This is a genomic window from Methanohalophilus sp. WG1-DM, assembly GCF_004104135.1.
GTDB lineage: Archaea > Halobacteriota > Methanosarcinia > Methanosarcinales > Methanosarcinaceae > Methanohalophilus > Methanohalophilus euhalobius.
In genome coordinates this window covers 1-55,165 of sequence record NZ_RRBA01000011.1, presented here as the reverse complement: position 1 = coordinate 55,165, position 55,165 = coordinate 1, and the positions used below count along the sequence as shown (strand labels likewise).

Below are 55,165 nucleotides of genomic sequence, written 5' to 3'. Positions count from 1 at the left end.
GTTCACAGATCTGCTGTCCGGTAACCAGTACTATCCATGTGCAGGTCCATGTACCGAGATGTGCCTGCTTGAGGCTGCTGCCCAGTCCATGACCGATACTGCATCCGGTCGTGAGATCCTGTCCGGTGTTGCATCTGCAAAGGGTGTTATCACTGACAAGACTACCGGTATGGAAGCACGTATGATGGGAGAAGTCGCACGTGCAACCGCGGGTATGGATATCGATACTGTCAACCAGATTCTGGATAAACTTGTAGCAAGCTATGAAGGCGATTATGCCAACGCACCTGCAGGCAAGACGTTCCAGGAATGCTATGATGTTGCAACCGTTACACCGACCGAGGAATACGTCAAGGTCTATGACGGGGCAAAGAAAAAACTCGAAGACCTGGGTCTGGTGTTCTGAATGTGAAAGAGCCATTTTTATGGCTCTTTTTTATGTATTGTTTATAACAACAAATAGGAGGCATCCAAATGGGTACTTGGACTATAATTAACGGCGTCATTTACCTGGTATGTTTCGCCATGATCGGCTGGATGTTGCTTGATGCAATGAAGGTAGCGAAAAAATAATGGGGGAATATTGAATGACCGATGAAATTACTAATGATCCCTTGGAAGAATCTACCAGTCTTGTGAAGACACTAAGACCATACCATGTATGGGCACTTGGTGTCGGGATTGTGCTGGTGGGTGAATATATGGGATGGAACTTTACGGTTGCCAAAGGTGGTATATTGGGTTCCCTTTTGGCATTACTTGTTGCCGGTACAATGTATCTGATGGTTTCTCTTTGTGCAAGTGAGCTAGGTGCGTCTACCAAACTTGCGGGAGGACCTTATGACTGGGCAAGATTATTTGTAGGTCCCGGTGCAGCGGCACTGGTGGGACTTGCTGTTTATATGGAATACATCGCTCTGGAAGCCGCAGATTCCATTGTTGTGGCATCAATTGCAGAATCAATATTGCCGGAGATACAAGTATTCCCGATCACGCTTTTAGTGATCACATTCTTGACATTTATGAATTACAGGGGGGTTGTGGCAGCGCTCAACCTTAATTTCGCATTGAGTTTTACTGCATTCATTGCAATTCTTGTGTTCTTTGCCATGAGTATTACAGGTGTTGGAGGAGTCTGGAATCCGGGTAACTTAATATCCGGTGCTATTCCAAATGGCTTGATAGGAATTTTCGCTGCATTGCAATTTGGTCCCTGGTTCTATCTGGGTATAGAAGGAGCGGCTATGAGTGCTGAAGAATGTAAACATCCTTCCAGGGCAGTGCCTCTGGGTCAACAGGCAGGGATGATCACTCTTTTGCTTGCAGCCGGTATGACACTGTATGTATGTTCTGGCCTTATACCCACAGACCAGCTTGGTGTATCTGTCTATCCACTTTATGAGGCAGCCACTAACAGCGGTGTACAATTGCTCGTAGTACTTCTTGCAATAGGTACTCTCTTTACATGTCTTGCAAGTGCCAACGGTACTATCTGTGACTCATCCAGATCATGGTATGCCCTATCAAGGGACCAATTCCTGACTCCATGGTTCTCTGCTGTACATCCAAAATATAACACGCCTTACAGGGCTGTTATTTTCACTATGCCAATTGCGATCGCATTTGCATTCAGTGGTTTCCTGGATCAGGTTATCACATTCTCGATAGTATCCGGACTAGTGTGCTATGTGATGATTCCATTCTCCCTGATTCGTTTCAGAAAGATGTTCCCACAACACAACAACAAGGTGCGTCCATTCGTTGGCCCGTTGCAACCCTGGCTTGCATACTTCACAATATTCCTGGCACTTGTGATCATGTCAACCCTGCAGTGGGGATACAGGTATAATCTGATATTTGCCCTGCTGTTCTATGCGATTGCATATTTCTATTTCAACCGGAGATATCGGAGTTTAGAAGTTAGCCATGACTGGGGCGAAGAGATGGGTTGGCCCGAGCCTGTGAGGACATAAGGAGGTAATGATCTTGGAAGATAAACAAAAAAAGGAAAATGTTGATTCTGTAAGATACATGAGCAAACTGCGGCAGGACGCTCTTGTTGTGGTGGTTTTGATGGGTATTTTGTTCTTCTCAGAGTCATTCATCTTCTATACTATAATTACCACTGTATGGGACAGCACGCCTGAACTTTCAAGTATATTCCCGGTTTATGCGCTGTTCTTACTGCTGGTACTGGGTATAGGAACCGCTGCATGTCTAAGGGTGTATAGTTCTATAAAGGAGCATATGTATACATTCAGGTATTATGACTGAGGAGGATTAAATATGGCAGTTACTAGCAGGGGAAAGGAAAGAAGCGTATTCATGCAGATATTTGACATCTTGTTTATTTTTATAGTGGCAGGTATCTGTGTTGTACTGCCTGTTGTCCTGCAAGGTACCGTCCTTGTAGGCTGGGGGGAGTCAGGAGGCATGAAATTTATCTGGGATCCGGTGTCTTATTTCAGCCTGGTCGCTGTAATTCTGGTGTTCTTTGCCGTGGTACTTTTCCACTCGGTTAAGAATTACAGGTTCTGAAGTTGTCAGCAGTGCTGGCAACTTATTTTTTAATTAATGGGTAGGTGATACGATGACTGATAATATTAACCGTTTAAAAGATAAGGATAATCCAACGGAAACTGAAAAGAAACATATACCGGTAATCGAAGGACCGTCAATGATGACAGCAGGTGGTACCTATGAAGTAACGGTTTCTGTAGGAATTGAACCACATGTAATGGAAGAGAACCACTACATCGAATGGATAGACCTCTATCTTGCAGATCAGAAGATAGGCAGGGTGGAGCTGGGGCCATCTGCAGAAAAAGCAGAAGCTACATTTAACGTAACTCCTCATGAGGAGCTAATTGGTGAAAAAGAATTTGAGGTCTGTCACATAAGGGGTGTAAATGTTTGTGGAGATTGTGGTCTGACTTCTGTGATTACGGATTTTAAAGCAATTGAAAGTTGTAATGTCCATGGCCTCTGGGAATCTTCCATGGAAGTGGAAGTTATGTCCTCAAAACAAAAACCAGGCAAAAAATGCAGCTGGAAAGCTTGATAATCTATATTTGGGATTAAGATACCGGTCTTGCCGGTACTTTTTTTATTTTATTGCAACAAAAAACAAATGGCTATCTAAAAATTTACTTCATATATTTTTTTATAAATTAGCAAACCGAGGAATAATCATGAAATCCGGGGGCATATTGGTAGTTGAGGATGAAATGATCGTTGCAATGGGCATAAAACTCAAACTGGAAGAGATGGGCTATACTGTTTGTGGAATTGTGGCAGATGGGCAAACTGCTATAAATATGGCATCACATTTGAAACCTGATTTGATTTTGATGGATATTGTTCTCAAAGGCAATATAGACGGAATTGAAGCTGCCAAAGTAATCAAACAGAAATTGGCTCCTCATTTTATTTTCCTTACCGGTATCTCTGACAAAGCCATTTTGCAGCGTGTCCATGAACTAAAACCAGTGGGAACTATAATGAAACCCTTTGATGACTCACATCTGCGTAATATGATAGAAGCGGCTTTGTCTGAGAATCAATCCTCTTCTGAGGCTTTGGATTTTTCTGATTCCTGTGTTTTGTCAGGATGAAAGAACAAATCGAACCCTGTATGCAAAATTGTTATATTTTTTGTAATCATATACCTATGTCCTGATACGTGCTCATAAAATGTTGAGTGTCTTAAATGAAACCAAAATTCGATCAGAGTAGATATATTATCCTTGGCAGTATTGATGGAGTACTGGCAGTACTTGGTGTTGTCATTGGTGCTTCGAATGTTTCTTCTAACCCTGACCTCATAATAAATGCTGCTCTGGGAGGTGCGCTTGCTCTTGCAATGACCAATGGGCTTGGTTCTTACCTTGCAGAAAGTGCGGTAGAGTATGGCCATCTTGCTGATCTTGAAAAACCTCTCTTACGCAATCTCGAATCTACAAGTCTTGAAAAAGAAACCCGCAACAAAATATTGTATGATACTCTAGCACATGGCGGTTCCAGTCTCATTGGTTCTCTTGTGCCGATATTGCCGTTTGTATTTCTGGAAAATTATGCACTGGAGGTCTCAGTTGGATTAAGTATAATTGTCTTGGCTGCTCTTGGAATGTTTTCCGGCAAAATAGCCCGGCAGAACCTGATACTACATTCTGTCCGAATGGTCGGGCTTGGGATACTTGTCGTAATTGTTGTAACTGCTTTTGGACTTACATGAGATGGATGATGGTAAAATGAAAGACATAACGTATCGTAACATTCTGGTGCCAATTGATGAAACGAAACTTTCCCAAAAAGTGATAGACAATGCATTGCATATTGCTTCTATGGAAAATGGACGCATTATTGTAATATATGTGGAAGAGCCAGACAACTTAAAATCATTCCCGGATGAGTTTCAAGAAAAACTTGTCGATCTGATTACTAAGAATATAGAAGCCAATCTGGAATATGCGGCAAAGCAATCTGAAATACATGGCATAGAGTTCCATATCCGGGTTGTTAGAGGCAGGAATCCGGGTCGTGAAATTATCAATATTGCAAAGGAAAACAAGGTTGATCTTACTGTAATGGGGACAGAATCATTGCGTAGCGATCCTTTTGGAAGTCTCACACGATGGTTGATTGCTGCCGATATAGGGCCTGTACTTGTTATTACTGCAGGTGACTGAAAAATTTTAATCGGTTAAGTTTTATATTCTTTATTAACCATATTGCGCTGATCCCAAAAATGCAGCAATATACTTTACCTCTTTTTATAGTAGGTCTGATCTTTATTACAAAAGGTGCTGACTGGTTTACCGAGTCTGCAGTCTCAATATCCCAAAAAAGTGGCATTCCTAAAATGATTATAGGAGCGACTATTGTTAGTTTCGCAACGACTGCACCGGAATTTGCTGTTTCTGCATATGCTGCCTATCTGGGCCATACAGGTCTGACAGTTGGTAACGCTGTAGGTTCTGTTATATGCAATGCTGGCCTGATCCTCGGAGGCGTAATAGTCTTACGCTCGATTCCTGTAGAGGATTCCTCTTTTTTAAAAAGGGGTGCATTTATGATTGTATCGGCTTTGCTGCTGATTGTAGTATCCATTGACGGCATGCTCACACCTGTTGATGGTATACTTTTACTGGTAGTTTTTGTTGTTTTTCTCTATTACAATTACAGACTTCAATCGCTGCTCTTTGGGACAAATGAAGAAGTTAATGAAGAACTTGGCGAAATATCCAATTCGATTTCAAAAGATGTGGTTTTTTTTGTTCTTGGTGCTGCTCTTGTGGTGGGTGGCAGTCGTATCCTGATTGATTCCGGTACTGACATTGCTATGTGGCTTGGTGTTCCCGAAATGATAATCGGATTGACCCTTGTAGCATTTGGGACATCCCTTCCTGAACTGATAACTGCTATTTCAGCTACTCGTAAGGGACATAATGACCTGGCCGTCGGTAACATACTTGGGGCAAATACGATGGACATAGCACTTATATTGGGTGCTTCTTCCCTTATCAGTGAACTTCCGATACAGAATCAATCCCTGTACTATGATTTTCCTGCAATGTTGTTAATTATGGGAATGATTGTATTTTTTGGATTGACAGGTCGCAAGCTTGCGCGCTGGGAGGGGGCTGTTATCTTAGCCACTTATATTGCATACGTGGGAGGTCTTTTCTTTTTCTATATGCAATAAATAAGCAATTGCTTAAATAATAAAATTCACATCAATAGTACTAAATGATACTGCCAACTGCCCAATCCATTAAGCAGCAAAGAATAGAGCTAGGACTTACACAGAGCGGCCTGGCAAAAAGAGCCGGTGTCAGCCAGCCCCTTATAGCAAGAATAGAGGCGGGTGATGTTGATCCGAGGCTATCGACCTTGAGAAAAATATTTGATGCTTTTGACCAATCTGAAAAAGAAAAGATATGTGTCAGGAACATCATGCATACCCTTGTGGTTTTTGTATCTTCCGATGAGTCGGTGGACCATGCAGTCAGTATCATGCAGGAGCATGGTTATTCTCAGGTTCCTGTGATTGATAATGGTGTGCCTGTAGGCAGTATTTCAGAGGACACGTTTGTCAAGTCAATGGCTGAGAAAAAAACCGCCGTGATATCCAAAATGAAAGTAGGGGATATGATGGGTGAATCTTTTCCGGCAGTTTCTCCTGAGGCTGATATTGGTATTGTATCTACACTGCTGGAGCGCTATCCTGCAGTTCTGGTGCTTGAAAAGGGAGTTGCTATCGGATTTATCACCAAGCACGACATAATTAAGTTGCTACATGGATAATTTTGTTAATTCTGACTGTTTAACTACAGTTAAATATTAGCGCTACATTAGGTGTGGATTAGTTAAAAAACTATTAGAGGAAAGTCTATGGACCTTGAAGATAATTTATTAATGATGCCGGGCCCGGTACCAGTACCCCCCAGGGTTCTCAGGGCAATGTCCAAACCGATGATCAATCATCGTGGAGCACAATTTTCTGGAATATATGATGACTGTCGTCGTATTCTTGCTGACGTATTCGAGACAGAAAATGATATTTTTGTGTTAAGTGGTTCAGGTACCGCTTCTATGGAAGCTGCTGTAGGTTGTATCGCAGACAAAGATGACAGGATAATCTCCATTGAGAATGGTAAATTCGGAGAGCGTTTCAAGGATATTGCATCCAGATACGGTTCTGTCGTTCCCCTGGAATTTGAATGGGGTTCTTCCGTGGACCTGGATATGCTTGAAGCACAACTTCAGGAAGGAGCAAAGGCCGTTACCATGGTTCACAACGAAACCTCCACAGGTATACTGAATCCTGCAGAACAGGTCGGCAAGCTGGCAAAGAAATATGGGTCCCTGTTTGTAATGGACGGTGTGACTTCACTAGGTGGAGATAATGTATTTATAGATGATTGGGGAGTTGATGTAGCAGTGGTTGGTTCCCAGAAATGTATTGGTGCACCACCAGGTCTTTCCATGCTTTCTGTAAGTGAAGCTGCATTTGACGCAATGGAAAAAGAAAGCCTTCCTTATTATCTTGATCTCAAAGCCTGTAAAAAGAGTGCTGACAAGGAAAAAACACAAACTCCTTACACACCTGCCATTCCTCTTTTCTACGCCCTGCAGGAATCCCTTCATATAATTGAAGAAGAGGGAATGGATGCCAGGATAGAAAGGCACCATAAGGGTGCAGCTGCTGTGCGTGCGGCGATGGATGCAATGGGTATCGAGATGTTCCCGCAGCTCAATGAATACAGTGCATATTCCAACACTGTCTCGGCAATGAAGGCCCCGGCGGGTATGGACAGCGAAACCCTTAAAAAAGAAATGATGAAATCCGGAATTACAATTGCAGGCGGACAGGCCCATCTTAAGGGCAAGATTTTCCGTATTGGAAATATGGGCAATGTAAGTTACAGGGATATTCTCAGTACTCTCCAGCAGATTGAGGTAGTATTCAAGAAGAGGGGAGTGGTTTCAGACCTGGGTCCTGCAACAGAAGCTGCAATTGAAGTATTGTGTAAATGAGATATCATGAAAACCATAGGTATTGTAGACACGACGTTTGCACGTTTTGATATGGGCAGTGCTGCTGTGGATGAGATCAAGCAGTATGTTTCAGCCCGTATAATTCGGATCACAGTTCCGGGTATAAAGGACCTGCCGGTGGCTTCCAAAAAGCTTATCGAGGAGCAGGGCTGCGAAATAGTTATGGCCCTTGGAATGCCCGGTGCTGCGCAAAAAGATAAAATGTGTGCACATGAGGCTTCCACGGGTATCATTCAGGCCCAGCTTATGACAAATACTCATATAATAGAAGTTTTTGTTCACGAAGATGAAGGCAAGGATGAGAAGGAGCTTGCTTTCCTCATGGAGAACCGTGCTCGTGAGCATTCCCGTAATGTCGTGGATCTTCTCTTTAAGCCAGAGAAACTTGTAAAACAGGCAGGTACAGGTCAGAGGCAGGGTTTTGAGGATGTAGGAAGCCTGCGTGGATGAGGATTTGATTTTATAATTTATAAGTATGATTAGGAAGCAAAATCTGCATTGGAGAACAATATAATGACAATCAGACTGGGATTTGTGGTAGCGGAGTTTAACAGGGATCTTACCTACCAGATGGAATTACTTGGTATAGAACATGCGAAATTCCTGGGCGCGGAAGTGACAGATACCATTCTTGTGCCCGGGGTTTACGATATGCCGCTTGCAATCAAGAAACTTTGTGAAAAAGATGATATTGACGCAGTTGTAACCATTGGTTCGGTAATAGAAGGTGCCACAGGTCATGATGAGATAGTGGTCCAGCATGCCTCAAGAAAGATTACCGACCTTTCTCTGGAATACAACAAGCCTGTCACTCTGGGAATTGCGGGCCCCGGTATGAGTCGCATGGAGGCTCACCAGAGGGTCGATTATGCCAAGAGGGCTGTAGAGGCTGCGGTAAAACTTATCAGGCGTCTCTAAATCTATTCATAGGGACTATTAATGGCATCTTCAAGATTGGCCCGAGTGGCTGAATCCCCGACAATCCGTATAGCAAATATAGCAAATAAGCTCAAGCATGACGGCATTGATGTAATTAGTTTCAGTCTGGGTGAACCTGATTTTGATACTCCCGGCCACATCAGTGATGCTGCATGCAAGGCGCTTTATAGCGGAGAAACTCATTATTCTCCCTCTGCGGGTATCAAACCGCTGCGCGAAGCTATAGCCAAAAAATTACAAACAGAGAACAATCTGAATTTGGATGCATCCAATGTGATGGTTACACCGGGAGCCAAACAGGCAATCTTCGAAGTTATGATGTCTGTACTTGATGATGGCGATGAGGCTGTCCTGTTCGACCCTGCCTGGGTTTCCTATGAACCATGTATCAAATTTGCAGGAGCAAATCCTAAATGGGTGTCTACAGATCCGGAAAATGGCTTTCTTCCTTATGATATTGGAGATCACATTACAGATAAAACTCGCCTGATAGTTGTCAATTCCCCTTGCAATCCCTCAGGTGGTGTATTTGGCAAGGACAAATTAAAGGAAATAGCAGACCTTGCCATTGATCATAATCTGCTGGTTCTCTCCGATGAGATTTATGAGAAGATACTTTATGATGAAAAACACTACAGTATCGGTGCTATGGAAGGGATGCAGGACCGCACTATTACTGTAAATGGCTTTTCCAAATCATATGCGATGACAGGCTGGAGGCTAGGTTATGTCGCTGCCAATGAAGCTTTCCTCCATGATTTCCAGAAAATCCAGTCACATTCTGTCAGCAGTGCTACAACGTTTGCTCAATATGGTGCCATTGAGGCACTGGAAGGTGACCAGCAACCTGTTGAGGACATGGTAGCCGAATTCAGGCAACGTCGCGATATCCTTGTAGATGGGTTGAATGATATCGGTATACATTGCAGCCGTCCCAGGGGTGCATTCTATGCATTTGCGGATGTAAGCGAGTATGGGGATGGTGAAGAGATTGCTGAGAAATTACTTTCAGATGCCCACGTTGCTGCTACTCCCGGTTCGGCTTTTGGCCCAAGTGGTAACAATTTCATGAGGCTTTCATATGCCATTTCACAGGAAAGGATAAGAGAAGCTCTTGAAAGGATTGAGAATTGCCTTTTATAATTCTGTTCTCTTTCTTTCCAGGATTCTTTTTATAATTCTGCCACTGCTGCAAAGGGGACATTGCCGGGGCTTTCCGAGGCGAACTACCTTTGTCTTGAATCCTCTTTTTTGAAGTTTATCTTCGAGTTCTTTTTCATCGAATACCTGGTCGTGGCCCAGTACGATAATATCCGGTTGTACCTCTTCGAGGGGTTTGAACATATCTTCTTCGCTTCCCAGCAGGGCATGGTCCACAACCTTTAAAGCTTTAACCATTTCAAGCCGCTGTTTTTCAGGAACTATGGGTTTAGGCTTATGTTCAATTGTTGAGTCCCGTGCAACAAGGACATATAGTTCACTGCCATACTTCCGGGCCTGTTCCAAATAGTAGAGATGACCCGGGTGAAGTATATCAAAGGTTCCTGTTGCAAGTATGCGTGTCAATTCATCACCTGATTTATTGTCCGCTAATGAATAGGAATTACCTTTAATAACTTTATGGAAAAGGCCCGGATACTTTTCGGTCAATATAACTCCTTTTTGAAATTGCTGTAGCACTGCTTTAATGTGTTCAGGTTTGCCGGCACATGCAGTATATCAAAGTCAAATAAATCCGCGAACTCATCGACTCTTTGATGGAAATCCTCTTCGTAATTAATCCCGGTGTCAAGCTTTGCTACATGCTTGTAACCTATTTCATTAAAGACATATCTCGATGTTTCAATGTCGTTTTTATCTTTGCTAAATCCTGAAGAAACGAGCATATCCCTCCAGTTAGCTGCCCACATGGGGGTCAGGATAAAAGTCCCCTCTCCTTTGAAACTCTTGATGGTGTCAAGATATTTCTGTCTGCCGCCAAGCACGGCACCAATACAGTCATCGATTGTTTCCCCGTTATTTTCTCTTAGTATTCCCACCGGACAGGGATGATCGGCAAAATCCTGCTCTATGTCTGACAGTACATTGCCACACAATCCGTAAAAAAGTAAGATACCATCGGAGATGGGTGTCAATCTCTTGGTATTTGTGTACACCTCGTCCTTGAGATTTTTTGGGATTGCATGCAGGGCAAATTCAAGTATCTGGATAACTATATTGAATTGGTTATCAGGCAATGGGTTATTCAGCAAATTCACCATGGTTTTTGTTTCAACATCCACTCCTGCTTTGTTGAGTTTGTCCCTGATACCATAAGATTCATCATTTTCGACTATGATCACATTGTCTACCGAATTATCCTCTTCTATGAGATATGCTATCTCATCTTCGAACATTCTGCAGGCTATTATTGTTAGAGTTGACAGGTTAAATCACCTGTATAAAATAGAAAAGGGAAAGGATTTAAAGATTGCGCCTTTTGGTCTTATCTTTTGATGTATCCCCTGTAACATCTGTCGAGGTGTTCTTCTGGCATTGGTTTGGTAGCAAGGCTTACTACTACGGCGGTAATGGCTGCAATCGGTGTGGCAACAAGGATCGGGTCCACAACGGTCCAGGTGCCGGTGAGCAGGGTTTCCATTCCAAAAATAGCCTGTGATATTCCCAGGGGAGCCGCTTCCTTTGCATGGACAAAAGCCAGCCAGAAAAGGCTGCTGAATGTCCCTGCGAGAAGACTTGCAATCGCTCCTTCCCTGGTCATACGCGGCCAGAACAGTGCTCCTGCATAGGCGGGCAGGAAGGCAGCCGCGCACAGACCAAAGAAAATAGCTGTACCACGGGCAATAATGCTGATTGGCAGCATGTAGGCAAGGATAACACTCAATATGATTGTAACAGCGATTCCCAGTCTGGTTACGGATATGGTCTTTCCGGATTTACCACCTTTGAGGAACTCTTTGTAGAAGTCATGACCAATAGCAGTTCCCATTGTGTGATATTGGGAACTGAGGGTTGACATAGCAGCCGCCAGCAGGGTTACCATGAATATTGCAACGAAAAGGTCCGGTGTGGCACTGTTTATGTACTCTGGGATAATGCGGTCCATATTACCGCCTGCTACATCCAATGCAAGCTGGCCTTGTGTATCGAGGAAATACACATTGGAAAGGGCACCGACTATATAGGCAACTCCTGCCATCATGAGGATAAAAGGCCCGCCGGCAAATACTGCCCTGTTGAGGGATTTTTTGCTATCTACTGTCATGAATCGCACGGCCAGCTGTGGTTGTGCCAGTACACCGATTCCCACGCCGAGTATAATTGTAGATACCATAGTCCACCATATCGGTGTGCCAAATGCAGGCATTGATGTCCATCCAGTATGTCCACCTGCGACTAAACCTGCCGGCACCATGGATGACATGTCGGTGAGGGCCTGGTGAGCTTCCGTGATTCCACCGAGGTTAGCATAGGTTAATATGAGCAGTATTGTCATGCCCCCAAGCATCAGGGTTCCCTGCATGGCGTCTGTGTACATCACTGCCAGTAAACCTCCTGTGATCACATAGGCTGCAACAATAATAGTGAGGATAAATACTGCCACGTCATAATTGATTCCCAGGGATGTTTCCATGAATCGGGCTCCTCCGATTAGTACAATCCCTGCATAAAGGGGCATGAACACTCCTATCAAAGCACCTGAAAAACCCTGTATGAATTTTGAGTTGAAACGTTTGCCCAGCAGTTCAGGGAATGTGACAGCTCCCAGGTTCACACCTATACGCCGTGTGCGTGATCCGAAAAGGACAAAGGCCACAAAGATTCCCACCACGATGTTCATGAAGACAAGCCACAGTGTTCCCATTCCTAAAGTTGCGGAAACTCCTCCAAAACCAACGATTGCCGAGGTACTGACAAATGCCGCTCCATAGGATAGGGCCAGTATGTACGGATGCACTTTCCGCCCCGCCAGCATGTAATCGTCAACTTCTTTTGTGCGCTTGTATGCAATCCATCCGCAATAGAAGACTATCATCAGATAGACCAGAACGATTACACCAAGAACGACCGGACTTACAGGCAATCCTCTTCCTCCTCTTCATTCCATTTTGCAATTCCATATGCCATGCAGGCGATGGCACTTATTATGCACAGAACATATGCACTCCATATGTAGGGGTCCTCTATGCCTAACATTTTTACACCTCTTTTATACTGGGGGGTGTTAGCAAGTAACATACTTGAACTTTTCGAAATGAACAGAGTAAACAGGGATTTAACTAACGGACCAAAAGTTATTTATTGAAAAATAGCAGAAAAGTAAAATTAAGTATTACAATAGACACTTTTTGTAATACTTTGTCTGTTTTGCAGACCCTAAAGGGCGTTGTTGTCAGACCACGCCTCCTCCTTTCTTTTAGAGTTCAATTATCTCGGTTTCCTTTGTAAGAGGATCTACAAGTGCAACGGTAGCTTTTCCCGTAAGTACTCCGGCAGTCTCCCCAGGATTTATCACTCGTGTGTTGCCTATCATGTGGCTGCCTGCCTGGTGGGTGTGTCCCCTGACAATGAGATCAAAATGACCGGATGCAGCAAGAGCTTCAATTTCTTTTTCGTTTATGCCATGTAGCAGGGCAATATGTAAATCCTCTATATCCAGTGTGCCAAAATCACCACATACGTTTGCTCCCTGTTTTACAAACCATTCTTTTATAGTGATTCTGTCTCCCTCATTATTTCCAAATACAAGGTGAAGAGGTGCCTCCAGTTCAGTGAATCCTTTTACATTGAAGGGTGATACGAGATCCCCGGCATGGAGCACAGCTGAGACCTGTTTTTCGTTGAAGAAGTCCACAGCTTTGCGTATCATATCCAGATTATCGTGGGAATCAGCCATAATTCCCAAATATTTTCGTGTTAAGATCATCAACTCCTACAATATTTTATCAGCCTGATTTCATGAAATTACAACTACAGCATGACATTACTTATCGTGCCGTGTGCGTAGTCTATGAATGGGTCCTATCTCTTTAATATATCAGCCTTATAACCGATGAAATAAAATCACAATCTATATATATGGCTATACTCCTGTTTGGCTCATTAATGAGCGGGCATAAAATCGATTTTAGTACCCCACTCCCCAACCGCTCATATATCCCAAAATATAGAGCAGGCAATCTTTATCTGCAATATTACCATACGAATTCCTAGGACAAATAACTTTTGAATATTTTATATGTATGCATCTTCTATGTTTTTGAAAGTAATTGGTCATTGGAATAATGTTATTTTTGTTCTTTGAAAAAGTAAGATTAATTAGTTTTCAATTGAGTGGAAGGGCACGAATTGAACCCAACTTTGACAGCCAAAAGTAATGATAAGTTAGTTATTTTAATCGGAAATCGATGCTTAACTCTATCGTTACTCCAGTGATCTTGCTTTTTTGACAAAGGCCATGACAGTTAGTACAAATGTGGCATGTGCCCAGGTTAGAGGACTCACACTTAAAGGACTCCCATCAAACGGATTCAGCTGCTCTGCCAGCAGACCGGTATCTGTGGCTCTATCTGTGACCCACAGTATTATCTCCCTTGTGTTTTGCAGGTCGTTGATGCTCTTTGCCACCTGTATATGCCATTGTGCTACCCATAAGGTACATATGAACCAAGGATTACCTGGTATTATCTCTGGATCGTATTGCGCAACTTCCTGATATTTATCCTTATAGAAGCGAGCGATGCCTCCTACCTCAGTCTTCACCGAGAGTATGCTTTCTATACTTTTCATAGTGCTAACCACCCTGGCATCGTCCGGGGGGAGCACCCCAAACTGGGATACGGCGTAGAGACTGGCATCTACGGTCACATCCCTAGGGTTGATGCTTCGCAGGAACCTTCCCAGTTCCTTATCATACAGGTGATTCTCGATCCCCCGTTTTATTTCCATGGCAGCCGTGTTGTAGCTCTCTGCGAGGTTATTGTCTCCATACATTGCTGCAAACTTGGCAGCACATATGAGTCCCGCATAAACTGTCGAACATGTATAACTGTGGACCGCTCTTTTCTCCTCCCACAGATTATAACTGGGTTTTGGGAGTCCTGTAGAAGAATCCCTGTACTTGGTCATGAACTCGGCAGCTGGTATTATCATTGAGTGATAGACCGAATCGATATTCTCGATAGATCTTGTCATTTTATAATGATTCCACAAAGCCACGATAATAAGTGCTGTGCTATCTTCCTGTATCGGAAGTTGGATATGCCCATCAGGTGTTATCCAAGGCATCCAACCACTTGCAAGAGTACCCGTAGGATTGTATTTTTGCAGGAAATATCCGTGATCATGGAGCAGTCCCCGGCAGTATTTAAAGAATTTTTGCACAGTCCCGGAGTAGCGCGTTATGTCCAGCGCCATAGCGACAAATGCACTGTCTCGCGGCCACATGTAACTGTATGAATCCATGTTGAACCTTTCAAGAATATCACTGTCATTGGCAGCTATGATCGCGCCATCGTAATCAATTTGCGACTTTATAATAAGCAGACTGTGTTTGAATAAATCTACTACTTTTGGTGGAAGATCAAACATATCGTACTTTTCTTTGTTCACCCATGAATAATAGTACTGCCCTGCTTCACTTATCATCTTTTCAGGCGTTGTATTCAGGACAAGTTCATTGAGCCGCTTGACTTCAAAGAAAGTTTTTCCTGCTGCAATCCAGTAATATATTATTTTTGTTTCCCCCGCGGCCAGATGCCGGGAAAAACGGATGAAACTCTTCACTGCCCCTACCTGAATGGAGTTCATGTTAAGCTCTCCAGACTTGATAGCACCAGATTCATCTGTCCCTTTTGGACGTACTTCATACTGGTCAAAGTATGGTGAACCACTAATAAGGAAGTAGCGCGAGTCCTTATAATGTATTATGGATTGCAATGCAGGGTCAAAGATAGCCGTATCACCATTCGGATTCTCGTAAAGGGAAATATCATGGCTGAAAAGTAGCTTCATGTCTACATCTATGGCGTCTGTATTGGTTATTGCTATATTTCGAATAAATATATTCTCATGAGGGTGTACACATTCGTTGAACCTCAACTCAACTTCAAGACGATCATTGCGATAGTAGGTATCAGTTACCAACCGATCTTTCTGGTAACCAAGTTTGTGGCTCCAATCATCCCCTATCAGAGAAACCATACCAAGATTTTTCCCATCCACTTCTACCCCTACTCTACAATGTCGACCATTCACATGGTTCTCATATCCTATATGGGGAAAGTACATGTCCCGGATGCTTGCATTTATATCCAGGTTCACCAGCAGTGATCCGTTTCCAACAACGAGTGGTTTAGGCATTTTAGCATCACCTTTAATACATATTCTCACGTATAAATGTACATCATGAGCTAAAGTAGTTTCCTGCTTGATGGGAAACGAGAAATGGCGCCATTAAATTATCGGGATTCTAATTTAAAGGGTCAACAATATCCAATTGGCTGTGATATTATAACGGAATGAAGTGTGGGGGCATAATTACGGTTTTCAGTCTAAGGAAACCCGACTCTGGTGTCAACATAGGTATCCTTTCTTATGAATATCCACCAAATTTTTATGGTGGAGTGGGTATCCATGTAGGTGAGGTAACCAGAAGTCTTGCAATCGGAAATAATCAGGTACATGTGTTTACATCCAATGTACAGGAATCGAACGAACAGTTGATCAGAAATTTATGGGTACACGGACCAACAGAACTTCATTATCAGGCATCTAATAATTTCAGTGCAGCATATAAAAAGATACAGACCAACATCAATGTGGCTGCGATGGTGAAGAAACAGTTTTCAGGTGGCAGTCTGGATCTGTTACATTCGCATGGTGGGTTGATCCAGTTAGCTACTACATTATCAAAGGAGAGCACCCAGCTGCCACTGGTGATGACAGCTCACAGTATAGATATCAACAGAACGAAGCCAGACGGGCTGAGTGTTATGATGGAGTCAAATGTGGTGGGCATGGTGGACAGGTTCATTGCAGTATCAAAGTCCATACAAGAAGAACTGGAGCAAACATTTGGAATCGAACATGATAAGATTACAATTATTCCAAACGGGGTGGATAGTGAGACATTCAAACACCAGAATGCGGATGACATCAAAAGAAAATACAAACTTGATAACCGATTCGTTGTGCTGTTTGTTGGAAGGAATGACTCACAAAAGGGCGTGATGTATTTGGTTGATGCCGTGCGAAGGCTCCAGAAAGATATTCCAGAAATAATGCTGGTAATGGTCGGCCAGCCGGATATATATCATGACAAGCATATCCTCTGCCTTCCGCATGTGGACAAGCATGAACTCATTAAATTATACTCTCTCTCCGATGTGTTCGTGCTGCCAAGCATCTACGAGCCTTTCGGTATTGTGCTCATTGAAGCCATGGCATGTGAAACCGCGTGCATTGGGACACGAGTCGGAGGGATACCAGACATCATTGACCACAACCGGACCGGGGTTCTGGTAGAGCCGGAAAGCTGTGCAAGTATCGCAGAAGCGATTGATAGATTATATCATGATCCAGAAAAGAGGTGCCTGATGGGGAAAAGAGGGCGTGAGAAGGTTATATCATACTTTGACTGGCAAAATATAGCAAAGAAGACTGGAGAGGTATACCAGCAGGTGCTTAATTAAAACCAGAGTCTGCTCTTGATGCACTCAATGTTAACCTATCATGGATTCGATCCACACATGTGCCTCTAGATTCACTCTTTCTATGTTGCATCTGAAACCCAGATAAATCTCTCCCACTCGCACCTAATGTCGAACCAGATATGATAGTCACACAAGCATCTCTGAGTGAAAATGTACAAAACGGACAGAGAAACATCACAACAAGCAACCATCATCGAATTACAGAGGAACTGAAACTGCACAATAAACGCAAGATAATTAGCTAAATACTGAATGTGTATGTTCTGGAAATTACGCTTCGTGGAAAAGGTTATGGGTGGCTTGATTGGCTGCTCGTTCTCTAACTATTTTTAAAATAAGGGGAAGATATATTGAACAAGGCACAAGGTGATGACATATCTTTAGCTGAAGTTGACAGTAAATTCTCAGAGGAAATTACAGAATTGGCAAACAGTGATAAAGCATATGAGAAAAATAGCTCTGAATACAATTATTTTTGTAAGTACATTTACTTTTATAATAGTTTACTTTCTAACTGAATATTTGTCTCAAGACAATTTCATTGTAATTATAGTATGTCTAGCAGTATGTGCCATCTTTGCAGCTATAATAAGTATTCCTTCTGAGGATATTTAAGCCACTATCAGATGCAATTAATAATGATTCATTTGCTTTGAGTGTGAGTATTTCTTCCTTATTGATTGCATTTTGACTGGCATTGGCGGATTTCTGTTTGATAATAGGCTACTTGTGTTAGGCTCCTTGTCCCTGTCATTTGTACAACTTTCCTTTATATAATGCTTTATGTTGACTTTCCGATCTGAAAGTCCAATCCACTGTTCTATCTGAAAATCCAATCATCAATGTCTCCAAATCCCCTAGAGGTTAAAGATGTTTCAATTGTAGCTGACATTATCCCCAGTTATATTGAAGGTAAATCTGCCATAAGTCCTATTATTTTTATCTTCTACTCATTTTTTATCCTCATTAAGTAGCCTGTTGAAGTTACTGAAAGTTTCATCATTAAAACATACAAATAGAATCCTATCAAAAACCGGGGTTTCTTGCAGAAAATCGATTACTTCATTTATCGCTATTTCAGCTGCCCTGGGTATAGGAAAATGGTAGACTCCTGTACTTATTGCGGGAAAAGCAATAGTTTTAATCCCTTCCTCTGCCGCCAGCTTAAGGCAATTACTGTAACATTTGGCCAGCATTCTGTCCTCCTCATTGTTTCCGCCGTGCCATACAGGTCCCACTGTGTGTATGACCCATTTTGCCGGCAGATTATAGCCATGCGTGATTTTTGCTTCACCTGTTGCACAACCATTCAGTGTCCTGCATTCATCCAGCAGTTTAGGTCCTGCAGCTTTGTGTATTGCTCCATCAACCCCTCCTCCGCCAAGCAGGGAATTGTTGGCCGCATTCACAATGGCATCAACTTCCTGTTCTGTGATGTCACCTTTAATTATCCTGATTATTCTCTGATCCATAATCTTTGGTCTTTGTTTATTGGTTAATATTTGTTGTCACTTCAGAACAGGAAATAATCAATCAGTAAGACTGAAGTGAGTAGTAATATCCCCAGTATGGCAAGTGGAATGGTATAGTTCGATACTACGGTTTTCACATCATCGCCCGTGGTTCTCTGGATCAGCCAGAAAAACGGATCTGTAACGTAGGAAAACACCATGGTGCCAGCTGAAATCATCAATATCAGGGGAATGGTTGCCACATCTGAAACATAGGGGCTGTAGGCGAGTATGGATGATGTTATTATTGCAGTGACAGCCCTGGAGCCCTGCGCAGTCTGTATTATCGCGGCGAAAATAAACGGGATGAAAAGAGCAGGTATTATGTGTCCGATAAGATTATAGACATTTTCTGCAAATGAACTTGCAGCAATTACTCCTCCAAGCGCCCCGGCACCGCAGAGGTCCAGTAATATCATACCGGCATTGCGGGTGCCCTTTTCAAAAACGATATCCAGATTTTCTTTTTTTACCAGTAAAAGGGAAAAACTGGCTGCAAGAATAATGGCAAGATTGATATCCGCCAGCAGGGAAGCTCCCGGTAAAAAATGACCAATTGCCAGGAATACAATGGGCAGTATTAAGGGGACCCATCCAATAGGTGACTCATTTGCTGACAATTCTCTTTCTTTCCATGTATCTTTGTGTTCTCCTCTTTTTGATATAAGCAGGTATCCAAAGATAAAGAGAATTACAGATATAGTGATTGCAGCCAGGTTGAAGCCAGCATCAACATTAAAATTGAGACTTCTTGTAATACTGTATATTACAGGAAGTGGGTACAGAAGGACAAAAGAAAGTGTACTTCCAATTGCAGTAGCGTAATAACATTTCTTCCTGATCTCGGAGTTTACTTTCAGGTTTTCAACAAGAGGGACCATTACTACATAAGCTGTCAGGCAGCACATGAGGGGGATGGATAACAGGTAACCTGCAATTCCTGATGTAAGGGTGGGTCGTGCGGATATTTTTTGCATATCCGAGACAATCCGCTGCGCAAAATTTTCCTGTCTTATTACCAGGGCAATTAATGACCCTGAAAATATAGGAATTGCAAGGAGTGCAAATACCCTGCCTGCACCCTGTGTTGCCATTGCGATTGCGTTTTGCTGCATTCCGCTGAATATGCCATAAAAAAGGGCTGCACCTGTTAGTACAAGGAAAGGTGGCAATCTAATCTTCCAGAGAAGATTTGTGATGAGTACAATGGTTACTGTGAAAATCAGGATGTCTTGCACATTTTTCACCGTTTTTGGTTAATTTACATTCTATATATCAACTCCAGTTATATTTTCTGTATATTTTAAACCAATGTTTTCAATAATGCCTCTAATATGGAACAGCAATTTAAGTAGCAAAAGAATAGGTTTAATTATAAAAAATTCTAATTTGATATTTTCTTACAACAATCACATCAAAGGTGCTTTTGCCATGACTAAAATCTCGGTAATAGGAGCAGGGAATGTTGGTGCAACTACTGTGCAGAGACTTGCCGAAATGGAATTCGGTAACATTGTCCTTGTGGATATAGTTGAAGGTTTACCTCAGGGAAAAGCCCTGGACCTTATGCAGGCAGGATCTATAGTAGGATATGATACTAAAATCAAGGGCAGTAATGACTATGCGGACATTGTTGATTCAGATATTGTTATCATAACTGCCGGTGCTGCAAGAAAACCCGGAATGAGCCGGGCTGATCTGATAAATATCAATACTAAGATCATGAAAGATGTTTGTGAGAAAATCAAGCAATATGCACCTAAATCGATTGTAATTGCTGTTACCAATCCTCTTGATGTAATGACTTATGTGGCCCTGAAAGTCACTGGTTTTGAACCAAATCGTGTGTTTGGAATGAGTGGAATACTTGATACGGGACGTTTTGCCAGTTTTATTGCCGATGAGCTTGCCTGCTCCAAAAGAGATGTTGAAGCAATGGTGATAGGTGGTCATGGGGATCAGATGCTTCCCCTTCCCCAGCATTCTTCAGTATTCGGGACGCCTCTGCCAGAATTGCTTGGAGAAAATGTCATTGCAGGACTTGTAGAACGTACTATTCATGGTGGTGCTGAAATCGTTGCTCTTCTCAAACAGGGTAGTGCCTTTTATGCACCCTCTGCTGCCATAGTCCAGATGGTTGAATCAATCCTGAGGGATGAAAAGAGAATCTTACCTGTTTCTGCTTATCTGGAGGGGGAATACGGCCAGAAAGGAATATATTTCGGTGTACCTGCCAAAATTGGTTGTGATGGCATTGAAGGTATAATAGAGCTGGAACTGACTGAAGAACAGAAACAGGCACTAAAGGAATCTTCAGCAAGCATAAAGGGAAGCATCGAATATCTGAATATATGATAATTCGCTGTTTGGAGAAGTTTTTGTAGGAGAAAACGGTACAGAGAAGAATAATGCGGGAGATTAATGCTACCATTTCAAGGCCAGTTTATAGTTTTTTGGCCTTGCAGAGGTTTTTGTCATCCTTTACAACCCTGCCATATTTATTGCAGTAATATGAAGGATTATTAATAAGTTTTTTTAAATTCCTTTGTATTTTCTTTATATCATCTTTTTTCCAGGAGCACATCTTTTTTGACATATTTATCCTCCTTAAAAAGATCATAATCAAATCAAACAATGCGATAACAGTTTGGGATTGCTATTACTTGAAGTTATCCTGCAGTTCAGAAATCCCATAAATGTGCTGCATTTTTGTACAACACTCTGTCAACATCCTTTGTTGAAAGAGTTCCCTCTTCCTGTAGTTTAAGTATGGTTTGGAGTTGTTCCTGAAGGTTTCCCCAGGGTTCATCTGAACCAAAAAGGACTTTTCCTTCAGGCTGGCCGGTTATTATATCCTCAGTAGTCGTGCCATGTTCTTTATACATGTACCTGTATGCTTCATGGTTTGACATTGCCGTATCCAGATAGAGATTGTCAAGATCATCAACTGCTTTTATAATTTCAGGAATCCCATCCCCCAGATGTGCAATCTGAAAATTAATATCCGGGTATTGTTCCACTTTATCCAGTAATCTACAAGGGTCTTTACTACACGCCATCGGGATGTGTAAAAGGAGGTTCATACAGTTTTCATTCATATAACTCAGAATTGAATCATCAGGCATATTTCCATAGATTCCATAATACTTTATCCCTGCAGGAGGTTTTTCGTTTTCATCTTCATATTTTGCAATATTTTCGGCACTATCATTTGCAGCTATAAACGGTATAAAAGCGACCCGGTCATCATCAATTGACCATATTTCTTCGTTTGCTCTGGTATAATCTATCTTCCAACCAGAGTATGGTTCATCAGGGTCTGGGGATTTATTTTTGAGATGGTAGAACAGGCCTTTCCAGAAATGCCCGAAAGTGTTTGACGGTTCGGGTTGTGCAAAAAGAACACAGTTTTCAACATTGTTCCGATCCATGTTCTCCTGCAGCCTTTGTATGTTATTGCTGATTCTGGTGGTGGGCCGTAGCGCCATTGTCATAAAGATTGAATTTGTTCCATAATGGCAATGTGCATCATTGATCCGATATTTTCCACATTTTTTCATGAATAACTGTTTTAATTTATTGCAGATATACATACTCGACACAAAGATTTGCTTGCTGCTGTCTTTTCTTAAGCCTTTGTCGAATTGATGGGGCTTTGTACATAATATATTGCCTATTATGGAGTACAGAAGGATTAGATTATATTAAAATGGCATAGATGCGAGTTTTTCACAATATTTATTTGCGGATGCCGGCAAATTTTGGGTGTGGTTTATAGTGGGCAGAAAGGTTTATTAATGATAAATCATTATAGATATTTGTAATGATTAAACATCACAATATATGTGAATAATAGATAAACGGAGGTTAGTAAATGGAAATTTACCAAAATGAATCTATACATGAGAAAAGTGATCTTACCAGACAAGCAAACCGTAGCATGACCATTTATGAAATGGTTTTCATGATGGTTATTCTGGCATTCGGATTGTTTTCTCTGTACAGATTGGCCGCTTATGCCAACCTTATCAGCTGATCATTAAAGGGCAATTCACCGAATTGCCTAATTTTCCTCCTCTCCTATTGTTTTTGTTTATTTTGTCATTCCATTAACTCAGAAAATGATAAATGGTTTCAGGTCCAATAGGACACTAGGAGCAAACTTCTAAATGATAGCGGCATTTATTACGGTTTTTGCAGTAATTATTTTATCTCTTTTTATCAATCGTATAGCCACGATTGCATTAACCCTAACCGGTCTTTCCCGTGAAGTCGCACGCTTTCAGGCAAGGTCTGCACTTACAGGTGCGGGATTTACTACCACGGAATCTGAAAAAATGATGAATCATCCTGTAAGGCGCAGGATACTGATGTTGCTTATGCTTGTGGGAAATGCCGGAATAATAACCCTGATGGCCTCTGTAGTCCTTGTTTTCCTGAGTCCCTCGTCTGATACACTGCTAAGTTATATCGTTGTCATTACACTTGGTATGCTAGTGATTTTAATCATTACCCGTAGCAAAAAAGCCGATCGATTTCTCAGCCGTGTTATCACTTTTTCTCTTACCAGATGGACTGATATCCAGACATCGGATTCTGCAAGCCTAATTTACCTGGGTGGGGATTATCAGGTTTCAGAACTGGAAGTTGGCTCTGAAGATTGGCTGGCCGGCAAAGTCCTGAATGAGTTGAACCTTGTGGATGAGGGAGTACTGATTCTTGGTATCCAAAAACCCGGCGGTAAATACATTGGAGCCCCTGTAGCATCCACACGTATTGAAGTTAATGATGTACTCCTGCTATACGGCAGAGGCGAATCTTTGCGCTCCCTGGACAGAAGACGTAAAGGACTTCGCGGCGCGGTTGCACACGCCGAAGCAGTGGCACAGCAGAGGGACGTGGTGGAAGAACAGGAAACAGGCAGTAAGCAAAGTGAGTCTGCGGATATTTGATTATTTTTCTTTGATATACTTTTCTATTTTTTGCTTTTAGATTGGGCTTATTTGGCAATTTCAGTATAGGCTCGTTGTAAAGAACCACTAAATATATACAGTTTCATTAAAACCATTTTATGAAATCCTTTGCTTACCGACAACCTTTATATACTTGCCGTTGTTATGGATCATGCCTCTTTTTGTTTAAAGAAACATTTAGAACAAGTACATTTAATTAATCATCATTATCCCCAAAGATGCCTATACAGGCACCTATTCTGTGTCAGGCAATTTTTCAGGATACTGTGATAGCAGAATATAAAAGGAATTTTACCATGGAATCATTAACTTTTAAAGATTTGAATCTATCGAAAAATATTGAACGTGCAGTTGAAGACATGGGTTTTGAGGAACCCACTCCTATTCAGTCTCAATCTATTCCCTATCTTATGGAAGGTAAGGATGTAATAGGACAGGCGCAGACCGGTACCGGTAAAACTGCTGCCTTTGGGATACCTGCTCTTGAAATGCTGGATGTCAAAAGTAAGAAGGTCCAGGTAGTGGTCCTCTGTCCAACCAGAGAACTGGCAAATCAGGTTGCTGAGGAGATGAGCAACCTTGCCAAGTACCAGAATACCAAAATGTTACCGGTTTACGGTGGTCAACCAATAGACAGGCAGATAAAGGCCCTGAGAAGAGGCGTACACATTGTAATTGGTACTCCCGGGAGAGTTCTGGACCATATCCAGAGGAAGACACTGAAACTTGATGGTGTTAAAATGCTGGTTCTTGATGAAGCTGATGAAATGCTTGATATGGGTTTCAGGGAGGATATTGAATTTATTCTCAGTCGCGTGCCTAGCCAAAAGCAGACAGTTCTATTTTCTGCTACGATGCCACAGCCAATTATTAAACTCACAAAGAAATACCAGCAAAATCCCCAGATGGTAAAGACTGTTCATAAGGAATTAACGGTTCCCCAGATTGAACAATTCTATTTCGAAGTCAAAAGCAATGCAAAGACCGAAGTTTTGTGTCGTTTGATAGATATTTACAATTTCAAGTCATCTCTTGTTTTCTGTAATACCAAGAAAAATGTCGATAAACAGGTTGAAACTCTCAAAGCACGAGGTTATCTTGTAGATGGACTGCATGGTGATATGAGACAAGCACAAAGGGAACGTGTCATGTCCAATTTCAGGAAAGGGGAAATTGAGACACTCGTTGCAACCGATGTTGCTGCCCGTGGTATCGATGTGGAGAACATTGAGGCTGTTTTCAATTATGACATTCCTCAGGATGAGGAATCATATGTCCACAGGATAGGCAGAACCGGTAGGGCAGGCAAAGAAGGAGTTGCAATAACCTTTGCTTCCGGTAAGGACATCCGTAAGATCAAAAATATACAAAAACACACAAAGGCAAAGATCACAAGGAAAAATGTTCCTTCCCAGAGTGATGTTGAAGATATCAGGGCTGAAATGCTGTCACAAAACGTCAAGAAGATAATCGATGATGGGCACATTGGCAAATATGAGCACTGGGTCGAAAATTTACTGGAAGAAGATTATGCTTCAGTGGATGTTGCAGCTGCCCTTGTGAAAATTCTGTTATCGGAAGAGAAGAAGTAATCCAGCCACAGGGAGATTTTATTTTTCACACCTCCCTATTCAAAAGGTATATATACCATAACATCGTATTGTGATTGCTTTCAAGAGATTAAGGCTACTGCGATAAATATTAGGTTTATACGTTTTTACTTTTACCGTATTTACTATTTTCCTATGTTTTCCAACTAGTTAATTATCTGTTTTAAGCTTCATTAGAAAGGACGTGTAATATTTGTTTAACAACATGGATTCAAGTGCACCAGTAGAAGCTGGCGAAAGTTATGAAGTGACCATCGAAGATATCGCAAGAGAAGGAGACGGCATTGCAAGAGTTAGCGGCTTTGTCATCTTTGTTCCAAACACCGAAGTCGGCGATGAAGTCACTGTTAAAGTCACCAAAGTAATGCGTAAATTCGCATTCGGTGAAGTAGTTTAAATCTTCTGATTTTGCAAAAAAAAAGATTTGGGTATTTCCCAAATCCCTATTTTTATTTCAATTCCAATTCTGTAGTTTGGTATTTGAATACCGCTTAAGTTAATTTTAATTATGTTCTATAGGCTTCCTCGTGAAGTTAGTGGGACTTTGGTTGGGTTTAGTTAACATTCAATTTATTATAACAATGTATTCTTCAAAAAGCAGGAAATAGGACGAGAAATTATCTATGTTTAGAATTCACTGCTATATGGAAAATTTTATCAAAAATCTGATTTTCAAAATTTTCCCGGAGATTAATTTAATTTCCGGGATGAATGGCAGGAATATTTTTCCTGTATGAGAAAAGCCGACTGTTAAGAATTATAGGCGTGGCTGCCAGTGCAATTATTATCAATGCCCATGTGCAGAGTCCGATTGCTGCATATACTGGATACTGGAACAGGTCCCCGAACATAGCCGGATCTATTATGATATCCACAGTTTCCAGGGTATGGATCATTTTGATACCTGTGTGTGTGAACATTTGCCAGAAGAATATAGATGCTGCTGACAATATTCCCGCTTTTGATGTAAGATAAAATGCTGGATGGCTTCTGAAAATGCCCGTTTTGGAGAGTTTGTTTTTTCGAATCATGATTTTCCATAGGTACTTACTATAGCACACATCAGGATTCGCATCTATATAAAAAAATCCGGACCCATTAATTATGAACAATATTATTCATGAACATTTCTGTGGATAAAGCATAATTTAGGCACCATGTTAAGTTAAGTATATTTTGAAGTCAATAAAAATCTTGCAAAAACATATATATACTCTAAGTTGGATTTGCTTCTTAAAGTTATGAAAATAGATGTATCATTTGCGTAAACACCACTTTGCTAAGGAATAGGTCCTTTTTACTTAGAATGATATGTCAAAAAAGTTCACAGTGAAGATGTCTTATGACTAAAAAAGAACAGGGCTTGATGCTTGGATGGAGGGAGTGGGTTGCACTACCCGAATTAGGACTGCATGCCATAAAAGCGAAAGTAGATACAGGCGCCAGAACATCTTCACTTCATGCGTTTGATATCGAGATTTACAGAGAGAATAATATTGATATGGTTCGATTTCTGGTTCATCCCATTCAAAAAAACTTAAATTTCTATATTGAATGTAACGCACCTCTTAAGGATAGACGTCAGGTGACCGATTCTGGAGGTCATAGGGAGATGCGTTACGTCATCGAAACACCTGTTGTTTTTGACACTTATATATATCCCATTGAACTAACGCTTACGGGCCGGGATACTATGCGTTTCAAGATGTTACTGGGGCGTAATGCACTTAAGAAAAGAGCAATGGTAAATCCGACTGCATCATTTATGTGTGGGAAACTGGATACAAAAACATTATACGAACTATATGGGATAAAACCTGAGGTAAACGAATGAAGATTGCTTTATTGTCAAGGAATAAGAAACTTTACTCAACTCGTCGTTTAATTGAAGCAGCAGAAAAGAAAGGGCATACAATTCAGGTTATAGATGTACTGCGCGCTTACATGAATATTACTTCTCACAAACCTTCCATTCACTATAAAGGCGAGGAATTGAACGATTTTGATGCGGTAATTCCCCGTATAGGTGCATCTGTTACATTCTATGGTGCTGCAGTTTTGCGACAATTTGAGATGATGGGTGTTTTTCCTTTGAATGAATCAGTTGCACTTACCCGTTCCAGGGACAAACTACGCTCCTTACAGTTACTCTCCCGCAGGGGTATAGGTTTGCCTGTGACTGTGTATGCAAGCAAACCCGATGATGTAAAAGACATGGTAAAAATGGTTGGTGGTGCTCCACTTGTTGTTAAAATTCTTGAAGGTACTCAGGGTATAGGTGTAGTGCTTGCAGAAACACAAAAAGCTGCAGAAAGTATTATTGAAGGATTTATGGGTGTAAATGCAAATATCCTGGTGCAGGAATACATAAAGGAATCCAAGGGAGCCGATATACGCTGTTTTGTTGTTGGGGGTAAAGTTGTGGCATCCATGAAAAGACAGGGGCCAGAAGGTGAATTCCGTTCAAATATACATAGGGGAGGAACAGCAACTACTATCAGAATCACACCTGAAGAGCGTTCAACGGCTGTACGTGCTGCAAAAATAATGGGACTTAATGTTGCAGGTGTTGATCTTTTACGTTCCAATCATGGACCTGTGGTGATGGAAGTAAATTCTAGTCCAGGTTTGGAAGGTATAGAATCCAGTACTGGCAAAGATATTGCAGGTATGATAATTGATTATATTGAGAAAAACAGTAAATTTGGTAAGACACGAACCAAAGGGAAAGGTTAATCGATGCAACCACCGATAACAATAGCAGGAAATACGATCCAGCCAGGAACAAGGAAATCCATTGAATTACCGATTCCCAGCTTTTATACTCACACATCGGCTTCAATGCCAGTTCATGTTATACATGGACGCAAACCTGGCCCCTGCCTACTCGTATGTGCTGCTATTCACGGGGATGAGATCAACGGTGTAGAAATTATTCGTCGTGTCCTTGCACATAAAACAATCAATAATCTCAAGGGCACTCTTATAACCATACCAATTGTAAATGTTTTTGGTTTTGTCTCCCAGTCTCGTTATTTACCTGATAGGCGAGATCTGAACCGCTCTTTTCCGGGTTCTAAAAAAGGTTCAATGGCATCCAGACTGGCAAATATCTTGATGGCCGAAGTAGTAGAACATTGCAGTCATATAATTGATCTTCATACAGGAGCTGTTGCCCGGGAAAATTTACCTCAGATACGTGCATGTCTGTTAGATGATACAGAAACAGAAGCTTTAGCCCGTGCTTTTGGCGTACCGGTCATAATCAATACTGAATTGCGTGACGGCTCTCTGCGTGAAGCTGCTCGTGAGAAAAATATACCATTTCTATTATATGAAGCAGGTGAAGCACTTCGTTTTGATGAGGTCGCAATTCGAGCAGGTGTAAGGGGTATACTTGGAGTTATGCATCATTTAGGTATGAGAACAAGGGCCAGAAAAAAGAAAGGTTACAAGACTGTGATTTCTAAATCGACCCAATGGGTCAGGTCTCCTAAAAGCGGAATATTACGTTCAATATCTCCTCTGGGGACATTGGTCAAAAAAGGAGATTTACTGGCCTATGTAGGTGACCCACTGGGTGAGGTTGAAACAAAAGTTATGTGTTCAATTTTTGGGATTGTGATCGGAAAGACAAATCTGCCGCTGGTTCATGAAGGGGATGCTATATATCATATCGCCAGATATCCAGAAGCTGAAGAGGTTTCTAATTACATAGAATCATATCATGATGAAATTGATCCTCTTAACGATGAAATAGCAGATAAGAACAATTCTCTGGCATGATTGTTTGGATCTAAAAAAGTCTATTTTCTTTTTTATCAGGTATTGATTACCGTTTTAATGGTATGTTCATCATTGAGAGAGGCCGGTCTGGGCCTGCCCTTGTTAAAAAATATGTAGAAATGCATGGTGGGAGTATCTGGCTGGACAGTGAAGTTGATAAGGGTAGGTACATTTACGTTCACAGTACCTCTTGATGAATATTTTTTAGAAAATCAATTTATAACTTTCAAAATTTAGAAAGTGTATGAATTGTTATGTTGGCAGTTTGTATAGTATAAATCCAATGTCTGTGTAGCAGAAGGAATAAGGATGAGATAGCTGTTTTTCTAAATGGAAAATGGTAAAACTAATACTGAAATTAAAATAGAGAAATATTTATTGCCGGGATTGGTTTAATTCCCTGGATGAATTGTAGGAATATTTTTCCTGTATGAGAAAAACCGACTATTGAATATTATTGGGGTGGATGCCAGTGCAATTATTATCAATGCCCATGCACAGAGTCCTATTGCTGCGTATATCGGATACTGGAACATTTCACCGAACATGGTCGGCTCGATTATGATACCAGCAGATCCCAAGGTCTGAACCATTTTTAGACCTGTATTTGTAAATATGTGCCAGAAAAATATAGATGCTACCAGTAACATTCCTGCTTTTGCTGTAAGATAACATGCTGGGTGGCTTTTAAACGTGCCCTTTCCAGAGGTTTTGCTTTTTTGGATCATGATTTTCCACGGATACTTCCTAATTATACACTAGGATTCGCATCTATATAAAAAAATCCGGATTTATTAATTATGAACAATATTATTCATGAACAATTTAGCAAACTAACAACATATATTTTGTTATTGCTGTTATTTATCAGTTCAAATCGAATTACTATTAAAATTTAAGTTAATTTCTATTACATGTATAATCATGGATATTTGTTCTACTATTATCTGAAGTTCACAGTACAGATATAAATTAAAGTGCTAGTTATTTGGATTGATTGTACTGTTCCCTATTTTATCATATCATAAACTACATTGCAAATCATAAGGCTAAAAAATTATTGCTTTTCATTCCATAAATAGAGAGTGTGTCAATGAGAATCATTAATAATAATTTAGGCTAGCCATATGGTACGATCCTTATTTCAACACGTTTGTAGTTGTAATTATTGCAGGTCCTCTATGCCACAAAATTCCTAAATAGCTGTGCCACCCACATCAATATGGGAGTTGAGGGTAGATTATGCAGATATACAAAATTACAGTATTGCACGTATTATTGGTACACTGGATTTTTGATAGGAAAACAAAGTGTAGTGTGAGAAGCACTATCCAATATAAAACTTAACTGGGAGATTATTTCTCCCAGTAAGGAGCAAATCCATATTTTGCATAGACATCCGTCAGCCATTTGCGCTCATTGGACAAAGGCCAATTATCTTTATCAAATCCTTCCGATTCTTCAAGCAGAGACCTGTCGTGATGAAATACAAACCTGTGCTTTCCTTCTTTCAGAGATAATGCTTCCCAGGGAACTGCAAATAACTTGTCTTTGAAGGAAAGGGCTGCATAGGCAACCGTACCAAAGTCAAGGTCAATCATCAGTTCTTCTATATGGCCAATGTCTTCACCGTTTAAATCTTCTACTTTGTCTTTTTCGATTGTACTTGCTGACAAAAATTTAGGTGCACTTCCATTCATTTTTCCCACTCCTATTAAATGAAAGGCATGCGAACAGGATATTCTGATTTCTTATACCTGCGGTTAAACCAGAATGAAACAAATTCTTTCACCACAGCTACAAATCAGCCCCCATACCTTCCATACATTCTTCTTTTTTGATGGTTGTTAAAAGTATCGCCTATATGGGCCATCTAAAGCTATTTCTGGTAGTAAACACAAATTTATACAGGATCTTTTAAGGTGGGGAGGGCATGTAGTCATTTCGGAAACTTGTGAAACTTTATGAAAAATTAGATAATTCTACATCTCATAAGAAAATAATTGAATTGCTGGCAGAGCATTTTCAAAGACTTGAGCCGGCAGAGGTGAAAATAACCGCATATCTTGCACTGGGTACAATAGGTCCCCGTTTTGAAAAAATTGATTTGGGAATTGGAGATAAATATGGTATACAAGCCATCTCCCAGGCCTATGATGTGGATATGGAAAAAGTAGAGATTGCATTTGAGAATCAAGGAGATCTGGGGGATGTGGCTTCTGATCTTAATGATAGACAGCGAAGTTCACTTACACTCAAGTATGTTTTTCAGCATTTTGTGCAGATAAGGGACGTTTCGGGAAAGGGTAGCCAAAAAAGAAAGATAAATCTACTCGCAGAAGTCCTGTCACAGGCCAGGCCTTTGGAATCCAGATATATTATGCGTATTGCACGGGGAAATCTGAGGCTGGGTTTTGGTGAGAAATTTCTTCTGGAAGCTCTGGCTCTGGCCTTTACAGGTAGCCGGAATAATACAGCCAAAGTGGAAGATACATACAATATATGTACTGATATCGGTCAGCTTGGCGAGTCTCTGGCAAAGCACGGGATGAGTTCACTGGGTAAGTTTTCCATTAAGATTGGCAGGCCTGTCCAAATGATGCTAGCCAGCAGGGTAGATACTATGGAGGGGCTGAATGAGAAATTCTCTGCAACCATGGCAGCCGAGGAAAAATATGATGGAGAAAGGGTTCAGGTACATGTGGACAGAGATAATATAAAGGCGTTCTCAAGGCGGCTAACTGATATTTCTGCACAGTTTCCTGATGTCATTGAGGCTGTTCGCGAAAGTGTAAAAGCTGAAAAAGTTGTCTTAGATGGAGAAATAGTTGCCTATAGGCAAGGGGAGTTCCTTCCTTTCCAGGAGCTTATGCAGCGCAGGCGAAAGTATCATGTCAAGGAATATGTGGAAAAAATCCCTGTTGCCGTTTTTTTCTTTGATGTTATATATCTCGATGGTAAATCCCTGATGAATAGGTCTTATCCTGAAAGAAGACAAGTTTTGGAAGAAAATCTCGTAGAGACAGAAAAAGTAAAACTTGCAGGTCGGGTTGTGAGTGCAGATTTCTCCCGGATACAGCGTTTTTTCGATGCTTGTGTGGAGAAGGGGATGGAAGGCATAATTATTAAGTCAGTAAAGGCTAAATCCACTTACAGGCCGGGAAAAAGAGGTTGGTTGTGGGTTAAGTGGAAAAAGGAATATATTGAAGACGTAAGAGAAACCTTTGACCTGGTGATTGTTGGAAGTTATCATGGTAAAGGGAGGCGCAAAGGTTCATTTGGAGCATTGTTATGTGCTGTGCTCAATAAAAGCGAAAAAAGGTATGAAACTCTGGCTAAAGTGGGTACGGGTTTCAAAGATGAAGACTTTGCGGAAATCAACGATCTTCTAGAAAAATATGCCGTTGAAAAACAACCTGTCAACATTTTGGTAGACAGTAATATGCAACCAGATAAATATATTGAACCAGCTGTTGTCATCGAAGTAATTGGTTCGGAGATTACTTCTAGTCCCTCCCATACATCAGGTCAGGAAAATTCAGGGAATGGATATGCATGAGGTTTCCACGTTTCCTTAGAATAAGGTATGACAAAGGCCCAGAGAATGCAACTACAGTTGAAGAGGTGAAACATCTGAAATGATCAATCGGGAAATAGCCAAACTGCTCTATGAGATTGCGGATATATTTGAATATAAAGAAGTAGAGTGGAAACCTCGTGCATACCGCAAAGCAGCCAGAAAAATAGGGGATATGAGGGAAGACATCTCAGGGCTCTACTCAAAAAAGGGCAGGGAAGGATTGGAAAATATTCCCGGTGTTGGGAGCCGTATTGCAGACCACATTGTTGAATATATTGAGACCGGGTCTGTGGAAGAATTTAGAAAGATAAAAAAGCAAACTCCCAGGGGTGCTAGTAATATAATAAAGATTAGAGGGCTTGGTCCTAAAAAGGCAAAAAAACTCATGGATGAACTTGACATACAATCAATACCCGATCTGAAAGAGGCAATTAAAAATCAGGAGATCCGCAAACTTGAAGGGTTTGGAAAAAAGACTGAAGAAAATCTGGATAAAGCAATTTCCCAATACGAAAAAAGCCATGAACGCATGCTTTTACCAAAAGCAATGGATTTGGCTGAAGAAATTATAGCTTATATGGAAGAAAACACTACCCTGAAAAAAATAGATTACGCTGGATCTCTGCGGCGGATGAAGGAAACGATCGGGGATATTGATATACTGGTTGTTGCTTCGGATCCTGAAGAAGTCATGGATGCCTTTGTTAATTTTGAAAATGTGGACGAGGTTGAATCCCGGGGTAAGACACGCAGTACAATAATATTGCAAAACGGCGGTCATGTAGATTTGAGAGTGGTTCCTGAAAGTAGTTATGGAGCAGCATTACAGTATTTTACAGGTTCAAAGGATCATAACATCGAACTGAGAAATCTTGCCCTCTCGAAAGGCTATAAGCTTTCTGAATATGGATTGTTTAAAGAGGATTCCAAAAAAAAGATTGAAGGAAAAAAAGAAGATAGGATCTACGGAAAATTAGGTCTAAATTTCATTCCGCCACAACTGCGGGAAAACAGGGGAGAGCTGGAATGTGCAAAAAATACACTTCCTTCACTGGTGAAATTAGAAGATATCAGGGGTGATCTGCATGTCCATACCTCTTACAGTGACGGTACGGATAGCCTCAATTCTATGATCACACAGGCCGATAAATTGGGATATGAGTATATTGGTATCACTGATCATTCCAGATCCCGCAAGATTGCCGGTGGTTTAGGGACCGATAAGGTAAAAGATCAGTGGAAGGAAATAGATAGCCTCCGCGAGGATTTTGATATAGATATCCTGAAAGGTATTGAAGTGGATATCCTTTCTGATGGAAGTTTGGATTGTCCGGATGACATTCTTGAGGAAATGGATATTGTCGTGGGATCTATTCATTCCGGTTATAAGTCTTCCAAAAAGAAAATGACTGAAAGGATAACTACGGCCCTGCAAAATGAATTCCTGCATGTGCTGGGACATCCTACAAGCCGCAAGATCGGTATTCGGGAAGCATATGATGTTGACCTTGACCAAATCTTCGAAACCGCGGCAGAAAACGGTAAACTTATGGAAATAAACAGCCAGCCCGAAAGGCTTGACCTTAACGACAACCTGATTTTACAGGCCAAAGAATATGACCTCAAGTTTTGCATAAGCAGCGACAGTCATTCCTCTGCACAACTGGATTTCATGAAATACGGTATCGGACAAGCATGCCGAGGATGGCTTACAAAGGATGATATTGCGAACACCTATTCACTGAAAAAACTGAAACGATTAATTGGCTGAAAGTTCCAAAACTTTTCCAAATGCCATTTTACGGGCAGGGATGTTAGGATTATTGTTAAAGAAGGCAATGATAAAAATACATTTCAAGTCCTTCTATCAGTCAAAGTGTAAAGAGGATTTGAGAGCAAAGGGGCCTTTTCCCAATGCTCTCAACTCATACCCCACTCCTCTTTTCAGTCGCAATCCCTATTACGACTGGTTGTGGTGAGAATTGCCTTTCCTCTCACTCCAAATTGATAAATGTGGTCTTTATATATATACAAAATGGCCAGAAATATTGTATGCAATTAGAAATTTTCAATAACATTTTAATTGATTTTTATGTATGTTTAGACTTTAATTAAAATCGACAATAGATAAATGCATATACAATATATGTCTTCGATGGGGGGTTAACGAGGCTTGTGACGGTAATTCCTTTTTCTTGTACACCCATCCCCAATAACACTCATATTTTTCAATATATCAGGTTTTATCTTTTAAGTGCAACAGCGAGGATTAATTTCCCGACTCTTCTTATCAACTATACTATATATCAGGTTATGTTAAATATCATATACTGATTCTTCAAACTTGGAGTGGGAATATGACAGAACCAGAAAAGGAAATTGAAAAGAATTATTCATACAATAAACAGGAACTTATTGGATTTTTGGATGAGTTTAAGAACCAAATTGAGGCTGGAAAAATAGAGATCGGACAAGAATATGTTGAGATACCCGATGGCAACATGGACGTAGAATACGGTTTCAAAATTGAAAAAGGCCAAAAAGATATTGAAATAGAAATAAAATGGAAAAATAAAAAGATAATAGTACTTTGAAAAGATTACATATAATATTATTGTATATTGATGAACAAGGAAATAAACTACATCAGATGCTATAAATTCCTTTCATTGTGATCTGATGGTGAATAAAACAATTTTCATCCTGCATTATACCCTACCCATCCCTATATCTATGTGATTTTTTGGGATATAAGTAGCGGAACGAGGAGTTTTGGACTTTCTTATTTATTCCCGGTATAGTTTAAGGTTTTTTGCTTTAATATTGCTTTAAAAGGTGAGTCTATTTAGTTGATCATGAAAAAAATAGTAAGATGGAAATGTTCCATCTTTGAATTATTTATAGTTTGGTTGTCTTATGGGACGACCATCACAGACGTTTTCGCATGACGTACGACATTTTCTGCTACACTTCCCAATAAGAGCTGGGTTAGACCTGTTGCACCCAGTGTCCCCATTACGATGAGATCTGTATTGTTTTCCTTAGCAAAGTTTACAATCCCCTCAGAAGGGTAATCTTCAATGGTAACTGGTTCTACTTCGACTCCAGCTGCTTTACCCACTTCAACAACATAGTCAGTGGCATCCCTGCCTTCTTTTTCTAAATGGGTACGCGTTCCTTCAGCCCAGCTTTCTCCGCGAACTGCAGCAGAAACACCTACTGGCGGTATGACAAATAGGGCCTTGACCTTTGCATCGGTTGATTTTGCAAGATCTATACCCCAATCTACCGCATTCTTTACATTCTCAGATCCATCAGTGGCGATTAATATGTTTTCAATTTTCTCACTCATTATAATACCCCCGTTTATTATACAGAGAAATAGACTTATATAGTTTATGGTCAAAACACTGATAGAACTGTTAATATAAATTAAATATTAATATAGTATATTTTATATTTTCTTTATAGTTATAAATGAGTTTTTTCTATACACCGGATGACAATAATGTGTATAATCCAAAATGAATTCTATGATTGGTATCCTTTCACAGGGTTGGTTCAATGCCTTCATCCAGCAAGACTTTTGCCGTCCATTTCGCTGCATTTCCCGTTACACTTGGGCATTTATCATCATGCCCTCCAGCTTCTTCAAAAGCTTCAAATTCTTGGGGATCCCACAGATTGTAGGACTTCCCAAATACTTCTTTTTGGATATCATTACAGATGATACTACCATATTCATCAATGAATTCTTCTCTAACTATCCTTGATAATTTAGATGAATCCATCCAGTGAGCCTCCGCCAGCAAGGGAGTGGGACGCCTGGATCACTTCATCATCGATTCCACCAAAAATATCCTGAATTGCGGAAAGAACTGTTTGAGAGCAGTAACCATATTTTCTTTCGTACTCAAAACCTTTATCGTAAGCCCTGTCTAGAATTTCCTGCTCATTTTCGACCATAAAATACCCCCTTTACCAAATAATGTTGTCCTCGCTGTGGATATATATTTTCCTTTCAGTGTTGAGTTGTTTGGTTAGTGTAACCAAATACAATTTCCAAAATGCTGGGTATTCAATAGGATAATTGTAGCATGATAAAATACCAATTCTGTAGAAATTATGTCTAAATTAACAGCCAACAAATCTTGATAATCGTGTGAATATCGAGGATTTCTACAAAGGCTAAATACAGTTCTTATAATTGAACTCAAATCACATTCGTCTTATTCTATCTTCAAATCTCCCGCAGGTTCCCATTCATCTGATTTTTCATTCTGCACATTAACCGTAGTCATAATCTCCTGAAAACTTTCAAGGGCAGATTCCAGATTCTCAACAATTTCATTTGCCAGAATATCCGGTTCAGGCAAATTGTCAAGGTCGGCCAGACTTTCATCCTTGAGCCAGAATATATCCAGGTTGGTTTTGTCGCGTGCTATAATTTCATCGTAGGTGAATCTACGGAAACGTCCCTCTGGATTGTCTTCACTCCACGTTTCTTCCCGGTTGAAACGGTTCTCCGGGTTGTAGCACCTGATGAAATCTTCAAGATCGGAGTATTTCATCGGGTTCTTTTTCAGCGTATGATGTACATTGGTACGATAATCGTAAATCCATACTTCTTTTGTCCAGGGATCTTTAGCAGCCTTTTTTGCTTCAAAGAAAAGCACGTTTGCTTTTACACCGTTTGCATAGAAAATGCCTGTAGGCAGTCGCAGTATGGTGTGCAGGTCGGTGGTTTCAAGAAGTTTCTTGCGTACGGTTTCACCAACCCCGCCTTCGAACAAAACGTTGTCCGGAAGGACCACTGCTGCCTTACCTCCGGCTTTCAACATGGTGCGGATATGTTGCAAGAAGTTGAGCTGCTTGTTACTTGTGGTGACCCAGAAGTCCTGCCTGTTATAGGTGAGGTCCTGCTTTTCAATTTCCCCTACTTCGTTTGTGAAAGTCATGCTGCTCTTCTTACCGAAGGGAGGATTGGTGAGAACGTAGTCGTAGCGTTTCCCTGCGTCGGCAATCAGTGCATCGGTGTTGTCGATCATCGGTTCACCGTCGATCTCACCGATGTTGTGAAGGAAGAGGTTCATCAGTGCAAGCCTGCGTGTTCCGGCCACAATTTCGTTGCCTGAGAAGGTCTGATCTTTCAGGAAACGATTCTGTTCCTGATTCAATCCTCCTTCCCGGTTCTTGAGGAAGTCATAGGCTGCCAGGAAGAACCCACCGGTACCACAGCAGGGATCACCTATGGTTTTGAGGGGTTCGGGTTGCAGGCATTCCACCATGACCTTGATGAGAGGACGGGGTGTGAAATACTGGCCTGCACCGCTTTTGGTATCTTCTGCATTTTTCTGCAAGAGCCCTTCGTATATCTCACCCTTGGTATCCACACCCATCATGACCCAGCTTTCCTTATCGATCATGTCAATGACCTTGTACAGCATTGCCGGGTCACTGATTTTGTTCTGGGCTTTGAGGAATATCTGGCCGAGCATGCCGGGCTTTTTCCCCATTTCCTCAAGCAGCTTCCTGTAATGGGTGTCCAGTTCTGCCCCGCGTTTCTGTTTCAATTCTTCCCACGAGTATTCTTCCGGAATCCCGATATCCCGGTTGTAGGGCGGCTTGTTATACTCGCTGGCCATCTTCAGGAAAATAAGATAGGTCAATTGCTCGAGATAATCTCCGTAACTGACTCCGCCGTCACGCAGGACGTTGCAGAAGCTCCATACCTTGGATACGATGGATGATGTGTTTTCTGACATTGTTGGACCTTTGATGATGCATTTACAGATTTACTTTAAAATTCCTTTAAACCATGCAATTGCAGCTTCGCCATCATGTCTTTCTATTGGACTTACCTCTCTGCTATGCCTTATCGCATTTCTAAGTGTTGATAGTTGCTTGAATCTGGTTTGCAATTGATTTTTATTCTTGAAGTAAGGTTCAAAATGTGGCCAGTTTAATTTAGATGCCATTATATCGTAATATTCAAAGAGGTCAAAATACATTATTCGTTTAGAAAATAGATTAAAATCATTATCTGATAAATGAGGGTTTTTCCTTTTCTCACTTTCAATCCTTTTCTCAACTTTTTCTTGTATATGCCCGGGTGTATTCTTCTGATATGCTTTATGTGAATCTTCAAAAGAATTAACGATAAAACTTCTTAAAGAATTCTCGATGCTCTCTATCTCATTATCCAATTCTTTCAAAGATATGGGGACATTAATTTTTTCTTTTATCAATTGATTTTCTATTGCATTAATAATAGTGTTTTGTCTTTCTCTCAAAAAATCATCCAAATCACTTTTTGTGAATGGCTTTCTCAATAAAATACTTACAGCCTTTTTACTTATCAAATGGGAAGCGAGAACATCATAGACTTTTTCATTATCATTGTTATCAAACATTTCTTTTAAATATTCATTAGGCATCCTGTTGTTTATAATATGCCTATTTGTTGTAGGTGATAGCGGAGTACGGTTTAGAATACGGTTTATGGTTGGAACATTTTCATCCTTGAAAACCGAAGCTGGAACAATGTGATGATCATCAAGGGATTCATATTCTGGTAATTCAAAAGTAGACCAATCTCTTGCTCCATTGATGATAAAAAGATTAAAAATTGCATTATATATAGCAGATCCTTTAGGATTATCGTTTAATAAGTCTATATTTTTATATGTGCTAAAAAACTCCTTTATTACTTCGGGTTTATCGTCTTCATTGTTAAACCACTTTTTGAGATCTTGAAAATCTTTTGCAGATATTGATTCAACGCTACTTGAATAACGGTTTGTGAAGATTGAAGCCCAATACCATTTCCTGATTTTTGCTTGCATATCAAGTTTATTTTTTCCATCACTTTCCTCGACAAAAGCTTTAATGGCTGCAAAAGCCGGAATTATAGATGGATAAGGAACAAAATAAGGATTGATTGCCCCATATTCACGTGGATTTTTTAAAATAGTTATAGTCTTCTTTATCGCATCAACCGAACGGGACCATTTTTGCTTGAAAGTTTCTTCATCTGGTATGAGTACGATTTCATCTTTTGTACGATCTGGTTTCTTAATTGTTTTAGTTGCTCCAGGTACCATGTAATAGAGATATTTTGCCGAGCAATAATATTGTTCCAATATAGACATTACCTGCAAAATGTAAATTTTCATTTTTTTAGGTTTGGTGAATTGTAATTCTTCTTCTGCCTGTTTCCACATTTGCTTTAAATAGATCTCTTTGGGTCTAAGGATGGCATTCAATAGATCAAAAATATCGAGTTTTACACCTTTACTGTTTATCTGAGTAAATATATCGCAAACTTTGGCAATATCAATATCACGATCAAGTTCAATGTAACTGATAAAATACTGGTTGAATAATTCCTCTATTATATCTTTAAATTCTCGTGCATTTTTAACATAAACTGCATATTGATCCCGTTTTAATTCATTTTCGGCATCTACATTTTCGAGCTGGTTGGTCCAATAATCACGATAACCTTTTATCCAGTCACCTGTTCCCCATGTACCTTCTTTCATTTCAGAAAGAGGGAATAAATGATGTTTATATTGTTCTTCCTTATTTTGAAGAATATTAGTATATTTTTTTGATGATGTGTCATAGAAAAAAGCTTCTTCGTATTCTTCATTTAGTAATTTGTTTATGTTAAGGAAATAAACGATTGGGTTTTTTCTTCTAGGGAAGGGTTTTCCCGGATTAAAGAAAGCATAGTAGATAGCTGTCAAACGTTGTTGTCCATCCAAAATTATGTGTTGTGGGTCATTACTTCCTTCAAATCCATAAATCGGTTCACAGCTCAATATCTCGTAATTTTCTTTGCTTCCTTTCCACAACAATAAGGTTCCAATATAATAATCCATGAATATTGAGCGAACAAGTGAAAGAACATCCCATGGTTCCCACTCGAAATCACGTTGAAAATCAGGAATAATATAATGTCCCTTTTTAAGTTGGTCTATGAGGCTTCCTAAATGGACTTTTTCTGCTTTCTCTACATTCTTCATATTAATCTCTCACTTGGTTTTATTGCTTTATTTCGCACCGGCTTTCTCCGCCTGCACCTTCTCCAGCAGCACTTCGGCAGGCTCCCAGTCTGGTGCATTGTGCACTTCTTCCAGTTCCTGCTGGTTGAGCAGTTTCCCCTCAAAGGCCTTTTTCAGGATGCTCTGGCGCAATGCTTCTGCCTTTTCCAGATTCTCTTCGATGTCCTGTTCGACTTTATCGCATACCGATAGGCGGGTTTCGATTTCGCTGACGATGGCTTGTTGTTCTAAAAAAGGACAAAGTGGATATTCAAAATTGCTTAATTGACTTTGATTTATTGATGCCATACCAACTGTTTGTTGAGCATTTCTATTGAAGTAATGATTTGCTGAAAGGAAAAACCAATAATTTACGAGTTTTGAATTGATTTTTGAATTTAATCTCAATCTAATATTTTTACTTTCATAGACTGAAAATTCCATGTTTTCTGGAATTACTGCAGTCTTCCCTACTAACTCTCTACTATTCACTCGATTTACCAATAAATCGCCAGCATTTAACCCATACTCATTTTTTTCATTTTCTGTGAGTATAATTCTTTTAATATCAAACCACTCAATTATTCCATTTTCGATATTGTACATCCTAAGACATGCAGTTCCTTCTTCAGAATAGAACGACTTTTGTTTATAAATTCCATTTTTCATCGATTCAGTAATTTCACCCACTTTTATCCATTTCCATTCTTTAGGAATTATTGGCAATTTCTCTAATTCATTATCTGAAAGAAAGTTACCTCCTTTGACTTTTTTTGGTTTGGAAGGTTTTTTCCCTTTTTTCCCTTTATTTTCCCACTCTTTAACAGCCGTTTTCCATTCATCCAGTTTCCGGTTGTAGCTTTCTTCCCTCTCCTTCTGAATCTGCTCCAGCAATTCTTCCGCATCCGGCAGGTCGGTCTGCTGCTGTCGCCACTGCTTCGTAAGTTCTCCCTCAAATGCCTTCTTCAGCACCGCCTGCCGGTACACTTTGAGCTGCTCCTGTGCCTTTTTGAGGTTGGCGATGCCGTTGTCCAGTTCGCTGAAGAGTTGCTCTATTTTGGAGACGATGGTGCGCTGTTCGGGTAGGGGTGGTAGGGGATATTGATAATTCCAAAGAATCGTAGGATCAACATGAGGCGTTCCTGTTCCCTTTGGTTTTGTATTTATTTCAAGATATTTAGATTTCAAAAAATAATAAGCAAACTTATTTTCTGTAGCATGGAACTTGAGACGCATTAAGGTGCTACCCAATGCACCTTTTATTGCCTTTCCAACATAGCCACTACGGGATCCATCCCAAACCATTAAGAGGTCATCTTCTTCACATATTACACAATTCTCGCCATCAGTATAATATTTTATTTCCCCTTTATCAAAAGCCCTGATATCGATATATGGATATTTGAATACATCAGACGCTTCTGATTGTTGGTTTTTTGGTTTTTTCCCTTTTTGATATATGGCAAAATCGCCTAAACGAACTGTTTTCCATCCGTACTTCTCCTCAGATTTTAAAATATTCTTATTCAGCATGTTTTTTTGCGTATCCAATTTAATGTCCATATCAGTGCGATACTCCTTACCAGATTCCATTAACACCGGCTCGTAATCTCTGAAATAGTCTAAAGGCAGATAATAATAAGATTGAGGTGGTCTAAAGTCCTTTTTTAGCAGATAGGGATTGATTGGTTCGGAGAATTCATGGAGATGGCTAATCTTGATTGCATAACCAATTTCTGAATTCTTAAAATAGTCAAAAAAATCATTTTTGGCAATACCTCCATATTCATGACATTGATCCCATATATTTTTTGGATAATCTTCGATAATGCCGGCAATTTCAAATGATGCAACAATTTTTTTAATCGGTGAACTGGAATATATGAAGACTTTGGTGATGTCTCTTCTTTTAAAAATGGACTTTCGAAACTCGAATTTCTTTTTTCCTTTTAGAATTTCATCAACATATTCTGGTTTAATTGACAGTAAAACGTTCATCGAGTTTGCCACCACTTTTTAGGGCTACATATTGTTCATGGTTTATTTCTGTTATTGATTGAGGGTGGCTCTTAAGAATATCTTTTTCCTTCAAATAGCTTAAGCTTAAGGGATTTGGCAAGTAAAAATGGTGTTTAAATGGAATCACAAAAACGTTTTCCTTTGCCCATCCCATGAGTTCCTCATCGGAATAAACGCTTCTTTTGCCCACAATTCTTTTCAGTTCTGTGGGATCTGTTGTTCTAATTGGATCTTGGTCGACCACACCTATAGCCGTAATTGCTTTTTGATCTTTAGAGCGATAGAACAGAACTATACTTCCCGGAGTTATTTTTGTTATTCTTGAGGACGATAAATAGGCTTTTTTAATTGCATTTCCAGGAACGTTTATTTCTGTATAGTCATCAAAAGTCAACTGTCTTCTGGAATAATCAGGAAAAAGAGTGTCATGATATTCTGGTTTGATTGGAACGATAAATTTTTTGATGCTTTCATCATCTTTAAAACATGGATAATATCTATTAGCAATCGTAAGAGGCTCTAAGCTTGTGTCTTCCACTTTAAATTTTTTCAAATATACATCTTCACCATTGCAGGTTCTCTTTCCAATGTTCTCAAAACCATAATTTCCAATTACATATACTAGAGGATCATCGTTTGTTTCAAAATGGGTGAGGTATATCTCAAAGAAATTGTTATTTATACAGTATTGAAATGCTAATTTTAGGAACAGTTCTCCCATTTTAGAACCGGACAAATCTACCTTTAAAGTTGTTATTTTGACCCGAGGTTTTATAGGTTGAGGAGGAGAGGTGTCTATTGCTTCAGTTTCCTCTTTGAGCATCAGAAATCCCTTTATTTCTCCTTCCTCTTCATATATCCAACATTTACGACTTTGTTTCACACATTTTTCCGTCCACCACTGCTGAAAATCGGTATAATCTCTTTTTAGGGAATTAAAAAAGGGTTGATTAATGTCTATTTCATGAGCATATAATTGTTTTAATAATGTATGTTTGGGTTCATGTCTTTTATATAATCTTTTGAAATAGTCAAGTGCTGAAGAGATCGAAAAAACGCGATGGTCAACATCCAGTCGGAATGCTTTCCTCCTTATTCCTTTGTCTTCTGTAATAATAAAATCTACGAGATTTTTATAAAGTGAATACAGTATTTCGTTATCATTTATGTCATGTGAATTTGAAGGTGTTCCTACTAAAGATACAAATGAATCATCTGGCAGAGGTGGTGATGGTAGTATTGGATAACCACGAAGTTTTGATAGAATCATCTCTCTTCTTTCAGCGTCATTATCATTTTCTATATCCTTGAGAGAAGCAGGATGAATTACTTCTTGATGACTATGTTCTCTGATTAGTGCAAGTAACTCTTGTAGATCTGGAGAAAGAATTTTCGGGTCCTGTATGGGAATCAAAATATTAGTGTCATATAGAATTTTCATGCCATCACACAAATTCATTTATTGAAAGATTATAAGAGCTCAAATCGCCAGTGCCTCATTCAATTCATCTATCATCGTGTTCATCTCATTCCCGAAGAGCTGGTACATCCGGCCACGTCCTCCCAGTGCATCAAACGGGGCATAGTCCAAGTCGTCTATTTCCAGATGGAAACTGGTGGCCACGTAATCCCTGATCATTCGCAGCCAGCCCATCTGGTCCTCATTGAATTTCAGGGTACCGGCCTGCTTATCGAATACCCAGTTCTGGAAATTCCTGCTTACGGTTAAGTCATAGGAAGTCAGTACCGGGTCGATCTCGGTAACCCTGCGGATCAGGGAGATCAGGGCTGTGAGTTCGTTCTTCGGGGAATTCCCGTTGACCTCTTCCAGCTGTTCGTAGGCCTGCCAGACTCTCAACGGAGCCAGGTAGGGCTTCTCAGCTTTTAGTTTTTCCAGCACTTCCTTGATCATCCTGAAAGTGACATCCCTGCGCTGATAGGGCTGGTTATAGAAAATCTGCAGGGCAGTGATCTCCTCCCGGTTTGCCTCCAGATAGGCCTTGAAATCACTCACCACTTCATCAGCCCTGATCACAGCATCCTCATCCCACTCCGCTCTCAGGACCGTATCCGTATTTACAGTATCGATGATCTGCTCATGTACTTTGCGCACATTTTCCAGATACTCATTCAACTGGCCGGTAAAGGTAGCTCTTGCAGTGCTGAATAAATTCCCCCGGGCCTTCTTTCTGGCTTCATCTTCAGAAATTTCCGGCTCTTCTGTCTGAATCGTTTGCGTCTTTGCCTCGATTACATCCGGGTTGTGGGCATTGAGCAAATCCTTAATGGCCTCATTGATTTCTTTCCCGCCGGTCTTCTCGGCAAAGGTTTCCCGCTCCTGTGGTGTAATCTGTTTTTCCAATCTGGCCAGCCGGTTGGCCAGGGAAACATACACATCCTCATCCTCTGCTCCGAAGGTGACCGCTCCAAGCAGATCCTTCATAGGTGTGCCCTTCTTGCGCTCCAGAGACCTGCTGTCGGTCTTCATGGACCTGGTAACACCCACAGCATCCACGATCACAAAATGTGTCTTGGCCGAGATTGACGAGGGAGTCACCTTCTGCAAATCATCAAAATCCAGGGTGCGTGTACCGCGTCCCTTCATCTGCTCGAAATAATTACGGCTCTTCACATCCCTCATGAACATAAGACATTCCAGCGGTTTGACATCCGTGCCGGTAGCAATCATATCCACCGTAACCGCTATTCTGGGATTGTAATCATTCCTGAACTGGGACAGGACGGATTTTGGGTCCTCATCCACCTTGTACGTCACCTTCTTGCAGAAAGCATTCCCCTCTCCGAACTCTTCCCGGACGACCTGAATAATATCATCCGCATGACTGTCCGTCTTTGCAAATATCAGGGTCTTGGGTACCTCTTTTCTGCCCGGGAAAATCTCGGGAAGTTTATTCTTGAAAGTGCGAATTACATTTCGTATCTGGCTGGGATTAACCACATCCCGGTCCAGCTTATTTGAAGTATATGTGAAATCCTCATCAAGCTGCTCCCAGCGTTTTTTGCGGGACAATTTCTCCCGTTTATCGACAAACTCCTCGGCCTTGATCTCTGCTCCGTTTTTAGTGATCTCGGTCTCAATCGTATAAACCTCATAACCCACATTCACTCCATCTGCCACGGCTTCCTCATGGCTGTACTCGCTCACCACATTCTCATTGAAAAAAGCAAAGGTACGTTTATCCGGTGTAGCCGTCAGGCCGATCAGGAATGCATCAAAGTAATCGAGAACCTGCTGCCACAGATTGTATATGGAGCGATGGCACTCATCGATAACCACGAAATCAAATTCTTCTATGGGGACATTCTCATTATATACAACCGGCAGGGGCTCTTTCGATTTCCACTCTTTTTCAGCCGGATTTTCCTCTTCTGATTCCTCGTCCAGTTCTTCATCCTTCAGTATAGAATAAAGTCGCTGTATAGTGGAGATGCAAACCTGGCTATCCGAGGAAATATAATTGGAAGTCAAGCGCTGCACATTGTAAAGTTCGGTAAATTTGCGGTTATCATCATTGGGTACATAGGCCATGAATTCCTGTTCAGCCTGTTCTCCCAGATTACGTGTATCCACAAGGAAAAGTATTTTTTTAGCATCGGCAAACTTCAACAATCTGTAAATGAACGTAATGGCAGTATAGGTTTTTCCCGATCCTGTAGCCATCTGCACCAGAGCACGGGGACGGTTTTTTTTAAAAGATTCTTCAAGATTGTAAATGGCCCGAATCTGGCAATCACGTAATCCATCTGTTTTAAAATCGGGCATTTCAAGGAGTCTTTCCTTTAAACTCTTCTCCTGTTTGAGATAATGTAGAAATGTTTCCGGGCGATGGAATGAGAAAGCAGGCCTGGACCTTGGTTTTGGGTCCCGGTAATCAGTATATCTTGTAACTTTCCCCGTACTTTCATACACAAAAGGGAGTGGTTCATTATTGAGGTACTTCAACTTGCTCGTAGCATATTCAGCTGACTGCTCTTCAACAACAGTGAGGTGGTGCCCCTCCTCTTCCTTTTTGGCCTCGATAACTCCAACAGGTTTTTGATCCACAAAAAGTACATAATCTGCAGGGCCCACCTCGGTCTGGTATTCCTTTATCGCAACACCGGTTGAAGCGTTCCAATCAAGCTGATTCTTAGCCTGTACAGCCCAACCAGAATCATTCAACTTCTTATCTATAAGATCTCTAGCTACCTGTTCGGGTTTTTGGTTGTGGCTCATGCGTTTGATCTCGCTGAAGTAAACTTATTTCTTTAGGATATGGAAATTAATTGTGAATTGGTCTGGATCATTGTATTTATCTATAATATGTTTGTTAATTAAAAGTTTAATGATTTTATGCTGTTTTTGTTGGACATGTTCAGAATTTTGATTAAAAATAATTTTTATATCTTGCCTTCCACATATCTATACCATAGTAATTTATTGGGGTGTGGTCGGTGTGCGGTTAATAAACCTTAAAAAAACATCATTAAAACGAAATCCTCGTATAAATGAAAAATGGATACAGGAGCAAATATCTTCCGATCCTTCAATACTGGGCCTTGGAGATTTGATTCTAAAAGATATAGAACGCAATCATCGAGGTGCTGGCAGGCTTGATCTATTGCTTCAGGACCCTGATTCTTTAAAAAGATATGAAGTTGAAATTCAATTAGGTAAAACAGATGAATCTCACATAATCAGGACTATCGAATACTGGGATAATGAAAGAAAGAAATATCCACAATATGACCATTGTGCTGTGATTATAGCCGAGGATATTACAAGTCGCTTTTTTAATGTAATCCAGCTCTTTAACGGCAACATACCTATTATTGCCATCCAGATGAATGCTTATGAAGTGGAAAACACTGCCGGCATTGCTCTGACTTTCACAAAGATACTGGATGAATTTGAACTTGACCTTATCGATGAAGATGAAGAAGTAACTGAAGTTGTAGATAGATATTATTGGGAAAATAAAGGATCTAAAGAAACAGTGGAACTGGCAGATCGTTTACTTCACTTAATCAAAGAGATCGATCCCACTTTTGAACTCAAATATAACAAATACTATATTGGTTTGACAAAAGACGGTTTGGCAGATATTTTTGTAAGTTTTAAGGCAAGGAAAAGTTACCTTATAATGCGATTAAAACTTGAAGACATCCAAAACGATCTTCTTGAATCAGGCCTGGACCTTAATACGGTTTTAATGAAGATGGACAAAGAATATCATTTCAGGCTGGTCCTCGCTGGTTAAGCGTACATGGTGGCAGCTGTGTAAGTTGCCATGGTGTTGATGGAAAAGGTGGTGTGCCGATAATGATGGGTACTGCAGTGCCTCCTGATATCACCTATGAAGCATTGACTGCTGATGCGCACAATGAGGATGAACATGAAGTTCATTCCGTTTATACTGATGAAACCATCAAGACGGCTATTAAACAAGGAATTGATCCGTCGGGGGAATGACTGGATTATACGATGCCGCGCTGAGACATGTCCGAAAAGGGTCTCAACGACCTGATTGAATATTTAAAGGCCCTGTAATTGACCAAAAAATATATTGAAGGATTATTGCCTGCAATCTCAGACAATATCCTTCAATGCATTTGCAGCAATATGTACACTTCCTACTCCTGAAACATAATTGGCTATTCGTACTGCCTGCATCACTTCTTCCTTTGTAGCTCCGGCATTGATTGCCTGTGTTGCTAGGTTTCTGACTCCGTTCTCAGCTCCTTTCGATGCATCAAGTGCCATTGCAATCAGGAATTTATATTGTAAGGGTATGCCTTCTTCGGAGAATGTCAATTCACCGCCTTGCTCGATTAAACCAAACAGATCTGGATCTGCTTTCTTTATAGTATTGAGGGGATTACCTGTCATTTTGATTGCTCCAGTTATTTTGAATATAAGTATTGTAATACGGATTGATTAATTCAGATAATTAATTTATAGTGCACCACATCCACACCCTCGTCCGGTGAGGGTTGATATCCGGTACTTTATCTCCTTAATCTCATCTTCAGACATCTTTTCCAGTTCTTCTCCATGGACTTGCTTGATGTGGTCAAGCATCTTTTTTTCTACATCTTCCTGTTTGGTTCCTGTAGCCATTAAATTACATTTGAAACCCAAGTCCCTGCATTTGACTATTTTCATTCCTGTGCCCTCCTCTATTTAAAAAAAACATTAATTATCCTATAAACCATTTTTGGTTATACAGAAGAGGAGCGTCAGGTAAAATATTAAATAAAGAAGTATAATTAATTTCTATGTCTGATCCTATCTTAGTAGATGGTTCCACTGGAGAAGGTGGTGGACAGATCATAAGGACCTCTGTAGCTCTTTCTGCGGTTACAGGGTTACCTGTGAAAATCATCAATATTCGTGCACAAAGGTATGTCCCGGGTTTGCGAGCCCAGCATGTGGCCGCAATTATGGCGGTTGCACAGTTGTGTAATGCAGAAGTGAGGGGAGTATCGGTAAGTTCAACGGAGATTGAGTTTGTGCCCGGTCCTATAATATCCAATCACATAAAAATAGAAATTCCTACAGCAGGTTCAATCGGCCTTGTCCTGCAGGCCCTTCTGATTCCGATAACCATAGCAGATCAAGATGTACAGGTCTCTATTCATGGAGGTGCCACCTATGGAAAATGGAGTCCGTCTCTTGCTTATATACAGCATGCTCTCTGTCCCATTCTTTCAATGATGGGTTTTCATGTGACTATCCGGATTCTCAGGGAGGGTTACTATCCTCGTGGAGGAGCTCAGGTTTTGGTCAAGGTAGTACCACCGAAAGATTGCATTAAAGCCATTGATCTTTATGAAAGAGGAAAACTGCTGGATATAAAAGGAGTTGCCCATTCGTCCTCGGACCTCGAAAGGGCAGATGTATCTGCAAGGGAAGTTGATGCCATACAGGATTATCTTGCGCAGAGATATGAGGTACCAATAAATATTGATGCCCAATATTCACCCTCTTATTCCACCGGATCAGGAGTAACCCTCTGGGCTGTTTTTGAAAATTCTACTATCGGGATGGATAGTCTCGGGGAGCGTGGTGTCAAAGCTGAGAAAGTAGGAATCGATGCTGCAAAAAATCTTTCACGATGCATTAGAGCAGGTGCAACAGTTGATGAATTTATGTGCGATCAAGTGATCCCCTATATGGCACTGGCCAATGGTCAATCGCGCTTTAAAGCAACATCTGTAACCAGTCATGCCAGAACAAATATGGATATTGTGAACAGATTCCTGAATGTCAAATTTTCGGTATTAAGAGAGCAAAATTTATGGGTAGTGTGGGTGCAGTCATCAAATAGCTGAAAGTTAAATGTATTGATTAAAATAGGAAGGCGTAAATTAGTGTAACAGGTGGTTGTTTGAATGTTACAATTGTATAATACTTTAACAAGGAAAAAGGAAGTTTTCAAACCTTTAAAGGAAGATGAAGTTACAATATATGCATGTGGTCCTACGGTGTATAATATTCCGCATATAGGTAATTACCGAACCTTTTTAATGACCGACAATCTGGTACGTATCCTGAAGTATTTGGGCTACTCTGTGAATCTTGTAATGAATATAACAGATATCGATGATAAGACTATCCGGGATTCAAAGAAAGCGGGAATGTCCCTGAAGGAATTTACAGAAAAATATACTGAAGAATTTTTCTGCGGACTTGATATGCTAAACATAAAACGAGCCTCTGCTTATCCCAGGGCCACTGAAAATGTGGATGGAATGATAGAGCTGGCACAAATACTGATGGAAAAAGGGCTTGCCTATGAAAAGGAGGGTTCGGTGTATTACAGGATTTCGGCTTTTCCGGATTATGGTAAGCTTTCAAAACTGAATTTCAATTCAATTAAGATGGGAGCATCGGTTGATGTCGATGAATACGATAAGGATAATCCCCGGGATTTTGTTTTGCTGAAAGCATCCACACAGGAAGAGATTGAAAGGGGTATTTACTATGAAAGTCCCTGGGGTAAGATCAGGCCCGGATGGCATACTGAATGCTCGGTAATGTCAATGAATCATTTTGGACCTTCCCTTGATATTCATACAGGTGGAGTGGACCTGATATTTCCCCATCATGAGAATGAAATTGCCCAGTCTGAAGGGGCTACAGATAAACCCTTTGTAAGGTACTGGATACACGGGGAACACCTGATAGTTGACAGCGAGAAAATGAGTAAGTCAAAGGGTAATGTTTTCACTCTCCCAAAACTGGTTGACAAATATGGGGGAGAAGTTGTGCGCTTCATGTTTATGTCCGTGCATTACAGAAAGAAACTGGATTTTTCCGACTCCTTTGCCCGGCATGCACAAAACAGCTATTTCAAACTCAGGGAAACACTGGAAAATCTGAAGTTCGCTATAAAGAGCGCAGATGATAATGAATATCCTTCTGATCAGGAAGTGATAGACCTGCCTGACAATCTTGAAGATGATTTCAGGAACGCTCTGGAAGATGATATGAACATCCCGAAAGCAATTGCAGTTTATCATGAATTATCCCGTGTTTCCAACCAGTATCTTGAAGCCGGCAGGAATAAGGATGTACTTGAAAAACTTCTTTCCCTCTACAGGAAGTTTGCAGATACCCTTGGCCTTTTTGCACAAGAAGGTGAGGAAGTTCCAGAAAAGATTATGGAGCTTGTAAAGATACGTGAGCAGGCCCGAAATGAGAGGGATTGGGAAACAGCAGATGCTTTAAGGGATAAAATTGTGCAAGCGGGATTTGTTGTGCAGGATACCTGTGAAGGGCCTAATGTAAAGAGACAAAAGTGCTGATAAAAAGATTATTTGCACTTCTGTCTTGAGGGTGGAAAAGTGGATTAATAGTATACCACTGCCACATCATTGCCTTCCCTGTGTACAACCGGATACTGGGCTTTTGGTACCATGACGGTTATGCGTGACCCGCTCAGATAAATTTCCTCAATACTTGCTCCATCTTTGAATAGAACTTCTATATTGTTGCCGGTAATAGTGGCATTATCAACCCTGGTGCCCCATTCCACCACAACATTGATTGAATCACCATTTATGTACAGATCGATATTTTCCTCGTCATACTGTACGGTTTCCTTGATATTGTCCCCTTTGATTTCTACAACACCGGATTGGACTATTGATCGATTTGTGTCGTCTGCACATCCACTGGTAAGTAGTATTGCAGAAAGGACGAAAATAGCAACAATTGATTTTATGAATTTCATTGTTACCTGTTAACCAATTCAATTATTTAACCATTTTCAGATACCGGTGCTGTCTCTCTTCCATGTAATCATAATACAGTCATTTCACGATTTCATATCCCGCATTCTTCCATCGTTATTTAGCAATTGATCCGTGAAAGATCTAAATTCTTCATCAGGTTTATGTGCAGAAATTCCCAGTATGGTTGAATCAGGGTTAGCATTACGGAGAAAATCTTTTACATTTCTGATATTTTCATCTTTTGCAGATTCTGTTTTGTTCAAACAGATTATGTCAGCCTCTTTAATCCTGTCGATGGCAAATTTGGGCAATTTACTAATATCAGTGATGAAAGTTTTAGGATCTACAATATTTACAACAGGAGCAAAAGACATATCCGGAATATTCATCGGTTCCAGGCTTGCTTTTATCTGGGACGAGGATGCAGTTGATAGAAGTTCGATTATCACAAAATCAGGATTTGATTCACGGGTTGCATTTTTTAAAGTGCTTTCCAGATTGAACCTGAGACTGCAGGGAACGCAGGCGTTTAGCACTTCTTTTGTGATTATATTTGTGTTTTTGATATCATTATAACTGACTCTTCCTTCCTCGGTAAATATTATAACAACCTTTTTCCCCTTATCCGCAAAACTCTTAGCCATTTCCTTTATTGTGGTCGTTTTCCCGCTTCCTGGAAAACCATTTATGATAATTATCTTCATACAACCACACCTTTAATTCATGTAATTTATTTACTTAGTCAGGCACAGAAGTACTGCGAGGTCTTCTTGGGCTTGAAGGGAGTGAGGTGCATTTGCAGGCATGAAAATGAATGTACCTTCTTCCATTTCGATTTCATTTCCATATAAACGGAAGACACCCTTTCCTTTCAGGACCTGGACCACTCCTGTTTTTGTGGATGTATGTTCATCAATATCAGTTCCACCTGCAAGACACATAAGTGTGTAATTATAGGTGTCTGATTTTGTCAGTACTGTACTGAAGATTCCCTCTGTGGGAAATTGCATCAATTCATTCAAATCTTTTGAAAATCCTTTGTCCATTGTTTCACCTCTTATTATCACAATTTATATTTTAGGCAATTGCAAACTTATCTCTGTATTTTTATTTATTTTTCCCGATGTGCCATTTGATCAATAAACCGATACCTATTATAATCAGGACAAATACAAACATACCCACCACAGTATGGTAACCATAACCATAGTACCCAAATTCGTTCATTTAGTTTCCCCTGCAATAATATATTAAATATACTCTGACAACATGTATTAATTTTGCCTTAATGTCTATGATAGATGCGGGTTTTGTGGATATTATCTAAAAATGAGTGAAAGGTTAAAACAATGACAGACGATATAATGAAGTCCATGTTGGACAAAATGGCAAAGGATGGTTTGTTAAAATACAATCCTGAAACGGATACCTATGATGTAACTGAACTGGGCAATCAGGTATTCAATAATCAGGAAGAATCTTCTTCCTGAAATAAATACAATGGACATTTATAAAATTAGACTGTAGCCTCTTCTTTAAGACCAAACAAATATATATTTAGTTGTACCTATTATTATCTGGAAGGGAAACATAAATCGGGGAGTTGTGAATTTCTGAATCGGCATTCGGTCATCTTAAGACAGGTGGTGGTTTTGTCCCTGGTTTCAAATATAGTAGATTGACTTACTGGTTGACTTTAACTCATGCCGATTGTGAATCCTATCTGATCAGTAATGGGGTATTATACATGGAAAAGATAAAGAAGATGGGTCTTTTAGGCGCAACTGCATTGATTGGTGCAGGATTGGCAGCTATGTCCGAAGAGCGAATAAGGGAATTTGTAAAGGCAAGGGTCAAGGAAGGTGCCATAAGCAAGGAAGAAGGCAAGGTACTTGTCGAGGAGCTTGTTAGCGAGACCAGAAAACAGAGGTTGAATCTGGAGAAGAATGTAGTGGAAAAGCTGCACAACACGCTTCAGACAGCCGATAAGGAACTTGCAGATTATGCGGATTCGATAGATGAAATGAAGATTCGGGAACTTGAGGGGGAACTTGAAAAAATGAAAAGCCTGAGGAAAGGCGATAAATAACTGCTGTCTTGGCTATTCGATTATTCACCATTTTACTGGTGAATAAATTATTCTTTTCCTTGAATGTGACTGTTTCTCTTGCGTCCTATATATTAGATATTGCTCTCTGCAAGTTTTGACTTACAATCTAACGCTTGAATCAAAATATCAGGTAACTTTGAGTGTATGGTATATAATGTCTGATATTCAATGTCAGTAGTTCTCTAATTTTCTTTCCATCTTGTTCCTACCCCTATTGAATTACCTTAAACACTGCACTACTAGCTGAATCCTTAACTTTCTCCTAAGCCATTCTTCAACAAACAGAATAAATCTGGCAAACCTGAACTTGTCTTCATCAATGGTTATTGGACCTGGTTTTACGATTGTAAAATGCTTTTTCTGGAGGTATATCCATACATTTCTGAGCAGGAACGATATTATAGTAAAGAAATATCTGAAAGTTACATCTTTTGTTGATGTCCTTGGTTTAACAACATTTCTCATCCTGTAAGATGATTCGTAAGCATTCCGTCTTCTGTAGACGTTACTAACCTTCCTTGGAGGCCACTTAACTCCATAAACAACAAACCCAAGGTTTTCACATCCGTATTTGCCTCTTTTACCTTTCATATACTTCACATCAATTACAATATCCAGCTGAACTTCTTGTCTTTGAGCATTCTTCATTACATACTCTGCAGACCTTGCTTTTCTCCCGTTAAGCAGTTGCTTGATTGCGTTTCCCCTTTTTACTACTGGTGTAATGTGAGAAATCTCCTTGTCCTGTAAGAACTCAAACACATCAACTGAATAGAACTCTCGATCCAGGCAAAGTACCTTGATATTGAAATCCAGTTCTTCGATAAGATCTATGAAATAAGTGAGGTAATCAACTTTTGTTTTATTCCTTTCAACAGGAAGAACTGCAAAAGTAAATCTCTCGTTCTTGTTTATAATGGACAGTGCTACATATGAATAAAAAGAGTTTGTTGATTTCTTGGCCTGACTACGTATCACGTAGTCTTGATTGAATGAATCAACTTTTCCATAATATGGATCATTTGTAAAATCGATAGCAAACTCATACTTTTTTTCTGGTTTCAGAGTACCGACA

Annotated in this window: 62 protein-coding genes; 34 read left to right on the top strand and 28 right to left on the bottom strand. The window is 40.4% G+C overall.

The window, feature by feature from the left end:
• The 14 genes from CI957_RS07890 to CI957_RS07825 form a co-directional block, all read left to right on the top strand.
• A partial coding sequence (locus tag CI957_RS07890) for a monomethylamine:corrinoid methyltransferase (RefSeq protein WP_128754611.1) occupies positions 1-406 on the top strand: 406 nt, incomplete at its 5' end.
• A gap of 181 nt (positions 407-587) precedes the next feature.
• Positions 588-1,973 (top strand): APC family permease, encoded by a 1,386-nt coding sequence (locus CI957_RS07885; protein WP_096711270.1) that lies wholly within the window; start codon positions 588-590, stop codon positions 1,971-1,973.
• 13 nt (positions 1,974-1,986) lie between these two features.
• On the top strand, positions 1,987-2,274 hold the full coding sequence (locus CI957_RS07880) for a monomethylamine transporter (protein ID WP_096711604.1): 288 nt from the start codon (positions 1,987-1,989) through the stop codon (positions 2,272-2,274).
• Between the two features lie 12 nt (positions 2,275-2,286).
• Positions 2,287-2,538 carry a hypothetical protein gene (locus tag CI957_RS07875; protein WP_096711271.1) on the top strand — a complete coding sequence of 84 codons (252 nt, stop codon included), beginning with the start codon at positions 2,287-2,289 and terminating at the stop codon, positions 2,536-2,538.
• A gap of 52 nt (positions 2,539-2,590) precedes the next feature.
• Complete coding sequence (locus tag CI957_RS07870) at positions 2,591-3,061, top strand: class II SORL domain-containing protein (protein WP_096711272.1); 471 nt, start codon at positions 2,591-2,593, stop codon at positions 3,059-3,061.
• 130 nt (positions 3,062-3,191) lie between these two features.
• Positions 3,192-3,614: a response regulator gene (locus CI957_RS07865; protein WP_164909067.1), complete on the top strand. Its 423-nt coding sequence runs from the start codon at positions 3,192-3,194 to the stop codon at positions 3,612-3,614.
• 95 nt (positions 3,615-3,709) lie between these two features.
• On the top strand, positions 3,710-4,234 hold the full coding sequence (locus CI957_RS07860) for a VIT1/CCC1 transporter family protein (RefSeq protein ID WP_096711274.1): 525 nt from the start codon (positions 3,710-3,712) through the stop codon (positions 4,232-4,234).
• Between the two features lie 16 nt (positions 4,235-4,250).
• Entirely contained in the window at positions 4,251-4,688 is a 438-nt protein-coding gene (locus CI957_RS07855) for a universal stress protein (protein WP_164909066.1), read from the top strand.
• Positions 4,689-4,747: 59 nt separating this feature from the next.
• On the top strand, positions 4,748-5,704 hold the full coding sequence (locus CI957_RS07850) for a calcium/sodium antiporter (protein WP_128754610.1): 957 nt from the start codon (positions 4,748-4,750) through the stop codon (positions 5,702-5,704).
• 44 nt (positions 5,705-5,748) lie between these two features.
• A complete protein-coding gene (locus CI957_RS07845; RefSeq protein WP_096711277.1) occupies positions 5,749-6,306 on the top strand; it encodes a CBS domain-containing protein in 558 nt (185 codons plus the stop codon).
• A gap of 87 nt (positions 6,307-6,393) precedes the next feature.
• Positions 6,394-7,539, top strand: coding sequence for an alanine--glyoxylate aminotransferase family protein (locus CI957_RS07840; RefSeq protein WP_128754609.1), 1,146 nt, complete (start codon positions 6,394-6,396; stop codon positions 7,537-7,539).
• 6 nt (positions 7,540-7,545) lie between these two features.
• A complete protein-coding gene (gene ribC, locus CI957_RS07835) occupies positions 7,546-8,010 on the top strand; it encodes a riboflavin synthase (protein ID WP_105460175.1) in 465 nt (154 codons plus the stop codon).
• 63 nt (positions 8,011-8,073) lie between these two features.
• Positions 8,074-8,478 carry a 6,7-dimethyl-8-ribityllumazine synthase gene (gene ribH / locus CI957_RS07830; protein ID WP_105460176.1) on the top strand — a complete coding sequence of 135 codons (405 nt, stop codon included), beginning with the start codon at positions 8,074-8,076 and terminating at the stop codon, positions 8,476-8,478.
• 21 nt (positions 8,479-8,499) lie between these two features.
• On the top strand, positions 8,500-9,642 hold the full coding sequence (locus tag CI957_RS07825) for a pyridoxal phosphate-dependent aminotransferase (RefSeq protein ID WP_096711281.1): 1,143 nt from the start codon (positions 8,500-8,502) through the stop codon (positions 9,640-9,642).
• On the opposite strand, the gene CI957_RS07820 is transcribed toward CI957_RS07825, so the two are convergent.
• The 6 genes from CI957_RS07820 to CI957_RS07800 form a co-directional block, all read right to left on the bottom strand.
• Complete coding sequence (locus CI957_RS07820; protein ID WP_164909069.1) at positions 9,637-10,113, bottom strand: adenylyltransferase/cytidyltransferase family protein; 477 nt, start codon at positions 10,111-10,113, stop codon at positions 9,637-9,639. The genes CI957_RS07825 and CI957_RS07820 overlap by 6 nt on opposite strands.
• A 32-nt stretch (positions 10,114-10,145) precedes the next feature.
• Entirely contained in the window at positions 10,146-10,895 is a 750-nt protein-coding gene (locus tag CI957_RS07815; protein WP_128754608.1) for a DUF1638 domain-containing protein, read from the bottom strand.
• A gap of 89 nt (positions 10,896-10,984) precedes the next feature.
• Entirely contained in the window at positions 10,985-12,583 is a 1,599-nt protein-coding gene (locus tag CI957_RS07810; protein WP_096711283.1) for a sodium:solute symporter, read from the bottom strand.
• A complete protein-coding gene (locus CI957_RS11090; protein WP_013037568.1) occupies positions 12,574-12,696 on the bottom strand; it encodes a symporter small accessory protein in 123 nt (40 codons plus the stop codon). Before CI957_RS11090 ends, CI957_RS07810 begins: the two co-directional genes overlap by 10 nt.
• Before the next feature lie 220 nt (positions 12,697-12,916).
• On the bottom strand, positions 12,917-13,396 hold the full coding sequence (locus tag CI957_RS07805) for a metallophosphoesterase (protein ID WP_241646009.1): 480 nt from the start codon (positions 13,394-13,396) through the stop codon (positions 12,917-12,919).
• A gap of 527 nt (positions 13,397-13,923) precedes the next feature.
• A complete protein-coding gene (locus CI957_RS07800) occupies positions 13,924-15,861 on the bottom strand; it encodes a glycoside hydrolase family 15 protein (protein ID WP_128754606.1) in 1,938 nt (645 codons plus the stop codon).
• Positions 15,862-16,019: 158 nt separating this feature from the next.
• On the opposite strand from CI957_RS07800, the gene CI957_RS07795 reads away from it, so the two are divergent.
• The 3 genes from CI957_RS07795 (at position 16,020) to CI957_RS11235 (ending at position 17,828) form a co-directional block, all read left to right on the top strand.
• Complete coding sequence (locus CI957_RS07795) at positions 16,020-17,192, top strand: glycosyltransferase family 4 protein (protein ID WP_096711286.1); 1,173 nt, start codon at positions 16,020-16,022, stop codon at positions 17,190-17,192.
• Positions 17,193-17,563: 371 nt separating this feature from the next.
• On the top strand, positions 17,564-17,731 hold the full coding sequence (locus CI957_RS10900; protein WP_241646007.1) for a hypothetical protein: 168 nt from the start codon (positions 17,564-17,566) through the stop codon (positions 17,729-17,731).
• Positions 17,658-17,828, top strand: a complete 171-nt coding sequence (locus tag CI957_RS11235) for a hypothetical protein (protein WP_363093901.1) — start codon at positions 17,658-17,660, stop codon at positions 17,826-17,828. Before CI957_RS10900 ends, CI957_RS11235 begins: the two co-directional genes overlap by 74 nt.
• 335 nt (positions 17,829-18,163) lie before the next feature.
• On the opposite strand, the gene CI957_RS07780 is transcribed toward CI957_RS11235, so the two are convergent.
• Positions 18,164-18,685, bottom strand: coding sequence for an O-acetyl-ADP-ribose deacetylase (locus CI957_RS07780; protein ID WP_105460182.1), 522 nt, complete (start codon positions 18,683-18,685; stop codon positions 18,164-18,166).
• Between the two features lie 41 nt (positions 18,686-18,726).
• A complete protein-coding gene (locus CI957_RS07775) occupies positions 18,727-19,971 on the bottom strand; it encodes a GntP family permease (protein ID WP_128754605.1) in 1,245 nt (414 codons plus the stop codon).
• Positions 19,972-20,155: 184 nt separating this feature from the next.
• Here CI957_RS07775 and mdh point away from each other — a divergent pair, with 184 nt between their 5' ends.
• Positions 20,156-21,079 (top strand): malate dehydrogenase, encoded by a 924-nt coding sequence (gene mdh, locus CI957_RS07770; RefSeq protein ID WP_128754604.1) that lies wholly within the window; start codon positions 20,156-20,158, stop codon positions 21,077-21,079.
• 88 nt (positions 21,080-21,167) lie between these two features.
• Here mdh and CI957_RS10675 read toward each other — a convergent pair whose 3' ends face one another.
• Both CI957_RS10675 and CI957_RS07765 read right to left on the bottom strand, forming a co-directional pair.
• Positions 21,168-21,320, bottom strand: a complete 153-nt coding sequence (locus CI957_RS10675) for a hypothetical protein (RefSeq protein WP_164909064.1) — start codon at positions 21,318-21,320, stop codon at positions 21,168-21,170.
• Between the two features lie 85 nt (positions 21,321-21,405).
• On the bottom strand, positions 21,406-22,155 hold the full coding sequence (locus CI957_RS07765) for an amidohydrolase family protein (RefSeq protein ID WP_164909063.1): 750 nt from the start codon (positions 22,153-22,155) through the stop codon (positions 21,406-21,408).
• A gap of 443 nt (positions 22,156-22,598) precedes the next feature.
• Here CI957_RS07765 and CI957_RS10670 point away from each other — a divergent pair, with 443 nt between their 5' ends.
• The 4 genes from CI957_RS10670 to CI957_RS07750 all read left to right on the top strand — a co-directional run bounded on the left by CI957_RS10670 (position 22,599) and on the right by CI957_RS07750 (position 25,704).
• On the top strand, positions 22,599-22,760 hold the full coding sequence (locus CI957_RS10670) for a hypothetical protein (RefSeq protein WP_164909062.1): 162 nt from the start codon (positions 22,599-22,601) through the stop codon (positions 22,758-22,760).
• A 133-nt stretch (positions 22,761-22,893) separates the two neighbouring features.
• The gene (locus tag CI957_RS07760) at positions 22,894-23,676 is read left to right on the top strand and encodes a TrkA C-terminal domain-containing protein (protein WP_096711291.1); all 783 of its coding nucleotides are present in this window, start codon (positions 22,894-22,896) and stop codon (positions 23,674-23,676) included.
• Positions 23,677-23,993: 317 nt separating this feature from the next.
• On the top strand, positions 23,994-25,289 hold the full coding sequence (locus CI957_RS07755; protein ID WP_105460218.1) for a DEAD/DEAH box helicase: 1,296 nt from the start codon (positions 23,994-23,996) through the stop codon (positions 25,287-25,289).
• Between the two features lie 223 nt (positions 25,290-25,512).
• A complete protein-coding gene (locus CI957_RS07750) occupies positions 25,513-25,704 on the top strand; it encodes a TRAM domain-containing protein (protein ID WP_013037550.1) in 192 nt (63 codons plus the stop codon).
• 298 nt (positions 25,705-26,002) lie between these two features.
• Here CI957_RS07750 and CI957_RS07745 read toward each other — a convergent pair whose 3' ends face one another.
• Positions 26,003-26,338, bottom strand: a complete 336-nt coding sequence (locus CI957_RS07745; protein ID WP_096711292.1) for a hypothetical protein — start codon at positions 26,336-26,338, stop codon at positions 26,003-26,005.
• Between the two features lie 311 nt (positions 26,339-26,649).
• Between CI957_RS07745 and CI957_RS07740 the strand changes: the two genes are divergently transcribed.
• Genes CI957_RS07740 through CI957_RS07730 form a run of 3 tightly spaced genes read left to right on the top strand, consistent with a single transcriptional unit; the run spans position 26,650 to position 29,093 of the window.
• Positions 26,650-27,141, top strand: coding sequence for a RimK/LysX family protein (locus CI957_RS07740; protein ID WP_096711293.1), 492 nt, complete (start codon positions 26,650-26,652; stop codon positions 27,139-27,141).
• Positions 27,138-28,043 carry a 30S ribosomal protein S6--L-glutamate ligase gene (gene rimK / locus CI957_RS07735; RefSeq protein ID WP_096711294.1) on the top strand — a complete coding sequence of 302 codons (906 nt, stop codon included), beginning with the start codon at positions 27,138-27,140 and terminating at the stop codon, positions 28,041-28,043. The genes CI957_RS07740 and rimK overlap by 4 nt, the downstream gene beginning before the upstream one ends.
• A gap of 3 nt (positions 28,044-28,046) precedes the next feature.
• Complete coding sequence (locus tag CI957_RS07730) at positions 28,047-29,093, top strand: succinylglutamate desuccinylase/aspartoacylase family protein (protein WP_096711295.1); 1,047 nt, start codon at positions 28,047-28,049, stop codon at positions 29,091-29,093.
• A 35-nt stretch (positions 29,094-29,128) separates the two neighbouring features.
• Here CI957_RS07730 and CI957_RS10665 read toward each other — a convergent pair whose 3' ends face one another.
• The 3 genes from CI957_RS10665 to CI957_RS07720 form a co-directional block, all read right to left on the bottom strand.
• Positions 29,129-29,275: a hypothetical protein gene (locus tag CI957_RS10665; RefSeq protein WP_164909061.1), complete on the bottom strand. Its 147-nt coding sequence runs from the start codon at positions 29,273-29,275 to the stop codon at positions 29,129-29,131.
• A 210-nt stretch (positions 29,276-29,485) separates the two neighbouring features.
• Positions 29,486-29,821, bottom strand: a complete 336-nt coding sequence (locus tag CI957_RS07725) for a hypothetical protein (RefSeq protein WP_096711296.1) — start codon at positions 29,819-29,821, stop codon at positions 29,486-29,488.
• A gap of 627 nt (positions 29,822-30,448) precedes the next feature.
• The gene (locus CI957_RS07720) at positions 30,449-30,793 is read right to left on the bottom strand and encodes a PRC-barrel domain-containing protein (protein WP_096711297.1); all 345 of its coding nucleotides are present in this window, start codon (positions 30,791-30,793) and stop codon (positions 30,449-30,451) included.
• Between the two features lie 254 nt (positions 30,794-31,047).
• Between CI957_RS07720 and CI957_RS07715 the strand changes: the two genes are divergently transcribed.
• From CI957_RS07715 to CI957_RS07705, 3 genes are all read left to right on the top strand, one after another.
• Positions 31,048-32,652 (top strand): ATP-dependent DNA ligase, encoded by a 1,605-nt coding sequence (locus CI957_RS07715; protein ID WP_241646005.1) that lies wholly within the window; start codon positions 31,048-31,050, stop codon positions 32,650-32,652.
• Positions 32,653-32,731: 79 nt separating this feature from the next.
• Positions 32,732-34,444, top strand: a complete 1,713-nt coding sequence (polX, locus tag CI957_RS07710) for a DNA polymerase/3'-5' exonuclease PolX (RefSeq protein ID WP_096711298.1) — start codon at positions 32,732-32,734, stop codon at positions 34,442-34,444.
• Between the two features lie 586 nt (positions 34,445-35,030).
• Positions 35,031-35,267: an amphi-Trp domain-containing protein gene (locus tag CI957_RS07705; RefSeq protein WP_096711299.1), complete on the top strand. Its 237-nt coding sequence runs from the start codon at positions 35,031-35,033 to the stop codon at positions 35,265-35,267.
• 320 nt (positions 35,268-35,587) lie between these two features.
• Here CI957_RS07705 and CI957_RS07700 read toward each other — a convergent pair whose 3' ends face one another.
• The 8 genes from CI957_RS07700 to CI957_RS07670 all read right to left on the bottom strand — a co-directional run bounded on the left by CI957_RS07700 (position 35,588) and on the right by CI957_RS07670 (position 46,977).
• Positions 35,588-36,025 carry a universal stress protein gene (locus tag CI957_RS07700; protein ID WP_096711300.1) on the bottom strand — a complete coding sequence of 146 codons (438 nt, stop codon included), beginning with the start codon at positions 36,023-36,025 and terminating at the stop codon, positions 35,588-35,590.
• A 196-nt stretch (positions 36,026-36,221) separates the two neighbouring features.
• Complete coding sequence (locus CI957_RS10755; RefSeq protein WP_206631056.1) at positions 36,222-36,464, bottom strand: C-GCAxxG-C-C family protein; 243 nt, start codon at positions 36,462-36,464, stop codon at positions 36,222-36,224.
• Positions 36,451-36,639 (bottom strand): hypothetical protein, encoded by a 189-nt coding sequence (locus CI957_RS10750; RefSeq protein WP_206631055.1) that lies wholly within the window; start codon positions 36,637-36,639, stop codon positions 36,451-36,453. The genes CI957_RS10755 and CI957_RS10750 overlap by 14 nt, the downstream gene beginning before the upstream one ends.
• 263 nt (positions 36,640-36,902) lie before the next feature.
• Positions 36,903-38,438 carry a class I SAM-dependent DNA methyltransferase gene (locus CI957_RS07690; protein WP_096711301.1) on the bottom strand — a complete coding sequence of 512 codons (1,536 nt, stop codon included), beginning with the start codon at positions 38,436-38,438 and terminating at the stop codon, positions 36,903-36,905.
• Positions 38,439-38,468: 30 nt separating this feature from the next.
• The gene (locus CI957_RS07685) at positions 38,469-40,703 is read right to left on the bottom strand and encodes a DUF262 domain-containing protein (protein WP_096711302.1); all 2,235 of its coding nucleotides are present in this window, start codon (positions 40,701-40,703) and stop codon (positions 38,469-38,471) included.
• Positions 40,704-40,730: 27 nt separating this feature from the next.
• Entirely contained in the window at positions 40,731-42,719 is a 1,989-nt protein-coding gene (locus CI957_RS07680; protein WP_096711303.1) for a restriction endonuclease subunit S, read from the bottom strand.
• A complete protein-coding gene (locus CI957_RS07675; protein ID WP_132130882.1) occupies positions 42,697-44,181 on the bottom strand; it encodes a hypothetical protein in 1,485 nt (494 codons plus the stop codon). Before CI957_RS07675 ends, CI957_RS07680 begins: the two co-directional genes overlap by 23 nt.
• Positions 44,182-44,220: 39 nt before the next feature.
• On the bottom strand, positions 44,221-46,977 hold the full coding sequence (locus CI957_RS07670; protein WP_096711305.1) for a DEAD/DEAH box helicase family protein: 2,757 nt from the start codon (positions 46,975-46,977) through the stop codon (positions 44,221-44,223).
• 220 nt (positions 46,978-47,197) lie between these two features.
• On the opposite strand from CI957_RS07670, the gene CI957_RS07665 reads away from it, so the two are divergent.
• The gene (locus CI957_RS07665; RefSeq protein WP_128754602.1) at positions 47,198-48,001 is read left to right on the top strand and encodes a hypothetical protein; all 804 of its coding nucleotides are present in this window, start codon (positions 47,198-47,200) and stop codon (positions 47,999-48,001) included.
• 62 nt (positions 48,002-48,063) lie between these two features.
• Positions 48,064-48,213: a hypothetical protein gene (locus CI957_RS11230; RefSeq protein ID WP_241646002.1), complete on the top strand. Its 150-nt coding sequence runs from the start codon at positions 48,064-48,066 to the stop codon at positions 48,211-48,213.
• A gap of 117 nt (positions 48,214-48,330) precedes the next feature.
• Here CI957_RS11230 and CI957_RS07655 read toward each other — a convergent pair whose 3' ends face one another.
• The gene (locus CI957_RS07655) at positions 48,331-48,630 is read right to left on the bottom strand and encodes a carboxymuconolactone decarboxylase family protein (protein WP_096711307.1); all 300 of its coding nucleotides are present in this window, start codon (positions 48,628-48,630) and stop codon (positions 48,331-48,333) included.
• Between the two features lie 66 nt (positions 48,631-48,696).
• Positions 48,697-48,906, bottom strand: coding sequence for a DUF1059 domain-containing protein (locus tag CI957_RS07650; protein WP_096711308.1), 210 nt, complete (start codon positions 48,904-48,906; stop codon positions 48,697-48,699).
• A 113-nt stretch (positions 48,907-49,019) separates the two neighbouring features.
• Between CI957_RS07650 and rtcA the strand changes: the two genes are divergently transcribed.
• The gene (rtcA, locus tag CI957_RS07645; protein ID WP_096711309.1) at positions 49,020-50,075 is read left to right on the top strand and encodes an RNA 3'-terminal phosphate cyclase; all 1,056 of its coding nucleotides are present in this window, start codon (positions 49,020-49,022) and stop codon (positions 50,073-50,075) included.
• A 60-nt stretch (positions 50,076-50,135) separates the two neighbouring features.
• Positions 50,136-51,551 carry a cysteine--tRNA ligase gene (gene cysS / locus CI957_RS07640; RefSeq protein ID WP_096711310.1) on the top strand — a complete coding sequence of 472 codons (1,416 nt, stop codon included), beginning with the start codon at positions 50,136-50,138 and terminating at the stop codon, positions 51,549-51,551.
• A 44-nt stretch (positions 51,552-51,595) separates the two neighbouring features.
• On the opposite strand, the gene CI957_RS07635 is transcribed toward cysS, so the two are convergent.
• From CI957_RS07635 to CI957_RS07625, 3 genes are all read right to left on the bottom strand, one after another.
• On the bottom strand, positions 51,596-51,979 hold the full coding sequence (locus tag CI957_RS07635) for a hypothetical protein (RefSeq protein WP_096711311.1): 384 nt from the start codon (positions 51,977-51,979) through the stop codon (positions 51,596-51,598).
• A gap of 84 nt (positions 51,980-52,063) precedes the next feature.
• Positions 52,064-52,684, bottom strand: a complete 621-nt coding sequence (locus tag CI957_RS07630) for a GTP-binding protein (protein WP_096711312.1) — start codon at positions 52,682-52,684, stop codon at positions 52,064-52,066.
• A gap of 30 nt (positions 52,685-52,714) precedes the next feature.
• Positions 52,715-53,026, bottom strand: coding sequence for a cupin domain-containing protein (locus tag CI957_RS07625; protein ID WP_096711313.1), 312 nt, complete (start codon positions 53,024-53,026; stop codon positions 52,715-52,717).
• A 303-nt stretch (positions 53,027-53,329) separates the two neighbouring features.
• Between CI957_RS07625 and CI957_RS10660 the strand changes: the two genes are divergently transcribed.
• Both CI957_RS10660 and CI957_RS07620 read left to right on the top strand, forming a co-directional pair.
• Entirely contained in the window at positions 53,330-53,470 is a 141-nt protein-coding gene (locus CI957_RS10660) for a hypothetical protein (RefSeq protein WP_013037521.1), read from the top strand.
• A 257-nt stretch (positions 53,471-53,727) separates the two neighbouring features.
• Positions 53,728-54,069: a hypothetical protein gene (locus CI957_RS07620; protein ID WP_096711314.1), complete on the top strand. Its 342-nt coding sequence runs from the start codon at positions 53,728-53,730 to the stop codon at positions 54,067-54,069.
• Positions 54,070-54,309: 240 nt separating this feature from the next.
• Here CI957_RS07620 and CI957_RS07615 read toward each other — a convergent pair.
• A partial coding sequence (locus tag CI957_RS07615) for an ISH3 family transposase (RefSeq protein ID WP_128754601.1) occupies positions 54,310-55,165 on the bottom strand: 856 nt, incomplete at its 5' end.

What these genes read in the sequence shown, in the direction of transcription:
- CI957_RS07840 (WP_128754609.1), top strand. Translation starts at nt 6,394, where the DNA reads ATGGACCTTGAAGATAATTTATTAATGATGCCGGGCCCGGTACCAGTA.
- cysS (WP_096711310.1), top strand. Translation starts at nt 50,136, where the DNA reads ATGTTACAATTGTATAATACTTTAACAAGGAAAAAGGAAGTTTTCAAA.
- CI957_RS07680 (WP_096711303.1), bottom strand. Translation starts at nt 42,719, where the DNA reads ATGAACGTTTTACTGTCAATTAAACCAGAATATGTTGATGAAATTCTA.
- CI957_RS07630 (WP_096711312.1), bottom strand. Translation starts at nt 52,684, where the DNA reads ATGAAGATAATTATCATAAATGGTTTTCCAGGAAGCGGGAAAACGACC.
- CI957_RS07885 (WP_096711270.1), top strand. Translation starts at nt 588, where the DNA reads ATGACCGATGAAATTACTAATGATCCCTTGGAAGAATCTACCAGTCTT.
- CI957_RS07760 (WP_096711291.1), top strand. Translation starts at nt 22,894, where the DNA reads ATGATAGCGGCATTTATTACGGTTTTTGCAGTAATTATTTTATCTCTT.
- CI957_RS07855 (WP_164909066.1), top strand. Translation starts at nt 4,251, where the DNA reads ATGAAAGACATAACGTATCGTAACATTCTGGTGCCAATTGATGAAACG.
- CI957_RS07800 (WP_128754606.1), bottom strand. Translation starts at nt 15,861, where the DNA reads ATGCCTAAACCACTCGTTGTTGGAAACGGATCACTGCTGGTGAACCTG.
- CI957_RS07690 (WP_096711301.1), bottom strand. Translation starts at nt 38,438, where the DNA reads ATGTCAGAAAACACATCATCCATCGTATCCAAGGTATGGAGCTTCTGC.
- CI957_RS07870 (WP_096711272.1), top strand. Translation starts at nt 2,591, where the DNA reads ATGACTGATAATATTAACCGTTTAAAAGATAAGGATAATCCAACGGAA.
- CI957_RS10660 (WP_013037521.1), top strand. Translation starts at nt 53,330, where the DNA reads ATGACAGACGATATAATGAAGTCCATGTTGGACAAAATGGCAAAGGAT.
- CI957_RS07845 (WP_096711277.1), top strand. Translation starts at nt 5,749, where the DNA reads ATGATACTGCCAACTGCCCAATCCATTAAGCAGCAAAGAATAGAGCTA.
- CI957_RS10750 (WP_206631055.1), bottom strand. Translation starts at nt 36,639, where the DNA reads ATGGTCGAAAATGAGCAGGAAATTCTAGACAGGGCTTACGATAAAGGT.
- CI957_RS07805 (WP_241646009.1), bottom strand. Translation starts at nt 13,396, where the DNA reads ATGGCTGATTCCCACGATAATCTGGATATGATACGCAAAGCTGTGGAC.
- CI957_RS11235 (WP_363093901.1), top strand. Translation starts at nt 17,658, where the DNA reads ATGAGAAAAATAGCTCTGAATACAATTATTTTTGTAAGTACATTTACT.
- CI957_RS07850 (WP_128754610.1), top strand. Translation starts at nt 4,748, where the DNA reads ATGCAGCAATATACTTTACCTCTTTTTATAGTAGGTCTGATCTTTATT.
- CI957_RS07625 (WP_096711313.1), bottom strand. Translation starts at nt 53,026, where the DNA reads ATGGACAAAGGATTTTCAAAAGATTTGAATGAATTGATGCAATTTCCC.
- CI957_RS07670 (WP_096711305.1), bottom strand. Translation starts at nt 46,977, where the DNA reads ATGAGCCACAACCAAAAACCCGAACAGGTAGCTAGAGATCTTATAGAT.
- CI957_RS07725 (WP_096711296.1), bottom strand. Translation starts at nt 29,821, where the DNA reads ATGATCCAAAAAAGCAAAACCTCTGGAAAGGGCACGTTTAAAAGCCAC.
- CI957_RS10675 (WP_164909064.1), bottom strand. Translation starts at nt 21,320, where the DNA reads ATGTCAAAAAAGATGTGCTCCTGGAAAAAAGATGATATAAAGAAAATA.
- CI957_RS07620 (WP_096711314.1), top strand. Translation starts at nt 53,728, where the DNA reads ATGGAAAAGATAAAGAAGATGGGTCTTTTAGGCGCAACTGCATTGATT.
- CI957_RS07740 (WP_096711293.1), top strand. Translation starts at nt 26,650, where the DNA reads ATGACTAAAAAAGAACAGGGCTTGATGCTTGGATGGAGGGAGTGGGTT.
- ribC (WP_105460175.1), top strand. Translation starts at nt 7,546, where the DNA reads ATGAAAACCATAGGTATTGTAGACACGACGTTTGCACGTTTTGATATG.
- CI957_RS07815 (WP_128754608.1), bottom strand. Translation starts at nt 10,895, where the DNA reads ATGTTCGAAGATGAGATAGCATATCTCATAGAAGAGGATAATTCGGTA.
- CI957_RS07825 (WP_096711281.1), top strand. Translation starts at nt 8,500, where the DNA reads ATGGCATCTTCAAGATTGGCCCGAGTGGCTGAATCCCCGACAATCCGT.
- CI957_RS11230 (WP_241646002.1), top strand. Translation starts at nt 48,064, where the DNA reads ATGATGGGTACTGCAGTGCCTCCTGATATCACCTATGAAGCATTGACT.
- CI957_RS07780 (WP_105460182.1), bottom strand. Translation starts at nt 18,685, where the DNA reads ATGGATCAGAGAATAATCAGGATAATTAAAGGTGACATCACAGAACAG.
- CI957_RS07635 (WP_096711311.1), bottom strand. Translation starts at nt 51,979, where the DNA reads ATGAAATTCATAAAATCAATTGTTGCTATTTTCGTCCTTTCTGCAATA.
- CI957_RS07865 (WP_164909067.1), top strand. Translation starts at nt 3,192, where the DNA reads ATGAAATCCGGGGGCATATTGGTAGTTGAGGATGAAATGATCGTTGCA.
- CI957_RS07730 (WP_096711295.1), top strand. Translation starts at nt 28,047, where the DNA reads ATGCAACCACCGATAACAATAGCAGGAAATACGATCCAGCCAGGAACA.
- ribH (WP_105460176.1), top strand. Translation starts at nt 8,074, where the DNA reads ATGACAATCAGACTGGGATTTGTGGTAGCGGAGTTTAACAGGGATCTT.
- CI957_RS07720 (WP_096711297.1), bottom strand. Translation starts at nt 30,793, where the DNA reads ATGAATGGAAGTGCACCTAAATTTTTGTCAGCAAGTACAATCGAAAAA.
- CI957_RS07685 (WP_096711302.1), bottom strand. Translation starts at nt 40,703, where the DNA reads ATGAAGAATGTAGAGAAAGCAGAAAAAGTCCATTTAGGAAGCCTCATA.
- CI957_RS07655 (WP_096711307.1), bottom strand. Translation starts at nt 48,630, where the DNA reads ATGACAGGTAATCCCCTCAATACTATAAAGAAAGCAGATCCAGATCTG.
- CI957_RS10755 (WP_206631056.1), bottom strand. Translation starts at nt 36,464, where the DNA reads ATGGATTCATCTAAATTATCAAGGATAGTTAGAGAAGAATTCATTGAT.
- CI957_RS07755 (WP_105460218.1), top strand. Translation starts at nt 23,994, where the DNA reads ATGGAATCATTAACTTTTAAAGATTTGAATCTATCGAAAAATATTGAA.
- CI957_RS10670 (WP_164909062.1), top strand. Translation starts at nt 22,599, where the DNA reads ATGGAAATTTACCAAAATGAATCTATACATGAGAAAAGTGATCTTACC.
- CI957_RS11090 (WP_013037568.1), bottom strand. Translation starts at nt 12,696, where the DNA reads ATGTTAGGCATAGAGGACCCCTACATATGGAGTGCATATGTTCTGTGC.
- polX (WP_096711298.1), top strand. Translation starts at nt 32,732, where the DNA reads ATGATCAATCGGGAAATAGCCAAACTGCTCTATGAGATTGCGGATATA.
- CI957_RS07650 (WP_096711308.1), bottom strand. Translation starts at nt 48,906, where the DNA reads ATGAAAATAGTCAAATGCAGGGACTTGGGTTTCAAATGTAATTTAATG.
- rtcA (WP_096711309.1), top strand. Translation starts at nt 49,020, where the DNA reads ATGTCTGATCCTATCTTAGTAGATGGTTCCACTGGAGAAGGTGGTGGA.
- CI957_RS07765 (WP_164909063.1), bottom strand. Translation starts at nt 22,155, where the DNA reads ATGGATCGGAACAATGTTGAAAACTGTGTTCTTTTTGCACAACCCGAA.
- CI957_RS07750 (WP_013037550.1), top strand. Translation starts at nt 25,513, where the DNA reads ATGGATTCAAGTGCACCAGTAGAAGCTGGCGAAAGTTATGAAGTGACC.
- CI957_RS07675 (WP_132130882.1), bottom strand. Translation starts at nt 44,181, where the DNA reads ATGAAAATTCTATATGACACTAATATTTTGATTCCCATACAGGACCCG.
- rimK (WP_096711294.1), top strand. Translation starts at nt 27,138, where the DNA reads ATGAAGATTGCTTTATTGTCAAGGAATAAGAAACTTTACTCAACTCGT.
- CI957_RS07795 (WP_096711286.1), top strand. Translation starts at nt 16,020, where the DNA reads ATGAAGTGTGGGGGCATAATTACGGTTTTCAGTCTAAGGAAACCCGAC.
- mdh (WP_128754604.1), top strand. Translation starts at nt 20,156, where the DNA reads ATGACTAAAATCTCGGTAATAGGAGCAGGGAATGTTGGTGCAACTACT.
- CI957_RS07875 (WP_096711271.1), top strand. Translation starts at nt 2,287, where the DNA reads ATGGCAGTTACTAGCAGGGGAAAGGAAAGAAGCGTATTCATGCAGATA.
- CI957_RS07705 (WP_096711299.1), top strand. Translation starts at nt 35,031, where the DNA reads ATGACAGAACCAGAAAAGGAAATTGAAAAGAATTATTCATACAATAAA.
- CI957_RS07700 (WP_096711300.1), bottom strand. Translation starts at nt 36,025, where the DNA reads ATGAGTGAGAAAATTGAAAACATATTAATCGCCACTGATGGATCTGAG.
- CI957_RS07860 (WP_096711274.1), top strand. Translation starts at nt 3,710, where the DNA reads ATGAAACCAAAATTCGATCAGAGTAGATATATTATCCTTGGCAGTATT.
- CI957_RS07745 (WP_096711292.1), bottom strand. Translation starts at nt 26,338, where the DNA reads ATGATTCGAAAAAACAAACTCTCCAAAACGGGCATTTTCAGAAGCCAT.